48 protein-coding genes and 1 tRNA gene (2 of these 49 only partly in view) are annotated in these 57671 nt (G+C 62.0%); 16 read left to right on the forward strand and 33 right to left on the reverse strand.

From position 1 onward, the window contains the following. A protein-coding gene (locus KRX12_RS03920; protein ID WP_218365811.1) for an ABC transporter ATP-binding protein crosses the window boundary here: on the reverse strand, positions 1-1149 show its 5' portion. The gene continues 621 nt to the left of window position 1, outside the view; 1149 of the gene's 1770 nt are visible here — the first part of the coding sequence; its start codon is at positions 1147-1149; its stop codon lies off the left edge, out of view. An 88-nt stretch (positions 1150-1237) separates the two neighbouring features. Between KRX12_RS03920 and KRX12_RS03925 the strand changes: the two genes are divergently transcribed. Together KRX12_RS03925 and KRX12_RS03930 are read left to right on the forward strand one after the other, a co-directional pair. Further along, positions 1238-7042: an amino acid adenylation domain-containing protein gene (locus KRX12_RS03925; RefSeq protein ID WP_218365812.1), complete on the forward strand. Its 5805-nt coding sequence runs from the start codon at positions 1238-1240 to the stop codon at positions 7040-7042. 79 nt (positions 7043-7121) lie between these two features. After that, complete coding sequence (locus tag KRX12_RS03930) at positions 7122-8177, forward strand: NAD(P)/FAD-dependent oxidoreductase (protein WP_218365813.1); 1056 nt, start codon at positions 7122-7124, stop codon at positions 8175-8177. On the opposite strand, the gene KRX12_RS03935 is transcribed toward KRX12_RS03930, so the two are convergent. After that, the gene (locus tag KRX12_RS03935; protein ID WP_218365814.1) at positions 8174-9607 is read right to left on the reverse strand and encodes a YeeE/YedE thiosulfate transporter family protein; all 1434 of its coding nucleotides are present in this window, start codon (positions 9605-9607) and stop codon (positions 8174-8176) included. The two genes, KRX12_RS03930 and KRX12_RS03935, sit on opposite strands and share 4 nt — an antisense overlap. Positions 9608-9940: 333 nt before the next feature. On the opposite strand from KRX12_RS03935, the gene KRX12_RS03940 reads away from it, so the two are divergent. From KRX12_RS03940 to KRX12_RS03950, 3 genes are all read left to right on the forward strand, one after another. Beyond that, the gene (locus tag KRX12_RS03940; protein ID WP_218363517.1) at positions 9941-11338 is read left to right on the forward strand and encodes a class II fumarate hydratase; all 1398 of its coding nucleotides are present in this window, start codon (positions 9941-9943) and stop codon (positions 11336-11338) included. A gap of 206 nt (positions 11339-11544) precedes the next feature. After that, a complete protein-coding gene (locus tag KRX12_RS03945) occupies positions 11545-12147 on the forward strand; it encodes a TetR/AcrR family transcriptional regulator (protein WP_255550068.1) in 603 nt (200 codons plus the stop codon). 2 nt (positions 12148-12149) lie between these two features. Further along, positions 12150-13808 carry an MDR family MFS transporter gene (locus KRX12_RS03950; protein ID WP_218365816.1) on the forward strand — a complete coding sequence of 553 codons (1659 nt, stop codon included), beginning with the start codon at positions 12150-12152 and terminating at the stop codon, positions 13806-13808. 83 nt (positions 13809-13891) lie between these two features. Here the strand turns inward: KRX12_RS03950 and KRX12_RS03955 are convergent, their stop codons facing one another. After that, on the reverse strand, positions 13892-14482 hold the full coding sequence (locus KRX12_RS03955; RefSeq protein ID WP_218365817.1) for a GNAT family N-acetyltransferase: 591 nt from the start codon (positions 14480-14482) through the stop codon (positions 13892-13894). A gap of 69 nt (positions 14483-14551) precedes the next feature. Beyond that, positions 14552-15247, reverse strand: a complete 696-nt coding sequence (locus KRX12_RS03960; protein ID WP_218363521.1) for a LysR family transcriptional regulator — start codon at positions 15245-15247, stop codon at positions 14552-14554. Here KRX12_RS03960 and KRX12_RS03965 point away from each other — a divergent pair. Then, entirely contained in the window at positions 15246-15638 is a 393-nt protein-coding gene (locus tag KRX12_RS03965) for a DUF5997 family protein (protein ID WP_218365818.1), read from the forward strand. The genes KRX12_RS03960 and KRX12_RS03965 overlap by 2 nt on opposite strands. Before the next feature lie 63 nt (positions 15639-15701). Here KRX12_RS03965 and glyA read toward each other — a convergent pair whose 3' ends face one another. Then, positions 15702-17000, reverse strand: coding sequence for a serine hydroxymethyltransferase (gene glyA, locus KRX12_RS03970; RefSeq protein ID WP_218363523.1), 1299 nt, complete (start codon positions 16998-17000; stop codon positions 15702-15704). A 200-nt stretch (positions 17001-17200) separates the two neighbouring features. Between glyA and coaA the strand changes: the two genes are divergently transcribed. Next, on the forward strand, positions 17201-18127 hold the full coding sequence (gene coaA / locus KRX12_RS03975) for a type I pantothenate kinase (protein ID WP_218365819.1): 927 nt from the start codon (positions 17201-17203) through the stop codon (positions 18125-18127). Between the two features lie 53 nt (positions 18128-18180). Here coaA and KRX12_RS03980 read toward each other — a convergent pair whose 3' ends face one another. From KRX12_RS03980 to mca, 4 genes are all read right to left on the reverse strand, one after another. Beyond that, positions 18181-18687: a flavodoxin domain-containing protein gene (locus KRX12_RS03980; protein ID WP_218363525.1), complete on the reverse strand. Its 507-nt coding sequence runs from the start codon at positions 18685-18687 to the stop codon at positions 18181-18183. Positions 18688-18689: 2 nt separating this feature from the next. Then, positions 18690-19481, reverse strand: a complete 792-nt coding sequence (locus tag KRX12_RS03985) for an isoprenyl transferase (RefSeq protein WP_218363526.1) — start codon at positions 19479-19481, stop codon at positions 18690-18692. A gap of 155 nt (positions 19482-19636) precedes the next feature. Next, positions 19637-19909, reverse strand: a complete 273-nt coding sequence (locus KRX12_RS03990) for a hypothetical protein (RefSeq protein ID WP_151528450.1) — start codon at positions 19907-19909, stop codon at positions 19637-19639. Between the two features lie 5 nt (positions 19910-19914). Next, positions 19915-20775, reverse strand: coding sequence for a mycothiol conjugate amidase Mca (mca, locus tag KRX12_RS03995; RefSeq protein ID WP_218363677.1), 861 nt, complete (start codon positions 20773-20775; stop codon positions 19915-19917). A 236-nt stretch (positions 20776-21011) separates the two neighbouring features. Here mca and KRX12_RS04000 point away from each other — a divergent pair, with 236 nt between their 5' ends. From KRX12_RS04000 to KRX12_RS04010, 3 genes are all read left to right on the forward strand, one after another. Further along, the gene (locus KRX12_RS04000; protein ID WP_218363527.1) at positions 21012-21461 is read left to right on the forward strand and encodes a DUF4307 domain-containing protein; all 450 of its coding nucleotides are present in this window, start codon (positions 21012-21014) and stop codon (positions 21459-21461) included. A gap of 90 nt (positions 21462-21551) precedes the next feature. Then, on the forward strand, positions 21552-22076 hold the full coding sequence (gene greA / locus KRX12_RS04005; protein ID WP_151528448.1) for a transcription elongation factor GreA: 525 nt from the start codon (positions 21552-21554) through the stop codon (positions 22074-22076). Between the two features lie 16 nt (positions 22077-22092). Then, the gene (locus KRX12_RS04010) at positions 22093-22560 is read left to right on the forward strand and encodes a hypothetical protein (protein WP_218365820.1); all 468 of its coding nucleotides are present in this window, start codon (positions 22093-22095) and stop codon (positions 22558-22560) included. Positions 22561-22656: 96 nt separating this feature from the next. On the opposite strand, the gene KRX12_RS04015 is transcribed toward KRX12_RS04010, so the two are convergent. Both KRX12_RS04015 and KRX12_RS04020 read right to left on the reverse strand, forming a co-directional pair. Beyond that, positions 22657-24126, reverse strand: coding sequence for an HNH endonuclease signature motif containing protein (locus KRX12_RS04015; RefSeq protein ID WP_218365821.1), 1470 nt, complete (start codon positions 24124-24126; stop codon positions 22657-22659). A gap of 289 nt (positions 24127-24415) precedes the next feature. After that, complete coding sequence (locus tag KRX12_RS04020; protein WP_151530121.1) at positions 24416-25285, reverse strand: Bax inhibitor-1/YccA family protein; 870 nt, start codon at positions 25283-25285, stop codon at positions 24416-24418. 208 nt (positions 25286-25493) lie between these two features. Between KRX12_RS04020 and KRX12_RS04025 the strand changes: the two genes are divergently transcribed. Continuing rightward, positions 25494-25567: transfer RNA gene (locus KRX12_RS04025), tRNA-Leu, on the forward strand. A gap of 63 nt (positions 25568-25630) precedes the next feature. Here the strand turns inward: KRX12_RS04025 and KRX12_RS04030 are convergent. From KRX12_RS04030 to KRX12_RS04055, 6 genes are all read right to left on the reverse strand, one after another. Next, entirely contained in the window at positions 25631-26596 is a 966-nt protein-coding gene (locus tag KRX12_RS04030; RefSeq protein ID WP_218363530.1) for a Ppx/GppA phosphatase family protein, read from the reverse strand. Between the two features lies 1 nt (position 26597). Next, positions 26598-27152, reverse strand: a complete 555-nt coding sequence (locus KRX12_RS04035) for a DUF501 domain-containing protein (protein ID WP_218363531.1) — start codon at positions 27150-27152, stop codon at positions 26598-26600. A gap of 33 nt (positions 27153-27185) precedes the next feature. Beyond that, on the reverse strand, positions 27186-27797 hold the full coding sequence (locus KRX12_RS04040) for a septum formation initiator family protein (RefSeq protein WP_218363532.1): 612 nt from the start codon (positions 27795-27797) through the stop codon (positions 27186-27188). 116 nt (positions 27798-27913) lie between these two features. Continuing rightward, a complete protein-coding gene (eno, locus tag KRX12_RS04045) occupies positions 27914-29191 on the reverse strand; it encodes a phosphopyruvate hydratase (protein ID WP_218365822.1) in 1278 nt (425 codons plus the stop codon). A 252-nt stretch (positions 29192-29443) separates the two neighbouring features. After that, complete coding sequence (locus KRX12_RS04050) at positions 29444-30232, reverse strand: lytic transglycosylase domain-containing protein (protein ID WP_192796213.1); 789 nt, start codon at positions 30230-30232, stop codon at positions 29444-29446. A 6-nt stretch (positions 30233-30238) separates the two neighbouring features. Continuing rightward, the gene (locus tag KRX12_RS04055) at positions 30239-30814 is read right to left on the reverse strand and encodes a MazG nucleotide pyrophosphohydrolase domain-containing protein (protein WP_218365823.1); all 576 of its coding nucleotides are present in this window, start codon (positions 30812-30814) and stop codon (positions 30239-30241) included. 72 nt (positions 30815-30886) lie between these two features. Here KRX12_RS04055 and KRX12_RS04060 point away from each other — a divergent pair, with 72 nt between their 5' ends. Next, a complete protein-coding gene (locus KRX12_RS04060) occupies positions 30887-32395 on the forward strand; it encodes an amino acid permease (protein ID WP_218365824.1) in 1509 nt (502 codons plus the stop codon). A gap of 95 nt (positions 32396-32490) precedes the next feature. On the opposite strand, the gene mfd is transcribed toward KRX12_RS04060, so the two are convergent. Together mfd and KRX12_RS04070 are read right to left on the reverse strand one after the other, a co-directional pair. Then, positions 32491-36258 (reverse strand): transcription-repair coupling factor, encoded by a 3768-nt coding sequence (gene mfd / locus KRX12_RS04065; protein WP_218365919.1) that lies wholly within the window; start codon positions 36256-36258, stop codon positions 32491-32493. 230 nt (positions 36259-36488) lie between these two features. Further along, the gene (locus tag KRX12_RS04070) at positions 36489-37250 is read right to left on the reverse strand and encodes a TetR family transcriptional regulator (RefSeq protein WP_370625134.1); all 762 of its coding nucleotides are present in this window, start codon (positions 37248-37250) and stop codon (positions 36489-36491) included. Positions 37251-37829: 579 nt separating this feature from the next. Here KRX12_RS04070 and KRX12_RS04075 point away from each other — a divergent pair. Further along, positions 37830-38687, forward strand: coding sequence for a GDSL-type esterase/lipase family protein (locus KRX12_RS04075; protein ID WP_218365825.1), 858 nt, complete (start codon positions 37830-37832; stop codon positions 38685-38687). Positions 38688-38806: 119 nt separating this feature from the next. On the opposite strand, the gene KRX12_RS04080 is transcribed toward KRX12_RS04075, so the two are convergent. The 4 genes from KRX12_RS04080 to KRX12_RS04095 form a co-directional block, all read right to left on the reverse strand. Then, entirely contained in the window at positions 38807-39766 is a 960-nt protein-coding gene (locus KRX12_RS04080; RefSeq protein ID WP_218365826.1) for a nucleoside hydrolase, read from the reverse strand. A gap of 54 nt (positions 39767-39820) precedes the next feature. Beyond that, positions 39821-40618: a MetQ/NlpA family ABC transporter substrate-binding protein gene (locus KRX12_RS04085; protein WP_218365827.1), complete on the reverse strand. Its 798-nt coding sequence runs from the start codon at positions 40616-40618 to the stop codon at positions 39821-39823. 4 nt (positions 40619-40622) lie between these two features. Further along, positions 40623-41672: an isopenicillin N synthase family oxygenase gene (locus KRX12_RS04090; RefSeq protein WP_218365828.1), complete on the reverse strand. Its 1050-nt coding sequence runs from the start codon at positions 41670-41672 to the stop codon at positions 40623-40625. 159 nt (positions 41673-41831) lie between these two features. Further along, positions 41832-45269 (reverse strand): exonuclease domain-containing protein, encoded by a 3438-nt coding sequence (locus KRX12_RS04095; RefSeq protein ID WP_218365829.1) that lies wholly within the window; start codon positions 45267-45269, stop codon positions 41832-41834. Between the two features lie 449 nt (positions 45270-45718). On the opposite strand from KRX12_RS04095, the gene glmU reads away from it, so the two are divergent. Further along, positions 45719-47191 (forward strand): bifunctional UDP-N-acetylglucosamine diphosphorylase/glucosamine-1-phosphate N-acetyltransferase GlmU, encoded by a 1473-nt coding sequence (gene glmU, locus KRX12_RS04100; RefSeq protein ID WP_218363541.1) that lies wholly within the window; start codon positions 45719-45721, stop codon positions 47189-47191. 24 nt (positions 47192-47215) lie between these two features. Further along, on the forward strand, positions 47216-48193 hold the full coding sequence (locus tag KRX12_RS04105; protein WP_218363542.1) for a ribose-phosphate diphosphokinase: 978 nt from the start codon (positions 47216-47218) through the stop codon (positions 48191-48193). Between the two features lie 147 nt (positions 48194-48340). Here the strand turns inward: KRX12_RS04105 and KRX12_RS04110 are convergent, their stop codons facing one another. The 9 genes from KRX12_RS04110 to KRX12_RS04150 form a co-directional block, all read right to left on the reverse strand. After that, positions 48341-49195, reverse strand: coding sequence for an alpha/beta fold hydrolase (locus KRX12_RS04110; protein WP_151548884.1), 855 nt, complete (start codon positions 49193-49195; stop codon positions 48341-48343). Between the two features lie 76 nt (positions 49196-49271). Continuing rightward, on the reverse strand, positions 49272-49688 hold the full coding sequence (locus KRX12_RS04115) for a PaaI family thioesterase (RefSeq protein ID WP_218363543.1): 417 nt from the start codon (positions 49686-49688) through the stop codon (positions 49272-49274). Further along, positions 49685-50008: a hypothetical protein gene (locus tag KRX12_RS04120; protein WP_255550069.1), complete on the reverse strand. Its 324-nt coding sequence runs from the start codon at positions 50006-50008 to the stop codon at positions 49685-49687. Before KRX12_RS04120 ends, KRX12_RS04115 begins: the two co-directional genes overlap by 4 nt. Continuing rightward, positions 50001-51644 (reverse strand): AMP-binding protein, encoded by a 1644-nt coding sequence (locus KRX12_RS04125; RefSeq protein ID WP_218363544.1) that lies wholly within the window; start codon positions 51642-51644, stop codon positions 50001-50003. The genes KRX12_RS04120 and KRX12_RS04125 overlap by 8 nt, the downstream gene beginning before the upstream one ends. Continuing rightward, positions 51641-52471: an SDR family NAD(P)-dependent oxidoreductase gene (locus tag KRX12_RS04130; RefSeq protein WP_151548888.1), complete on the reverse strand. Its 831-nt coding sequence runs from the start codon at positions 52469-52471 to the stop codon at positions 51641-51643. Before KRX12_RS04130 ends, KRX12_RS04125 begins: the two co-directional genes overlap by 4 nt. 30 nt (positions 52472-52501) lie before the next feature. After that, a complete protein-coding gene (locus KRX12_RS04135; RefSeq protein ID WP_218363545.1) occupies positions 52502-53059 on the reverse strand; it encodes a 3-phenylpropionate/cinnamic acid dioxygenase subunit beta in 558 nt (185 codons plus the stop codon). Positions 53060-53090: 31 nt separating this feature from the next. Next, a complete protein-coding gene (locus KRX12_RS04140; protein WP_218365830.1) occupies positions 53091-54308 on the reverse strand; it encodes an FAD-dependent oxidoreductase in 1218 nt (405 codons plus the stop codon). A 53-nt stretch (positions 54309-54361) separates the two neighbouring features. Then, positions 54362-54706 (reverse strand): non-heme iron oxygenase ferredoxin subunit, encoded by a 345-nt coding sequence (locus KRX12_RS04145; protein WP_151548891.1) that lies wholly within the window; start codon positions 54704-54706, stop codon positions 54362-54364. A gap of 51 nt (positions 54707-54757) precedes the next feature. Then, entirely contained in the window at positions 54758-56083 is a 1326-nt protein-coding gene (locus tag KRX12_RS04150) for an aromatic ring-hydroxylating dioxygenase subunit alpha (protein ID WP_151548892.1), read from the reverse strand. 499 nt (positions 56084-56582) lie between these two features. Between KRX12_RS04150 and KRX12_RS04155 the strand changes: the two genes are divergently transcribed. Next, complete coding sequence (locus KRX12_RS04155; protein WP_218363547.1) at positions 56583-57380, forward strand: IclR family transcriptional regulator; 798 nt, start codon at positions 56583-56585, stop codon at positions 57378-57380. 140 nt (positions 57381-57520) lie between these two features. Here KRX12_RS04155 and dmpG read toward each other — a convergent pair whose 3' ends face one another. Beyond that, positions 57521-57671 carry the final stretch of a 4-hydroxy-2-oxovalerate aldolase gene (dmpG, locus tag KRX12_RS04160; protein WP_218365831.1) on the reverse strand. Its footprint extends 854 nt past the window's final position, so only the last 151 of its 1005 coding nucleotides appear in the window; its start codon lies off the right edge, out of view; the stop codon is at positions 57521-57523.

The following is a 57671-nucleotide window of genomic DNA, read 5'->3' on the forward strand; positions in this document are numbered from 1 at the left end:
GCCTCCTGACGGGCCAACGAGGGCCACGCTTTCCCCGCGATGGATGACCCCACTTACTCCGTTGAGGACGCGATGTCCCTGCCGCGAACAACTCACCTCGCGCAGTTCGATGGACTCCCAGTCTTCCGGCCACTGGCTAGCTACGCCGTGAGTCTCATCGCGGGGGCTGTCCGTTGCGCGTTGTCCCAGCGCCGCGTCTAAGCGTTGCGCTGCGGCTAGCCCGGCGCTGATGTGTTGTGCGGCATAGGCCAGCGGCAAGATGGGAGCTCCCACCATCGGCGCGAGCAAGGCGGCATAAACGATCGTTTCAGTGCCGACGTCGAAGAGCAGCCCAGCTCCAATGGCGATCACAAAAGCAGGCACGGGGCTCAGGAGGATCTCCGCTGCCGTCATTTTGCGTCCCACATCCATCGCCCATGCGTGGACGAAACGGCTATAGCGCGTCGCGGCCTTTCGGAATTGATCGGCAGACGCCGTCTCATCGTCAACGGTGAAAAAGACTTTCGAGACAGCGACACCTTCCACGGCAGCGACACTTGCACTGTCGAGGGCGGACACATGTGCGAAATACTCGTCCATCTTCGCCATCGCAGTGCGCCCGTGATGGAGCTGAATACCGGCCCCGATCAGAGCTGGAACACAGGCAAGAAGTCCCGCCTGTGGGGAAAGAACCGCCAGGGCGATCAGGGCGAATACTGGTGTGAGAATCGAGGCGACGGCGTCGATAAGAGCATGCGCAACGACGTTGTGTAGGGCCCCAACATCATCTGTGAGCATTCGTTTCACTGCCGCTGAGTCTTTTTCAGCGAACTCGTCCATGGGCTGGCGTTGCAGATAATCGGCGATATCCCCGCGCAGCTCGCGCTGGAGAAAAGTATCGGCCAGGTGGCTCACCGTAGTCGCCGCGCCCAAAAAGATCGCTTGGCCAAGGAATCCGAGAATGGCGCCTATCAACAGCGGCCACGGAAGGGCGCCAGTTCCGAGGTCAATGACCAGCCATCCAGCCACTGCTGCGGTGCAGAGCATTCCCGCCACAGCACTGAACGAGGACAACGCCTGCAAGACCGAAGCGAACAGCAAACGGCGACGGATTGGGGCCACGATGCGCATAAAAACTCCATAGTCCAAGCGCTCTTCGGAGCTGCTCATCGTGAATCTTTTCCCTCCATCATGCTTCTGCAGAAGCACCGTCGACCAAGCCTAGGCAACCTTCAATCTTTGAGGTAAAAATCTAACTATGAATTCTCCAATTGGCAACGTTGCCCATTACGGGTTGCGGTCTCTGCTCACTGTCCTCGACAGTGCGCACCTCACTGAGGACGTTGGCACACTGCCCAATCCTGAACTTGTGACATTGCGCGATTGCGGAGTCACATCGTTTCAGGCCCTTAAAATCCAACAAACCTTGCGCGAGGACTTAGGAATACAGGTCCCACTCAGCGAACTTCTGGGCACACTCACCTTGGGCGAACTTGCACGCCGCTACCACCCCCAAATGGGAGCAGGCTCCAGCGCTCAGGGGCAGGCCGAAGATTCCTCGCCCCCTTCTCGCTCTGCGGACGCTGCCGAAGAGATGCCACTTACTGCCCTTCAGACTGCGTATTGGGTTGGGCGCTCCCCCGAGTTTGAACTTGGTGGTGTGGGATCCCATTGGTTCAACGAGTACATCCTCGATATCGACGCCATCACCCGCAGTCCCGCAGCCCGATATCTCTTAGATGATGCGCCGGATACCACCCCAGCTGAACTCGCAATTGAGGTCTTGGACGTTGCCTTTCGTCGAGTGCTCGCCGCAGAAATCACTCTGCGTAGTGCGGTCACAGCCGAGGGGCGCCTGCGGGAGGCAGTGATCGACTGCCGCGATTGTCGGATTGAACGCGTCGACCTCCGTGCGAGCGATCAGCACACTGCGCAGGAGCGCATGACGATGCTGCGTCGCAGCCATTCGCACCTTGTCTTCGACCCGATGCGCTGGCCGATGTTCGCGATCACAGCGGTCCTCTTGCCTGACCACAGCGTGCATCTTTTACTCAGCACGGATGCAGTTCTTCTCGACTATGCGTCTTTTACCGCCCTACTCACACGCTGGAAGGAAGCAGTGTATATGCCGTTTTCCGAAATGAGCGCTCACGATACATTTCGCCAGCCCTCTCCCCTGCCGGAATCGCACGATGCCCAGGCATGGTGGAAGAAACAAAAACTTAATCCCCCACCCACCTTGGCTGTCGCTCCACAGGACGCCGCAAACACCACTACTCGATACCAGCGCCGCATTGATGGGAAGACATGGGCGCGGATAGTGGAGCAGTGCGAACGTCACCACGTCTCTCCCACGGGATTGCTCTTGACGGTATATGCAGTGCTCTTAGATAGATTCCGGGTAAACGATGAGGATTTCTCCATTAACCTCACCGTCTATGACCGCCCTCCGGGACAATCGGATGTTATTGGCGACTTCAGCAGCAATGCCATCTGTGATGTTCCTAGGTTGAACTACACGGTTCCTGCAGAGCGCACGATTACAAACATCACCGATCGGCTGTGGGAGTGCGTTGATCACCGCGCCTACCCTGCCAGCGCCGAGCGCAAGCGTCGGAAGCTGCACGAACAGGCTTCGCCTTTTAGCGCAACCGATCCCATCGTGTTCACCTCTACTCTCGGCGTAGGAACAACTGATGCCGAAGAGTGGCTTGGGAACAAGCAGCTCGGATTGTCTCAAACTCCGCAGGTTTTGGTCGACCATCTCGTATTCACCGCAGGTGATGACCTCGTACTCGTATGGGATGTGCGCGACGGAGAATGGCCAGAGGACATGTGGACGAGCTTCGCAGATTCTTCTCTCCGAGCACTTTCCCAATTCGCCACGAGCGATGCGTGGGAGCGGCCGAGTCTAGGGTGGATGCCCTTCCACATCGAGATGGATGCCCCGGCAGATGCCGGTATCCCCGAGGACGACGGTCTGCTTCATACTCCTTGGATGCGAGCCGCCAAGCGCTATCCAGAGCGTCCCGCAGTCATCACCCCTAGCGCTACCGTGACGCATAGAGAGCTAGAAGAGCGCGTCTCCGCACTGCGCACGACCCTTGACACACAGGTCACTGCTGGTGATCGTGTCATCATTGCTATGCCAAAGTCAGCCGCTCAAGTAGTCTCGGCGCTGGCGGTATGCGCCAGCGGGGCGGCCTATGTGCCCGTAGACCCCGCGTGGCCAGCAGCTCGAATCGAGGCTGTCGTGAAGCGGGCGACACCATCGACGATCCTCACTCTGTCCGATGAATCCGAAGCTCTCCGCGCCCTGGCAGAGACCTATTCGCTGAGCCAGATCACGCTCCGCCACGACGGGACGCTGGACACCAGCTGTGCTCCTGCTCCAAAGGAAGAACACTCCTTAGCACCAGCATCGAGCCACACCTGCCCCGACGATCTGGCCTACATCATCTTTACCTCGGGTTCCACCGGAGAGCCCAAAGGTGTCGCAATCGAGCACCGTCAAGCCCGGGTAACTATTGATGACGTTAACGACCGGTTCGCTATCACCGCAGAGGACAGCGTCTTGGGGGTGTCGTCTCTCAGCTTCGATCTTTCTGTGTACGACGTGTTTGGGATGCTCGGTGTCGGCGGATGCGTGATCCTTCCAGATCCCCACCAGGCCATTGACCCCACCTACTTGGCCACGCTCATAGAGAAGCACGGGATCACAGTGTGGAATTCCGCTCCCGCCACATTCGAGCTCGTCATCGATGCACTAGAGACCGCTCCTCAGCCACCGTCGATTCGCAGCCTGCGGCATGTACTTCTCTCTGGTGACTGGCTTCCCATCACGCTGCCCACGCGCATGTGGTCCCTCAGTCCCTACACCTATATTCATAGCCTTGGTGGCGCGACCGAAGCGGCTATCTGGTCTATTACCTATCCCATTACAGCGGTGCACGAGTCGTGGACGAGTATTCCCTATGGCCGTGCGCTCCGTGGCCAAGAGTTCTTGGTGCTTGATGAAGACGGCCTGCCCTGCCGGGTGGACCAACCCGGAGAGCTACACATTGGTGGGCACGGAGTGGCCCGCGGCTACCTAGCGGATGAAGAAAAAACGAATGACCGCTTCATCATTCATCCCGTGCTGCAACGACGTTTCTACCGCACAGGTGATATCGGTAAATGGCGGAGTGATTCCACCATCGAATTCTTAGGTCGAAATGATCGCCAAGTGAAAATTAATGGTTACCGTATCGAACTTGGCGACGTCGAAGCGGCACTGCAACGCATGCCCAATGTTCGCGGTGCTGTCGTCACCGCAGTTCGCGGACCAGACAATCGGCAAAGGCTGATCGCCTATGTTGCGCAACATGACAACTCAGCCGCCTCTGACTATTACCAGCAGCTCAAAGACTCGCTGCCCAACTACATGGTGCCGCATCGCATCGTCACACTAGAGGCCCTGCCGTTGACCGACAATGGAAAGGTTGATTTCTCCGCGCTACCCGATCCCTTCAGCACCTCCCGAAAGAAAAATACGGCGCCAACTCAGCACTCCTCCACGGGAGAGGTGGCCACGGAGAGCGAAAAGGAATCGCCGGCCCCCGCAGAGAGCAACCTCAGCACGGCGACCGCGGTGGATAGCGCAGCCCACCACGCCCCACGACCTATCAGTACGGCGGAAGAGACAGAAGAACAGAGCGAAAGCCCAGCTTTCGCCGATGCAGTGCATGCATTCATTTCCGCCCGTACTGACCAAGAGCACTGGAAGAACCTGCCCTTACTCGCTCTGGGTTTTGACAGCGTCAGCCTCGTCCAGCTGGCGCTGCTCATTGAGGAACACACCGGAACGCGCCCCTCGCTCACGACGTTGACCAAGGCTGAAACGACAGGAGCGCTCCTAGAATCTCTCAGGAGTACTTCCTCTGAGACTGATGCGACGGTTCCAGAGGATGCACCACGCCCTCGCCATTCGGCCGACACCCCCGTACAACAACCATCAACGATGGATTCACGCCCAGAGCGCCGCGGCCTTTATTCGCCTTCCTCGAACAGCGAGCACGTGGAGGAAGGGACGCAACGCGGCCAAACGGGTGAACCACTGTCGGTACGTATGCACCGTATTGCCGATGCTCTAGCACGCATCGAAGAGTGTGCCTCTGCTGTCGATCAACTAGAGCAACTCCTTGGTCTCAAGAGCGCGGAGAATCCGCAGACATCTCATCGGACTGCGTGTACCCCAGCGCCGCAGAGCACGATGGCGGAGTTGGTCAATGTAGACGACGCCGCGCTCGACGCTAACGGTGGAACAACTCCTCCCAGTACGGCGCGTGTAGACGATCATGACGCTGACCACTGTGATGTGCCGTTTAACGAGATGCAACTTGCTTATTTCATCGGCCGTCACACACCGTTTTATGGTGCCAAAACAGCAGCTCACTACTACACAGAGCTTCACTGTTCGGAGCTAGACCCGCAACGGCTCCAGGCGGCGTGCACCCGCACGGTAGACGTCTTCGACTGCCTTAAGCTGTACGCAACGTCCAACGCAACGGCCCGCCGCGACCCTGATGCGGGAATCGATGTCGCTACCCTTGATCTCAGCGATCTCTCCGAAAGCGAACAACAGCACCGACTCTCGGAGATTCGCGAGGAGCGTGCGACTCGGGTTCTTGACTCTGGGCACGCGCCTTTGATCGAGGTTCTTGCCATCCACACCGGTCACAGACAGTGGCGAGTGATTGTCGATGTGGATCTCTTGTTCTTCGATGCGCCCACTGCCCTACGCATCACCCGTGTCATCGAGCAGGAGTATCTGCAGCCTGGGTGCACACGGGAATGGGATCGTGTCCCCCTCCCAGCCGCTGCTGCCCCCATTCGGCAGGCGGAACCGGGAGCACCCATTGCGCCCTCACCGGCCCTGCCACTCACCGCTGTTGGTGCCGCCTCCGAACCAACGGATCCACACCACCCGGCAGGAAACCACCACTGTTGGCACAGGCTACGCCATGTTGTACCGGCGCATCTGGCCTCCGCATTGGAGGAGGACGCGATGCACCACTCTGCTTCTTTGACCCAGTACATCATCTGGTGTGTCGCCCAGACCCTTTCCCCCGAGGAGGACTGCAGTCTCATTGTGACGACAAACCCTGCAGCTATCACGGATCCTGATGGCCCAGCAGGAGAGCTCACCCATACCGCAGTGCTGACGGTGCCGTGTAGCCAAGGCGAAGCGGCAGCGAAGGCGGCATTGCATACGCAGTATTGGGAGAGCATGGATGCGAGAATCAACGCGCCACACGGCATGGCCCATGGCAATGACCAATTGCGCGCTGCCCGAAACGCCGGTGCGGCTATGCCTGTCGTTTCGGTATCGAGTGCGTTGGGCAGCGCCCCTGGTGACGCCTCGCAGCTACTCACCGCTCTCGGCGAGACCGTCTATGCCATCTCTCAAACCCCTGGGATGTTGCTCGATGTCCAAGCCTTCCGTACAGAAGAGCAGGGAGATCTCGTCATTAACTGGGATTTTGATTCCACCGTGGTCGACGCAGCTGCTTTGAGTCGTCTCTTCGATTCGTTCCTCTCGCTGCTGAATCACTCGCATATCACGCCAGAGTCCACGCACAGCGATACTAGTGCGCAGCGGCATCCCGACTCTGCGGCAATACGGGAGCTTGTGCACTCCACACTCAGCGACACCGCGAGCCTCGAGGATCTTGACCCACAGCGTCCCTTCTTCGAGCAATCCATCACTTCGCTGGACTTAGTTGCCGCGCAGCAACGATTGCACGCACAGGGCATGAATGTCACGGTCGTGGATCTCCTTAGCAATCCCACAGTCGATGCGCTCGTAGCGAAGATCGTCGATTCTTCTTCGGCATCCGAACCCAGCACCACACCTGATGCTCGGCGCCTCGTTGCCGACACACTGAGCAATCACACGGTCACTGTCGACAGCCCCACTCGAGCAGCCCGCGGAACTGAGCAGGCTCCCCGGCGCGAAAGCCTCTCGCGCCGCGCCCGCGGACACCGGCGTGCCGCTATCCTTGCGAACTATCGCGAGGAATAAACCCCATCCATACATATGCGAGGACGAGACTCGCATGCCCCACGATGAACACTGCACTCACGCTATGGAGGTACACCCGATGACAGACACCACCCAGCTGCCCACTATTGACGCCGAGGTGATCGTGGTGGGAGGAGGGCCTGCGGGCATGACCGCAGCGCTGCTGCTTGGCCGACAACAACGACTCACCATCCACATCGATTCCGGCGATTACCGCAACGCCCCCTCCCCTGCCATTAATATGCTCGCCGCGAACAACGGGATCGCGCCCACCGACTACACGGCACAGGCGCGCGCCGCGGTCGCGGCCCTCGACACTGTGATTGCCCTGCAAGGCCACGTGCGTTCCGCCCGCACCCTTCGCGCGCTCGATGATTCCGGCGAACAAGTCGATGCCGTGGAAGTCACCCTCAGCAATGGCCGCGCGATCACCGCCCAGCGCCTCATCCTTGGCACCGGTCAGCATGATCACCCCAATCTGCTGCCCGGCGCTGCCGAGCTGTGGGGCACCGAGGTATTGCATTGCCCCTATTGCCACGGCTACGAGGCCAAGGATTCCGCCATCGCAGTGGTGCATATTCAGCAGCCGGATGCCCCCATGGCTGGGCTTCTCGCCTCCTACCAAGCGCTCTATCTGCGTCAACGTCTCAGCGACCGCGTCACCCTCATCACCGAGGAGCTTCCGCCCGCGGAGCATCGCACTGCTCTCGGGGCGCTGGGAGTGCGGGTGCTTCATGCCCGGGCACAGCGCCTTCAGGCCGGCGAAAGCTGCGGGTGTGTGCTGCACACGGAAGCTCTCGACTCTTCCGCAGACGAGCCTGCGCAGGAGGAGCACCAGCTCGATCACGTCTTCTTCCACGCCCCCACCAGCGCCAGCCTGGATCTCAGCGCCGATCTCAAGCTGGAAACCCAGGGGCCCTATATCCTCGTCGATTCCCAGCAGCGCACCAGCAATCCCCTTGTCTTCGCTGCGGGTGATACCGCGCTTGTGCGCACGATGCCCCAGCCGCTGACCTTCGTCGCCCAAGCGCAGGCCCAGGGCCAGACCGCCGGGTTGTGGGCGGATCAGGATCTCTTCTTCGCCCACCCGCACACCCCAGCCCTGCCCACTATGTCGGATCCCGAGTCCGACTAAGCCTTCGGCGCGCCTACCTGCAGGGTGATCTCCCACTCTGCGGCGCGGCGTTGCACGAAGTCGAGCACGCTATGGCCGTTCTCCGCAGCCCACGCAGGAATGGCATCTGTCGCTTGGGTGCAGTCGAAGGTGATCGTGATGTGGTCGCCGGTATGCAGCTCAGCAACCGCGTTTTTTAGTTTGAGCAGCGGGAAGGGGCACACATCGCCGCGGCTATCGAGGGCGTAGCGCCCCTCGCCGATCGATTCGACAGTGCGGGTGGAGGTTGCGGCACGAAGCCCCACATCGACCGCCGTGAAACGGGGTGCGGGACGGGTAGCGAGGGCTAGCTGCCCGTGCCCGGCGTCGACAAGCGGAGTGGAGAGACGCTCGGAGGTGGCGGGGAGGGAATCTCCGCTGGTGGCTGGTGCCTGCTGGGTGGGGGACGTGAGATAGAACTTCGCTGCCAGCCATACCCCGAGGGTGGTGAACAGGAGCGCGACCCAGCCTTGGTAGCTGAACAGGCTGGTTTGCACCATGCCATTGCCCACGGTGCAGCCCCCGGCCCAGCTGGCGCCCACACCCATGAGCACCCCGCCTGCCAGGGAAGCCACGGCGGTGCGGCCATCCGGCACGCGCACACGGAACTCGCCACTGAGAGAGGCAGCGATCAGCGAGCCGAGAAGAATGCCGAGCACGAGCAGCGCTCCCCAGTCGAGGAAGGCGCTATCGCCAGTGACGAGATAATTCATCACGTTCTTGGACGGGCCGGTGATTCCCAGACCATCATTGCGCCCGGCGGCAGCCGATAGCGGCCACGCCACCACTCCAATCAGACCGACCAGCACGGCCGCGCGATAGAGCGGAATGGGTGCAGACAGCACGCGCGTCAATCGCGGTGTATCAGTGCGCACGGCTCGCTTCGGCTGCTGCGTAGTGGTCGAGCTGTAGTGCCAGACAAGGACGGCCGTGAGAACGCTGAGCCCCAGCGCCAGCACCCACGTCGCAATGTTGAAGTCTTCGGCGATGGAGACATGCTCCGTCTGCAGGCTACGCCCCCAATCGTTTAGTCCACGCAGGGCGCCCGTTTTCATCGCTGCCGCGGACAAGGCATAGGCGATGAGTGCAATCCACGATCCCACCAGCCCTTCGCCAGCGCGGTACCAGGTACCGGAGGCGCAGCCGCCGGCGAGAACGATGCCGATGCCGAATAGCAGGCTGCCCACGATCACCGCCACCGGCGCGAAGGGATCAAATTCGGGCTGGATGAGCCCCATACTGGTGAGAAGCTGCACTCCGAGGGCTTGCACGCTGATAACAACCAGCAGTGCGACGAAAGGACGGAATGTGCGCCGGAGGTAGATATCTCGCAGGAAGCCGGTCACGCAGAAGCGTCCGCGCTGCAGAACTGCGCCAAGAAGTGTGCCGAGCGCAAGGCCAGTGATGATCATGGTCGAACCTTTGTGTCTATAACTCATGTGCGTTAAGCGCACAGCGGATGAGGTACTGCTCTTCCCCCGTGTATGCCGTAGCGGCACCACGGGGGATAGACCACACGATAGTAGACATATCTGTCTATAAATAGTAAACCGATCTGTATGTTAGTGAAGAAGCTCACATAAGCTCGGGGGATTCTTGGCGGCCACAGACCTACCCGCGGCAGAAAAATCAGTCATACTTAAAAGCAGTGCCTGCACTACCCCCTGCCCCGCGTCTGCGTGTGGCTGAGGTGCTGGGCAATTCGCACGACTGACACATTGTCACCAACTTTTAAGGTGGTTTTTATGACTGAGTACCGCATCGAACACGACACCATGGGCGAAGTGAAGGTCCCCGCCGACGCTCTCTGGCGCGCCCAGACCCAGCGCGCAGTGCAGAACTTCCCGATCTCCGGCCGCGGTCTCGAGTCCGCTCAGATCCGCGCCATGGGCCTGCTTAAGGCAGCCTGCGCCCAGGTGAACAAGGACTCCGGCGATCTCCCGGCCGAGCAGGCCGATGCCATTATTGCCGCCGCGAAGGAAATCGCCGCGGGCAAGCATGACGCCGAGTTCCCGATCGATGTCTTCCAGACCGGTTCCGGCACGTCGTCGAACATGAACACCAACGAGGTCATCGCCTCGATCGCCAAGAACAATGGCGTGGAGGTGCACCCCAATGACCACGTGAACATGGGCCAGTCCTCCAATGACACCTTCCCCACCGCCACCCACGTGGCCTCCACCGAGGCGGCCGTGAAGGATCTCATCCCCGGCCTGAAGGTGCTGCAGGAGTCCCTGGAGAAGAAGGCTAAGGACTGGGAAGAGGTCGTCAAGTCCGGCCGCACCCACCTGATGGATGCCGTTCCGGTCACCTTGGGCCAGGAGTTCTCCGGCTATGCCCGCCAGATCGCGGCCGGCATTGAGCGCGTCGAGGCCACCCTGCCCCGCCTGGGCGAGCTGCCGATTGGCGGCACCGCCGTGGGCACCGGCCTGAACACCCCGGCCGACTTCGGCGAGAAGGTCACCGCCGAGCTGGTGAAGCTCACCGGTGTCGAGGAGCTGCGCGAGTGCGTCAATCACTTCGAGGCTCAGGCTAACCGCGATGGCCTAGTGGAATTCTCCGGCGCCATGCGCACCATCGCCGTGTCGCTGAACAAGATCGCCAACGACATCCGCTGGATGGGCTCCGGCCCGCTCACCGGCCTCGGCGAGATCCACCTGCCGGATCTGCAGCCGGGCTCGTCCATCATGCCGGGCAAGGTCAATCCGGTGCTGTGCGAGACCGCCACCCAGGTCGCCGCCCAGGTGATCGGTAACGACGCCGCTGTGGCATTCGGTGGCGCCCAGGGCGCCTTCGAGCTCAACGTGTTCATCCCGATGATGGCGCGCAACGTGCTCGAGTCCGCCCGCCTGCTGGCCAATACCTCCCGCGTCTTCGCCGAGAAGCTGGTGGATGGCATCGAGCCGAACGAGGAGCGCATGCAGACCCTCGCCGAGTCCTCCCCCTCCATCGTTACTCCGCTGAACTCGGCTATCGGCTACGAGGCTGCGGCCAAGGTGGCCAAGACCGCGCTGAAGGAAGGCAAGACCATCCGTCAGACCGTGATCGATCTGGGCTATGTCGATGGCGAGAAGCTCACCGAAGAGGAGCTGGATCGTCGCCTGAACGTGCTCGATATGTGCAACACGGATCGCGACTCCTAAACCCTCACTTCTTTCCCTAGCTTTCAGGCGCGCCTTCGGGCGCGCTTGTCTGCGTTAGCCCCCCTGCCGGAGGCGATGAACACTGCCGGTGTGGTGGAGGGCCTAGAGGTGGGCGTCGATAAGCATCCCAGCCACGCTGCGCGCCGAGAAAAATGCGCGAGGTGCAAGTTTGCACTCAGTGCAATTTGAGGCGTTAAATGGCTGCTATGACACACGAAAACCTCAGAGACAAAAAGCGCCGCGAAACCCAGGCGGCCATTTATTGCAGCGCGGCACAGCTGGTGGCCGCGCGTGGCTTTGATGCTGTCACGGTGGACGAGATTTGCGCCCAAGTCGGCATCTCGAAGCGCACCTTCTTTAATTACTGCGACTCCAAAGAGCAGGCGGTGATCGGCCCCGGACCGCGGCCGCTCTCAGCGGAGGAACGGGCCGCCTTTTTGGCCACGCCCCATAGCAATCTGCTCGCCGATCTCCTCGAGCTGCACCTCAGCACCGTCATCGACGGCATGGGCGCGGACGAGGACGCCTTAAGGCGGCACCGCAAGCAGATTATGCACCGCAATCACGATTTAGCCGCCCAGCGCAATGCCCAGATGATGACCGCCCTCGGCGCGCTGACCGAGCTTGTCCGCGAGGCGCTAGGCTGTGAAGAAGAACAGGCGGAGGCCACCACCGCCCTGCTATCCACCTGCCTGTATCTGGGGCATCACCGCTGGCTGCAGCGCCCGCACGCGAACTACACCGCGCTGCGCGAGGAATGCGCCCGCGCCTTAGAGCAACTCTCCGAAGCCGTGAAGGAGTACGCCTAGCTATGAGCAGAACGAAGAAACAGCCTCGCCCCTCCGCGCTGTCTGCTGAAGAACAAAAACGCGTCTGGTGGGTATTATCCGCGCTCATGGTCGCGATGCTGCTGGCCAGCTTGGATCAGATGATCTTCGCTACCGCCCTGCCCACCATCGTCGGCGAACTCGGCGGGGTGGACCACATGATGTGGGTGATCACCGCCTATCTGCTCGCAGAAACCGTGATGCTGCCCATCTACGGCAAGCTGGGCGATCTCATCGGCCGCAAGCAGCTCTTTATCGCCGCGCTCGTGATCTTCTTACTCGGCTCCGTCATGGGCGGGCTCGCCTCCGGCATGGCGATGCTCATCGGCGGCCGCGCGGTGCAAGGCATTGGCGCCGGCGGTTTGATGGTTCTCTCCCAAGCGATCATCGCCGATGTGGTGCCGCCCCGCGAACGCGGCCGCTATATGGGCGTTATGGGCGGCGTCTTTGGCCTCTCCGCGGTGCTCGGCCCGCTGCTCGGCGGCTGGTTCACCGAAGGCCCCGGCTGGCGCTGGGCATTGTGGATGAACCTGCCGCTGGGCGCCATCGCGATCGTGGTGGCCGCCGTCGTCCTCCGGCTGCCGGCACGCTCGACGACGCTGCGCTGGGACTATCTCGGCACGCTGTTCATGGTCAGCGCCGCCACCACGCTCATCCTCTTCACCACCTGGGGCGGCTCGCGCTATGCGTGGTCCGATCCGATCATCCTCGGGCTGATCATCGCCTTCCTGATCTCCTCCCTCGCGCTGATCGCCGTGGAACGCCGCGCCGCCAATCCGCTGGTGCCGCTGGAGTTCTTCGCCAACCGCAACTTCGCGCTCACCACCACCGTGGGCCTCGTACTGGGCATCACCATGTTCGGTGTGCTCGGCTACCTGCCCACCTACATGCAGATGGTGCACGGCTTCAACGCCACCGAGGCCGGCTTCATGATGATCCCCATGCTGGTATCCATGCTGAGCACCAGCCTCTGGACCGGCATACGCATCACCCGCACCGGCCGCTACCGCATCTACCCCATCCTCGGCATGGTGATCGTGCTCGCCACCCTGGTGCTCTTCCACTCCATGCATCCCAGCACCCCGGTATGGCAGATCGCCGCCTACCTCTTCCTGCTCGGCTTCGGCCTCGGGCTGTCCGTGCAGGTACTGGTGCTCATCGTGCAAAACACGCTGCCCGCCACCGTGGTGGGCACAGCGACCGCGGTGAATAACTTTTTCCGCCAGATCGGCTCCGCGCTGGGATCTGCCCTGGTCGGCGGGCTCTTCGTGGGTAATCTCTCCTCCCTACTCGACACCCGCATCCCCGCGGCCATACAGCAGCTGCCGCCCGAACAGCAGGCGGCCATCGCCCAGCGCCAGGGCCTCGACACCAATGCGATCACTCCCGGGATGGTGAGCGAAATGCCCGGGCCGGTGCGCGAGGCCTTCGTCTCCAGCTACAACGACGCCCTCACCCCGGTGTTTATGTACGTGATGCCGATGGCGGCGCTGTCCTTGCTGCTGCTGCTCTTTATCAAGCACGAGAAACTGCGGGAGACCCTCGACGCTGACAGCGATGCTGGGGCTGTACCCACCGTCGCGCACTCCGCGCCGATCCCCCAGCAAGAACCTAGCGCTGAACCTGAGCCCGGCGCGCGCTAGCTGCGATAAACCTCGGCCATAAAAACAGCCCACCGGATGCGCTATGCGTGTCCCGGTGGGCTGTATGCGTTGTGGCCGTCGTATTAAGCCTCGGCGTCGTCGTGGTCGAGGCGGTCGAGGGTTTCGTGGGTGTGATTGTCCGGATCATAATCGTCCGGCTTATCCAGCAGCCGCTCGTAGAGATCCACGTTGCGCCACTGCCCCTTCAGCTCCCCATAGGTCATGCGCCCCATGTGGTGCATGGTGCCCACGCGCTCGAAGCCGCGGGACTCGTGCAGCCGCTTAGAGCCTTCGTTCTCGGGGAAAATCCAGGCGTGCAGCGACCAATAGTGCAGGCTGTTGCACACGTCGATGAGCTTATCCATCAGCGCGCCGGCGATACCGCGCCCCACGGCGTCCGTGCCCACGTAGATCGAGTTTTCCACCACGCCGTAGTACACCGAGCGCGAGGATGCCGGCGCCCCGGACACCCAGCCGAGCACCTTCTCGTCATCGTCTTCTTCCACCGCAACGAAGCAGGTTTTGAGCAGCTTCTTCTGCGCGAATTCCTCCCACGTAGGACCGCTGGTCTCGAAGGAGGCGTGACCGCTGTCTAGCCCCTGCTCATATATCGCGCGGGCCTGCGGATAGTCGGCCTTCGTCATCGGCCGGATACGGAAATCTCGCTGTGCCATGCGCATTATCTTCTCTCATTGCGGAATTGCGCCGCAAAATATGTCTGTGAGCTTGCGCTTTTCTCGCGCTTATCGACGCTTTCTCGCACGCCGCGCTCCCTTTCTTTTCACAGCAGCCCCTGGCCGCTGTCCACGCCGCTGCTGCTTGGCACGGGTTTTCTCTCGGGCCGAACGCTTCTTCTGTTCTCCTGCAGCAGGATCCTGGCGGGTACTGCGCGGGGTGCGGCCGCGGGTGATGCCGATGAACTCTTGGATTTCCTCGCAGTCATCCTCCTTTTTCCATATGACAGCGATCCTAGTCGGATCACCGCCACGGAAGTCGCGGTGCGCACAGGATTTGACGTTGAAGGAGCGCAAGAGCGGCCGCGGGGCGCGGGCCACGCCCACATTCGCACCGACCACATCGAGGGCCTGTTTTACCGCGGCGACATCCACTACGCCCTGCTCATCTGGGGCGGTGATGGTGATGATCTCCTCGGCGATGTCCTCGGCGTCGAGCTCATCGAGCAGGGTGAGCTCGGAATCCACCGGCACGGCGATGCCGGGCTGCTCCTCGTAGAGGATGACCACGTGGTAGGGGTCGAGACTGGCGGGCGGGGTGGCGTCGACAAGCCGCGCCAGCGCCACGGTGGCCTCGCCGGAAGCGACGTCGGCGAGCGCATCATAGGATTCGAAGGAGCGGAAGCTGATATCGGTGCGCTCCCGCATGCGGGCAAACCATTTTCCGGGGGCGGTGCCCTTCACATACGAGATCACGAGTTCCATGACGATAAATGCTACCGTGAACCCTGTGAACGAAGAATCTGCACGCACCCCGATCCAGCCCTCCGGCACCGCAATGAAGCCGGAGACTGCCGCCAAGAAGCTGGGAATCTACTTTCCCGCCTGCCCAGAGGAGTTCCGCACGACCGCGATCACGCACGCGGAGCTGAAGGCCCTGCGCACCAGCCCGCCGGAGTGGCTCAACGAGCTGCGCGAGAAGGGCCCGCACCCGCGCCCAGTGCTCGCGGAGAAGCTCGGCGTCACCATCGCCGCGCTGAAGCGCCATGACATGGACAAGCCGCTGACCACCGCCGAGATCGAGGAACTGCTCTCGACCATGCCCGCGTGGCTGGCCGAGGAGCGCGAGAAATTCCAGGAGAATACGAACTCCTAGCCCCCAAGCACACAACAACCACCATCTCGCTTCGAGATGGTGGTTGCGGCGTTTTCGCGGCCTTTAGGCGAGCTTCCAGTCCTCGAGGCCGTCATAGAGCGGATAGTTCGCGGCCAGGGCATCAACGCGCTGGCGCAGCGCCTGCACATCGGCGTTCTTGCCGGCGGCCAGGGCGCTGCCGATGATATCGGCGACCTCGGTGAAGGCCGCGGCATCGAAGCCGCGGGTGGCCAATGCCGGGGTGCCGATACGCAGACCCGAGGTGACCATCGGCGGGCGCGGATCGAAAGGCACAGCATTGCGGTTGACGGTAATGCCCACCTCATGCAGCAGATCCTCGGCCTCCTGGCCATTGAGCTCGGAATTGCGCAGATCCACCAGCACCAGGTGCACATCGGTGCCGCCAGTGAGCACGTCCACGCCGGCGGCGGCGCAGTCCTCGCCCATCAGGCGCTCGGCCAGGATCTTCGCGCCCTCAATGGTGCGGGCCTGGCGATCCTTGAACTCCTCGGTCTGGGCCACCTTGAAGGTCACGGCCTTCGCGGCGATGGCGTGCATCAGCGGCCCGCCCTGCTGGCCCGGGAAGACAGCGCTGTTGATCTTCTTCGCATAGTCCTGCTTGGCCAGGATCACACCCGAACGCGGCCCACCTAAGGTCTTGTGCACCGTGGAGGAGACCACATCGGCGTGCGGCACCGGGCTGGGGTGCAGCCCCGCGGCCACCAGGCCGGCGAAGTGCGCCATATCCACCCACAGCTTCGCGCCCACCTCATCGGCGATCTCGCGGAAGGCCTGGAAGTCCTGGTGGCGCGGATAGGCGGACCAGCCACCGATGATCACATCGGGGCGCTCGGCCAGGGCCTGCTCGCGGACCTTATCCATATCCACGCGGAACGTCTCCGGATCCACCTCATAGGCGGCGACCTCGTAGAGCTTGCCGGAGAAGTTCAACTTCATCCCGTGGGTGAGGTGACCACCGTGGGCCAGAGACAGGCCCATGATCTTATCCCCCGGATTAGCCAAAGCCATGAGCACCGCGGCATTCGCCTGCGCACCCGAGTGCGGCTGCACATTGGCGAACTCGGCACCGAACAGCGCCTTGACGCGCTCCCGCGCTAGGTCCTCGATAATGTCCACGTGCTCGCAGCCGCCATAGTAACGGCGCCCCGGGTAGCCCTCGGCGTACTTATTCGTCAGCACCGAACCCTGGGCCTGCAGCACCGCGCGCGGCACGAAATTCTCCGAGGCGATCATCTCCAAGGTGTCGCGCTGGCGGCCCAGCTCGCCGCCAATCGCGGCAGCTACATCGGGATCGAGCTCGGCAAGTGACTGGTAGCGGATGTCCGGGGTATTTTCGCTCATGAAGGTCCTTCCCTATCACGGTGATCGTGCGGCAGCGGGGTGGCGTCGACAAGCCAGTAGTGCCGCGAGCGTACTTCTAACCGTAGCTAACTCTCGGGGCGAGACTAAAGCCACATACATCTAGTACCCTACTCCGATCACACGCCTAGACAGCGGGGTTGATGTTTTCGCCGCGCCAGCAAGAGGGCACAATAGAGACTATGGTCCGCGCCAACGATTCCAGCCCCTATCTCGACTTCGACCGCAACTCATGGCGCACGCTGCGTAAATCCATGCCGCAGGTGTTGACGGAAAAAGAAGTCATTCAGCTGCGCGGTATCGGCGAATCCATTGACCTGGACGAAGTCGCCGAGGTGTATCTGCCGCTCTCGCGCCTCATCCACCTGCAAGTCGCCGCCCGACAGCGCCTACACCAAGCCACCGCCGAGTTCCTCGACGACCCCTTCACCCGGGTGCCCTATATCATCGGCGTCGCCGGCTCCGTCGCCGTCGGCAAATCCACCACGGCCCGCCTGCTGCAAGTGCTCCTCTCCCGCTGGGACAGCCACCCCCGCGTCGACCTCGTCACCACCGATGGCTTCCTCTACCCCAGCGCCGAACTGCACCGCCGCGGCCTGATGAGCCGCAAAGGATTCCCCGAATCCTATGACCGGCGCGCACTGCTGCGCTTTGTCACCAATGTCAAAGCCGGCAAAGCCCTCGTCCAGGCGCCCGTCTACTCCCACACCCTCTACGACCGCATCCCCGGGGAAACCATCGACGTCGAACGCCCCGACATCGTCATCCTCGAAGGACTCAACGTCCTCCAAACCTCCCCGACACTCATGGTCAGCGACCTCTTCGACTTCTCCGTCTACGTCGACGCCGCCACCGAGCACATCGAAAGCTGGTACATCGAGCGCTTCCTCAAGCTACGGCACTCCGCCTTCCAGCAACCCAACGCCCACTTCTCCCACTACGCCACCCTCGACGACGACTCCGCCCGCGAGGTCGCCCGCGAAATCTGGCAATCCGTGAACCTGCCCAACCTCGTGGAAAACATCCTGCCCACCCGGGTGCGGGCGTCGCTGGTGCTGCGGAAAAATATCGACCACTCCGTGCAGCGAGTGCGGATGCGCAAACTATGACAGCGATCGCGGTATGAACATGGTTCAGTAGCGGCTGCGGCTCTCGCCGGGTGCTAGTGGGCGCGCAGCCACGCCTCGATCGGGGCAAGCTCGGCGAAATCGATCCGGGAGATATCCTCGCCGTAGCCATCGACAATCGCCTGCTCGGCAACACTCAACGACGGCTTCGCCCGCAGTAGCTTCGTCATCGTCCACATCGTCGCCCGATGCACCCGCGACAGCTCCGAATAGGCCAAACGCCCCGGCAAATAAAAACGCGCAATCTCCGAGCAATTGACGACGCCGCGCAGCTGGTCCTTCTCCCGCGCCTGCGGCAGCGGAGTCATCCCCACAGCCACAAACGCCGTCGGAATCCCCTGCTGAGACAGCGAACGGGCACAATCAACGCCCCGGAACTGGCCGCCATAATTCGGCGATAAGACCACCACAGGGCCGGAGGGCTCGAGGGGCTGGGAGATGGCGTCGTCAAGCGCCATGCAGGGGGCAGCAACGCGAGCGGCAAGCTCGCGGGCATAGCGCTCAGTGGAGCCATAGGTGGACGAAAAAACGATCGCAGCCATACTCACTTCCCAAAACGACGCGAACGCGAAGAATACTCACGCAACGCCCGCAAGAAATCGATACGGCGAAAAGCCGGCCAATAGGTATCGGTGAACCAAATCTCCGAATACGCCGCCTGCCACAACAAAAAGCCCGACAGCCGCTGCTCGCCAGAGGTACGAATCACCAAATCCGGATCCGGCTGCCCCTTGGTGTAGAGATGCGTAGAAATAGCATCCACCGTCACCGCCTCCGCCAAATGCTCACTCGGGGTGCCAGCAGCAAGCTCATCGCGAATCAACGCCTGGACAGCGTCCACAATCTCCTGGCGGCCGCCATAGCCCACCGCCACATTGACCACCACGCCCGTGTGCTCACTCGTGTGCGACTCGGCCTCCCCCAGCGCCGCAGACAGCGAATCCGGCAACAAATCCGTGTGCCCCACCAAACGCACCCGGCAATTAATATCCGGATCCGACAACTCGCGCGCCACATCCGCCAAAATCTCAAAGAGCTGCTCCAGCTCCGAAGAGGAACGCGCCAGATTCTCCGTGCTCAGCAAATACACCGTCACCAAGGTGATACCGAGCTCATCCGCCCAGCGCACCATCTCAGCAATCTTTTGGGCCCCCACCCGGTGGCCATGGCTGACATCAGAAAAACCCGCCTCGCGCGCCCACCGGCGATTACCATCCGCCATCACCGCGATATGCTTCGGCAAACGGGCGCCGCGCAGCTCCTTCGTGATACGCCGAACGTCCCGCTCGAGACGCTTCTCATAGAGCGGGTACAAAACCTTCGGCACAATCCTCACAAACCACTAGCTTATCTCCACTAGACAGCGATCGCGATTTTCCGCGCCCGCTGTCTTCAACAAAAAGCCGCTGCCGTGGGAACACGACAGCGGCGGCGCCCCCGCGGGCCCGGCGATGGTGGGCCGAGAGGTGGGCGTCGATAAGCGAAAAGAAGCTAAAACCAGGTGCGCTTGGCCTGGTCGTAGAGGCCAGCCTCCTTGAGGGCCTTATCGATCGCCTCCGTATCGAACACATCGAGGCCATTGTCCTCAGCGAAACGCTGACGACGGTTCAACCGAGCGATACGGCGCGACAGGCGCCAGCCAATGAACAACACCGCCACCAACGACACAACCAGCACAAACAAGCCGATCGGCGAAGCCTTACCGAATTCGGGGCCGAGCGGGCCCTCCAGCTGGTCAGCCTGGGCGAGAATCTCGTACAGCACGTCAGTTAATCCTTATCGATCCCAGCGAACAAATCATCCTCTGGTAGTTCAGTCTTCACCCTCGTACGGGCCAATTCAAATTCCTCCGTGGGCCACAACTCGCGCTGCAACTCCACCGGGGTCGCAAAGAACGTACCCGCCGGATCAATCTGCGTCGCATGCGCGCGCAACGCATCATCACGGCGCTCAAAATACTCCGCAGCATGCACCTGCGTCGTTACTCGGGCCAGCGTATCGCCCTTATCCGAACGCAAACGCTCCAAAAAACCACCATACGGCGACGGGCGTCCCTCCGCGACCAGACGATCATGGAACATCTGCAAACGCTGGCGGATAAAGCCGTGGGTGTAATACAGCTTCAGCGGCGTCCAGGGCTGACCCACCTCCGGATAAAAGTTCTCATCACTAGACAGCGCCCACGCTTTCATCGACACCTCGTGCACCTTCAGGTGATCCGGGTGGGGGTAGCCGCCATTCTCGTCATAAGTAATGATCACGTGCGGCTTGAAATCACGCACCACGCGCACCACCTCGCGGGTGACCTCATCGCTGTCTGCGAGAGCAAAGCAGCCCTCCGGCAATGGCGGCAAAGGATCGCCCTCCGGCAAACCAGAATCCTCATAACCCAACCAGATATTAGAGGTGCCGAGCGCGCGCATCGCCGCCGCCATCTCCTCGCGACGCACCTCCGCAATATTCTCCAGCACGCCAGAGCGGTCCATATTCGGGTTCAAAATACTACCGCGCTCGCCGCCAGTGCAGGTCAACACCAGCACATCCGCGCCCTCATCCACATAACGAGCCATCGTGGCCGCGCCCTTACTCGACTCATCATCCGGGTGGGCATGGATAGCCAGAAGGCGCAAACCCTCCTTGGGGCGAGGCCGCTGAGCAGCGCCAGCACGATCCGTGCCCGGCTCAGATACAGCATCCGAAGGAATAGTCACGTGACAGTCACTCCCATAAACGTTGAGAAAATAAAATTCATTCGCCTGCGCGAAGGCACAAGCATCCCACCATCGTAATAGCTGAAGCCAACAAGCTAGAATGACAGCGATCAACATTTTGATATCGAAGGCCTCGACACCCCAGAAAGCACGCCATGCCCAGCCCCACGTCGCAGTCGCGTAACCAGAGCACAGAGCCCACCGCCACCTATGACAGCAATCGCGGAACGATCTCCGGAAAGATCATCGCTGTCGGCGCTGTCATCTTCGCCATCGTGACTGTCATCGTGATCGTGCAATACTCCCAGAAACTGCAGGCGGGAAGCGTCGACGGGCAAGTCACCAAGTTTGAACGGGTCGAGGACAACATGATTGCAGCGACGGTGGATATCACGCGAGATGACGTCGATAAGCCTGCATACTGCATAGTGACAGCGATGAACTACGACGCGGTGGAAGTTGGGCGGCGCGAAATCTACATCCCCAGCGGCGGCGAGCACACCACCCGGCACAACACCACAATCACCACCCGCGACATTCCCGTGGTCGCCGACTTCTACGGATGCTCCAACACCATCCCTGACTACCTCAAAGGCGAGGACTAGGGCGTCTGATACTATGGCGACCTAGAATTTCTCGCTGACAGCGATGCACCCAACCCACCACCCTACGACGGGAAGGTATAAAGGCTAACTATGTCTGACGCCCGAAAGCAGTACATCACCCCGGAGACCAAGGCCAAGCTCGAAGCCGAGCTCAACGAGCTCATCGCGCACCGCCCCGTCGTCGCCGCCGAAATCAACGAGCGCCGCGAAGAAGGCGACCTCAAGGAAAACGCAGGCTACGACGCCGCCCGCGAGATGCAGGACCAAGAAGAAGCCCGCATCAAGCAAATCTCCGAAATCCTCGCCAACGCCACCACCGAGCGCTCCGCCGTCGAAGAAGGCGTCGCCAACGTCGGCTCCGTCGTGCACGTCTACTACAACGGCGACGAAAACGACAAAGAAACCTTCCTCATCGGCACCCGCGCCGCCGCCAGCGAAAACCCGGACCTCGAAACCTACTCCGAGCAGTCCCCCCTCGGCGCCGCAGTCCTCGGCGCCACCGAAGGCGAAACCCGGGAATACACCGCGCCCTCCGGCGTGAGCATCAGCGTTACCGTGATCTCCGCGGAGCCCTACAACTCCGAGAAGTACGCCACCCTGCGCAACCAACGCTGACAGCGATCCACTTTTCATGCGTTCAACGATCCTCGCGATCGCAGTGACCTGCACTGCGGTCGCGCTTTCGGCTTGCACGCCTAGTCTCGAGCAGGACTCACCACATAAAATCGCCACTCCAGACAGCGATGCGATTCCGGTGAACCTGCCGCGCTATATGGACTGCGTCTCCGCCCCGGAAATACGGCCCGAGCGGATTTCTCTCAACTGCGCTACAGACAGCGACTACGTAGACGACATCACGTGGGACGAATGGCTCATCGATGGCGCCACCGGAACCGCGAGACTGCATACCGCATCGCTGTCTAGTAAGAAGAAGCGCGCTGAGTCCGCCTCTAAGCAACGCGAGCGCACCCGGGACTCCGCTGATCGCTCAAAAAAGGAAGAAAAGCGCGTCGCTGTCACTCTCGGCGATCCCGTGCACACGCCTTTTGGGCTCGCTTTTACGTCGCTGTCTATCGATGGCAAGGAGCAATCGCCCTAAGGGCGTATCCGCCACGACTTCTAGCCTGGTCACCTCTTCTGGTGGCCAGGCTTAAGTCGTATGCCGGCGGGGACTAGCGCTGTGTGGAGCTCGACGCTAGGGGTCGTCTCTTGTCGGTGGGGCGCTATCGGGCCAATGTTGGCGGCGGATTTTTGCCGCGGCTGATTGTTGGGAGAAGGTGCTTCGGTTGAAGCGTTTCTCTGGGTAGGGATCTTCTGGGGTGGCGGCTTTGGTGTGATAGACGATGCCGCTGTCGGGATCTCGTTCAGCGTGATATTTGTGCGGATGAATGCCGCTGTCATCTGTGTCCGAGTGGTGTTGCGGGCACATGAGTGTGAGGTTGTCTAAGTCGGTGGGGCCGCCCCGTGAGAACGGGTCGATGTGGTGGACGTGGCAGGCCGTGACCGGCTGGTTGCATCCGGGGTGGGAGCACACCAGCTCGGTGGCGAAAAGGGCGATGCGTTGGGCGACATCGGCGAAGCGTTTTTCGGTGCGCAGGGCTTTGATTTGCCCGGAGGTGGCGTCGTGAAGCGCGACGTGCCCAGTGGTGTCGATGCCGAGGAAGCTCAAGTCTAGGGCCGAGAGTTGGATACCGCAGGTGGTATGGAAGAGGGCGTCGGCGCCGGCGCGCGGTGGGAGTTCGAGGTCCTTGGCAGACAGCGATACGAGAACGTGGGCCAGCGGGTGTTTCGGTTCCTGGGGTGACGCGGGGCGGCCGAGGATGGCGAAGAGGGCGTCGGCGAGGCGTTGGCGCTTGGTGCGGTGGCAGGTGGTGTCGGTGCGGAGGGGGCGCGCGGTGGATTGTGCGACATCGAGTTGGGTTTTGAGCATGGCCAGGGCATAAGGCGGGATGTAGCCGCCGATGCGGGCCCCGCCATCGCTGTCTTGGGGACCGATGAAGAAACCGCGGTTGCGGTGGGCGCGCAGGGTGTCGCGGGGGAGCTCGTCGTTGCGTTCGTTGACGAGGCTCATCACGAAGGCCTTGAGATCCTCGACGCTGCAGTGCGCGGCGCGCTCGACTGCGCGGAGGCGGATCGCTTCCCGCGGGATCGCGGCCTTGGAGCGCAAGCATTTCAGGCCGCGCTCGATGGTGAGGCGCTGCTCGGCGGTGAGGCCCTGGCGGTTGGCGAGGTCCCGGGCGCGGGCGCGGATGCGTTCTGCTTCTTCCCGCCGCCTAGTGACAGCGATGCGGTTTTCATCTGTACTTGCGGGCTCGTCGATAACGCTGTCATACCAGCCGCGGCCCTGGGCTCGTAAGTCCTTTGCTTTGGCTTTGGACCAGCCATAGGACTCAGTGAGGTACAGGGTGGATTTGTTCGAGCCGCAGAGCTCGGTGGTGCTGCAGGTATCGGCGGCGCGGGCGAGTTGGAGCTCGAAACGGGCGAGGGCCGTGAGCACGGACTTGAGGCGATCACGGTGTTGGTGAATCGCGGCGAGATCGATGTCGCCGGATTCAAGGCTCGCAGAGTGGTGTTCGAGCCATTGCGCAGCGCTGTCTAGTGCGTGCTGATCCCCCGAGTACATTGATTTTCCCCCGAATAAAACGTACTTCTGTTCATCCAGCACCCACTCTAACCCCTCCCCTGCCGGTCGCGCTCGCTGAAAGTGCACGTCTTGGCGTGCATTGTTGGCGTGCGATCCTTGCTCTGATGGGTTATGGGGGGCTTTTTGGGGCCGCGAAAACTACCGCCGCCGGGCCGCGCTCACACCCAGCCACCCACACTCAGCCCCACAAACCCACACCCCAGCCCCACAACCCCAGCCCCACAACCCCAAAACAACCACCCACGCCCCTCCACTAAGGCACGAAAAAACCCACACATGACGTCGCCGCCACGTGTGGGTTGTGTCTGCCCTAGTTCCGGAAGTAGGACAGCAGGCGCAGGATCTCGGTGTAGAGCCACACGAGGGTGACGGCGAGTCCGAGTGCGACGCCCCAGGCCATCTTGGCGGGTGCGCCTTGGCGCACGAGCTGGTCGGCCATGTTGAAGTCGTTGAGGAAGGAGAAGGCGGCGAGCCCGATGCACACGAGGGAGAAGATGATGGCGAGCGGGCCACCGTCGGTGAGCGGGTTGTTGCCGGTGAACATGTAGAGCAGCATGTTGCCGATGGCCAGCACGACGACGCCGATGAGGGCGCCGGTCATGATGCGCTGGAACTTCGGGGTGACCTTCACGGCGCCGGTCTTGTACACGTAGAGCATGCCGATGAACACGCCGACGGTGCCGATGACGGCTTGGCCGATCATCACGGCGGCGTTGGTGTCGGCGACCACCATGTTGGTGAACATGAAGGAGATGCCGCCGACGAAGAGGCCTTCGAAGGCTGCGTAGGTCAGGGTGATGGGGGCGGAGCCGTACTTCTTGCCGAAGGCGGAGATCAGCACGGTGATAAGGCCGCCGATGGCGCCGATGCCGGCGAGCATCATGGCGAGGCCCGGATTAGCAACACCGATCGCATAGGTGATGATGGCGCCAACGATGATCACGCCGAGGGTGATGCCGGTTTTAGCGATCACGTCGTCGACGGTCATGGGCCGCTCAGCGCCTTGGGCGCTGGCTTGGTTGAAGCTGGGGTCTTGGTAGTAGCCCTGCATGGCGGCTTGCTGTGCCGCCTGCTGGCCGCGATAGCCCTGCCCATAGGGGTCGTTCTGATAACCGGGGGCTTGGCCGCCTCGCTGTCCCGATTGGGTGAGAGAGCTAAATACTGGATTGCTGCTACGCACTAGTTTGCCCGTGTCCTTTCATGGCTTTCATAGCTTCGTTTATCTGCGATTGTTGTGTCACGTTATCGCGCTTACGTCCTATTCAACGTTTCCGCCCCCGTGTTAGTTCCCTCGGGTCCTACTTTCCTTCTCCGACCCGCGGGCAGGGCGAATTCGCTCGCCGCACGCGCGATGTTTTACACTGGTTCGAGCGCGCGCAGCGCGTGATCCCCCTATAGCCCAATTGGCAGAGGCGGTGGACTTAAAATCCATTCAGTGTCGGTTCGAGTCCGACTGGGGGGACGTTTTTCTGCCTTCGCTCTTTTGCGCTTATCGACGCCATCTCGCCGCCGCTGCAACGCTTCTTTATTCGATCTCCCCGCGCTGCCGCGCGAGCTCATTGATGATCCCGTCGAGGATGTCTTTTTCGGAAATCATGATCTCGTGGACCTCTGTTTCCTCTTCGATCATGGTGGTGATGCCGTCGACGACCATCGCCCCGCCGGAGATGACATCGGCGCGGCCTTCGTGGATCACGGGGTGGGCGGCGCGCTGGGTGGAGGTTTGTGCCAGTAGGTCGCCGCAGAGCACGCGGAGGGCGTCGAAACGCAGCGTGCTGCCGTGGATCGCGGTGGCTTCATAGGCTTCGAGTCCTTGGGCGAGCGCGGAGAGCGTGGTGAAGGTGCCGGCGCAGCCGACGAAGGTGGCGGCCTCGCTAATGGGCACGATGGCGCGTACTTCGCTGAGGCGTTCGCGCACGTAGTCGGCGGCGATGTCGATTTCGGTGCTGGTGGGCGGGTCGGAGCGCATGATGCGCTCGGTCAGGCGCACGCAGCCCATCTGGCTGGAGTGGGAGCCGAGGATCTCTCCGTCGCTGGTGCCCACCACGAATTCTGTGGATCCGCCACCAAGGTCGATCACGCAGTAGGGCCCTGGGAGTTCTGTGAGGTCGCTGACTGCGCCGCTGAAGGAGAGTTGGGCTTCTTCTTCGCCGCTGATTACTTCGGCACCGCGGTTGGGTGCCACCTGGTTGAGCAGCTTGCTGGTCATGGTGAAGAACTCGTTGCGGTTGCCGGCGTCGCGGGTGGCGGAGGTGGCCACCATGCGTACGGCTTCGACGCGCTCGATCTTCATGATGTCCACATAGCGCTCGAGCACGGTGCGGGTGCGTTCGAGCGCCTCGGGGTCGAATTCCCCGGTGGCGTCGACGCCCTGGCCGAGGCGCACGATTTCCATGCCGCGGTAGATGTCGCGGACGTTGCCATCGCGGACTTCGGAGATGAGCAGGCGCAGGGAGTTGGTTCCGCAATCGACGGCGGCGAGGCGGGTCATGTTATTTCACCTCGGCGTTGGAGAAGTCGAATTGCTCGAGGTCGATGCCGAGCTCGGCGCAGGTGGGCCAGTCGGCGGGGATGGCGGTGCCGCGCAGCTTGCCGTGATCGGCGGCGATCGCCACGGCCTCGGTGCCGAGGCGCACCCGGTCGGGTCCTTCTGACAGCGCATAGGCGATGAGCACGTGGACGCACTTGACGCGATCGGGCATGCCGCCGCCGGAGAAGTCGGTGCCGAGATCCTCGATGGCGTTGCGCTTGGCGAGATAAAACTCGTGGGCGCGGCGATAGTCCTCCGCAAGGTCGGCGTCGCTGTCGAGCCGCGCGGTCATCCATTTCATCACGTGCGCCACCTCGAGCCGCGAGGCCTCCGCGGTCAGCCGCGGATCGGTGAGGTAGTACAGGGTGGGAAAGGGTGTGCCGTCTTCGAGGCGCGGCGCGGTTTCGATGGCCCCGGGGGCACCATCGGGGCAGCGGTAGGAGACGGCGCGCACGCCGCGGGGGCGGCGGCCAAGCTGGGTCTGGATCTCGTCTAGATCTGCATCGCGTACGCTCATGCGCTCTAGTGTCTCACGATCCAGGGCGCGGAGTTAATTCTGTGGCGGCGCTGCGGGCTCGGCGTCGGCGGGCTGGGGTTGTTGCTGTGGTTCGAGGGGTTCGAGCGGCAAATTGGAGATATCGGGTTCGTCCCCACGATCGCTGTCTACGTCGTGATTGAGCTCCACGAGTGTGGCGCGGGGGTCGGTGACGCTGTGCCATAGGTCGGTGTACCAGGTGTGGTTCTCGGCCTGCTCCTCTGCGCTTGTCGACGTCACCCCGTCGCTGGGTGTGATGGAGGGATCGAGAATACGGAAGGGTGTTTCCCCTTCTGGGATGGCGCCAAGGCGGCGGCGAATCTGCTCGTCTTGGTAGGCCGGAGAGTTGTTTTTCTCCAATTCGTCGAGCAGGCGCTCCTTTTCGGCTTGTTTGGCCGCGATGGAGGAGTTGAGGTTGGAGATATCGGAGCGCTGGTCAAAGTAGGTGCGTAGCGGCAGCACGATGAGCCAGAGCGCGAGCAGCAGGGCGACGACGAGAACGACAATCCCCACAGGGCTCATGCCCCGGGTCATCGAGGTGCGGGGCAGGCTGGCGCTGCGCGTGGGGGTGGCGAAGTGCGCCTTGTTTTTCACCGGTACCGATCGCGGGGTGTCTCCTGTGGCCATAATGTGCCTAAGTTTAGCCCCACACAGCACAGCGCGCCCCACGCGACACCCAGTGTGGGTGCCGGCCGTGGGGCGCGGTGGTGATCAGCGCGGGTAAGCGCGCGCTCTTTAGGCGTTTAGGCCTGGAAGCGCGGGAAGGCGTTGGCGCCGGCGTAGACAGCGGCGTCGCCGAGGATCTGCTCGATGCGCAGCAGCTGGTTGTACTTGGCAACGCGCTCGGAGCGGGCCGGGGCGCCGGTCTTGATCTGACCGCAGTTGAGGCCCACGGCCAGATCGGCGATGGTGACGTCCTCGGTCTCACCGGAGCGGTGGGACATCATGCAGCGGTAGCCATTGCGGTGGGCCAGCTCGACAGCGTCGAAGGTCTCGGTGAGGGTACCGATCTGGTTCACCTTCACCAGCAGCGCGTTGGCGGCCTTCTTGTCGATGCCCTCCTGCAGGCGCTGCGGGTTGGTGACGAAGAAGTCGTCGCCGACGATCTGGACCTTCTCGCCGATGGTGGCGGTGAGGTTGGTGTAGCCCTCCCAGTCGTCTTCCTGCAGCGGGTCCTCGATGGAGACGATCGGGTACTGCCCAATGAGCTCCTCGTAGACCTTGGCCATCTCCTCAGCGGTGTGCTCGCCGCCCTCGAAGTGGTACTTGCCATCCTTGAAGAACTCGGAGGAGGCAACGTCCAGTGCCAGGGCGACGTCCTTGCCCGGGGTGAAGCCGGCCTTCTCGATGGCCTCGACGATGAGGTCGAGGGCAGCCTTGGTGGACTCGACGGAGGGAGCGAAGCCGCCCTCATCGCCCAGGCCGGTGGACAGGCCCTTGTCCTTAATAACCTTCTTCAGGGTGTGGTAGACCTCGGCGCCGACGCGCAGAGCCTCGGAGAAGGTCTCGGCACCGATCGGGGCGATCATGAACTCCTGGACGTCCACGCCGGAGTCGGCGTGCGCGCCACCGTTGAGGATGTTCATCATCGGCACGGGCAGAACGTGGGCGTTCGGGCCGCCGACGTAGCGGAACAGCTCCAGCAGGGAGGAGTCAGCGGCAGCCTTAGCCACAGCCATGGACACGCCCAAGATGGCGTTGGCGCCCAGGCGGGACTTGTTGTCGGTGCCGTCGAGCTCGATGAGGGTCTGGTCGATCAGGCGCTGGTCATCGGCCTCGAGACCAGCGAGAGCGTCAGCGATTTCCTCGTTGACGTTCTCCACTGCCTTCTGCACACCCTTGCCCAGGTAGCGGTCGCCGCCATCGCGCAGCTCGTGTGCCTCGTGCACACCGGTGGATGCACCCGAGGGCACATCGGCGCGACCGTGCGAGCCATCATCCAAGATGACCTCGCACTCAATGGTGGGGTTACCGCGGGAATCAAGGATCTCGCGTGCAAATACGTGCATAATCTCAGCCACTATGGCCTCCTAAGCCGTTAGACAGATTGCTGGGGTGTGGAAATGCGTGTGCGATCTTTCCACCAACATGCCCGATTCTAGCGCATTTTTGCGACATACGGACTCAAAACCACATGTTTGATGTCCGATAGCCAACATTTCTGCAGGATAGGCTGCGAGATGGTTGCGAAAGTCACGCTTCACCGCTCAATTGTGGCACGAAATGCGCGCCCCTGCCGTCGCAGGCGGCAATGTGGGAACAAACTCACACCGTTACAGCGCCGGCTGCCCCAGCGCATAGGAGGCGGCGGCATCGCGCACCCGCACCAGATAGTCATTGGACATGTTGTAGGAGCGGATGGCATCGACCCAGCCCTCTGGAGTAGCCAGATCGCGGCCATTCGAACAGAGCAGGGTGGCCGAACCGAGCGCGGCGTCGTCGATCTGATGCGGATCCGCTACCCCATCGCCATTGGCGTCGCGCCCATAGCGGCCCCAGGACTCGGGAATGAATTGCATCGGGCCCACGGCGCGATCCCACTGGGTATCGCCGTCGAGCTCGCCATTATCGGTATCGGGAATCTCGGCAAACCCGGGCGAACCATCGAGCGGCACGCCAATGATCGGCGGGGAGACCACCCCATCATCGCCGATACTGGAGCCGCCGAAAACCTTGCCGGAATAGGTGCCGTGGCGGGTCTCTACAAAGCCGATGCCGGCGAGGGTATTCCATTTCAGGTGGCACTCCGGCCAGGAGGCGGCAGCGATGAGCTCGGCATTCGCATAGGCGCGCAGCGCCGGGGCGGGAATGGACATCTCCGCGGCCAGCGGATCGGCCCAGTAGCCGAGCTTGTCGGAGGTGCGCCCGGCGTCATCGACATTGATGGCCGGCACCTCCGCCCCGGCGGCCGGCGGGACGTTATCGGGCACGGGCCGCAACTGGCGGATGGGGCTGGCACCCTCCAAGAGCGAGAGCGCCCACCCCACCACGGCGATCACCATAATGATCGCCAAAACCGTGCTGCAGCCGCAGCCGAGCGCGCGTCGTCCTCCAGTAGCCATGGACGTTTAATATACAGAATCGCCCCGCTCGCGGCGCTGCTCTGTCTGCTTGCCCTTCTCCCACAAGTTCTTCTGTTCCTCCACGGCCACGATCTCGGTGGTGCCATCGAAAAGATACGGCGCGCGCACCTGCAGTTTCTCCACAAAGGCCTGGGCTACCTCCACCATGGAAAAATCCCCGCGACGCCGCGCCAGCTCGGCATGGAATAGGACTTGGAGATAGACATCGGCGAGTTCTTTCTTTAACTCCTCCGCGCTGGCCTCGCCGCGCTCCCAGGCGACGACGGCGGCGATGAACTCCTCGCTTTCCTCCCGCAGATACGGCACCAATGAGCTATGGCTTTGGCTGCGCTCCCACTCTCCAATATCGAGCGCCCGCTCCATCACGGCCATGGCGTGTGTGCTGGAGCTGGCACAGATCCGCACCGGCGCCTCCGCGGCGGGCTCCGCGCCGAGGGCACAGAGCTGGGAGCGAACGCTGCTGGGCAGGTCTGCGTCGATAAGCACCGGCCCAGTCAGGTCTGCGATGTGCTCCAGCGGTACAGCAAAACCATTATTGGCATCGAGAACAATAGTGCGCATGGCCTCACCGTACCGCGTTACCCCCAGACGGAAGGCCGATGCTGTCAGTTTTCCCGCAGCGTGTTTTAGGGTATGTGGGTGAGCACTACATCTCAGCCCGTGGTTGCGGGCACGAACTCTCATCGGCCGACCGTGCGCGTGTGGACGCTCGTGTCGCTTATTATCGGCTCCACGATCGGAACCGGCATCTTTGCCCTGCCGCAAAATGCGGGTTCTGTCGCAGGTCCCGGCGCGATGCTCATCGGCTGGGCCATTGCGGGCGTGGGCATGCTCTCGATTGCCTTCGTGTTCCACATTCTGGCGGTGCGCAAACCCCATCTCGATTCGGGCGTGTACTCCTATGTGCGCGCCGGCCTCGGCGATTTCGTGGGCTTCGCCTCGGCGTGGGGCTATTGGCTTGGCTCCGTGATCGCCCAGGTTGGCTATGCCACGTTGTTCTTCTCCACGATCGGCCATTATGTGACGCTCTTTAATGATGAGCACCGCTGGATTCAGGCGGTGGCCGTCTCGCTGATGACCTGGGTGATCTATTTCGCGCTCACCCGCGGTATTCGCCAGGCCGCGGTGCTGAATATGGTGACGACGGTGGCGAAATTGCTGCCGATTGCCGCCTTCATTCTGCTGGTGGCGTTTCTCGGCTTTAGCTGGGATACCTTCACCCTGGATGTGTGGGCGCGCGAGGGCTCGGTGGGCTCGACGATGGATCAGGTCAAGGGCATCATGCTCTTTACCGTGTGGGCCTTCATCGGTGTTGAGGGCGCCAGCGTCTATTCCAAGCAGGCCCGCACCCGCTCCGATGTGGGCAAAGCCACCGTCTTTGGCTTCTTCACCGTGCTCGCGCTGCTGGTGACCGTGGCCACCCTCTCCTATGGTGTGCTCACCCAAGAGGAATTGGCGGCGCTGCCGGATAACTCCATGGCCAGCGTGCTGGAGGCCGTGGTGGGCCCGTGGGGCGGAGCGCTCATCTCGCTGGGCCTGTGCCTATCGGTGCTGGGCGCCTATGTGTCCTGGCAGATGCTCTGCGCCGAGCCGATCGCGCTCATGGCCACGGACGGGCTGCTGCCGAAGAAATTGGGCGCTGTCAACGATCAGGGCGCCACGGTGTGGGCGCAGCTGGTGTCCACCGTGGTGATTCAGATCTCGGTGATCATTTTCTTTGTCAATGAGACCACCTATGTCTCCATGGTGCAGCTGGCCACCATGATGTACATGCTGCCCTATGTGTTCTCGGCTATCTATTTGCTGCTGCTGACCACCCGCGGCCGCGGTGTGGCCCACCCGCAGGCCGGGATTCGCTTCGACGATTCCGGCCCGGAGATCTCCGCGCGGACCAATGGGAAGCATCGCCTCGTGGCGCTGATCGCCACCGTGTATTCGCTGTGGCTGTTCTATGCCGCCGATGTCACCTATGTGCTCTTTGGCGCGTTGCTCGTCATTCCTGGGCTGGTGCCCTATGTGTGGACCCGCAAAGCCAGCGGCGATCGGGTGTTCAACCCGGTGGAATGGGTGATTGTGGCGCTCGTTCTCATCGGTGGCGGATTCGCCATCTACGGGCTGTCCACTGGCAGCCTCTCGCTCTAGCGGCTGCCCCGCCGCGCTTATCGACGCCTCCCCGCAGGAATTTTCTCTCCCGCCGGGAGGCGTTAGTCTTCGTGCCGGTACGGCGGCGCTGTGGCTTAGCGCAAGCGGTATTTCCGCCGCCGGGCCTCGCGCTTATCTTCCATATCCATCTGCTCATTAATCTCGGCGGCGGTGCGCTTGCCGCGCCGACCCGCCCGACGCCGCCGCGTCCCGGCAGCAGGGCCGCTGCTGCTCGTGGCACGGCCGCCGTCTGCGGTGGAGCTGCTCACCACCGGGGCGACGGTCTCCATGGCGGATTCCACGCCGGTGCTCACATTCACCCGATCCAGCTGGAACATGGTGGACAAAAAGTCCGCCACCCATTGCACGAGTTCGACATCGCGCAGCTGCGGATCGGTGATGGTGCGCCCCGCCTTGGGCAGCGGCACCATCACGGCCTTGGCGGCGGCGCGATAGGTGGAGCCACCATAGAGGCGCTTGAGCCGCACCTGCTGGGAGTCTTTGAGCTCCACGGGGTGGATCTTGATGCGATTGCCCTGGACCACGATATCGGCCACCTGCGCGCGGGCAGCCACCCGGCGCAGCCGCGCCATGGTGAGCAGGCGCTGGACCTCCACCGGCGGCTGGCCGAAGCGATCGCTCATATCGTCCACGGCGCGGCTCAGCTCCGCCTCGGTGTGTGCGGCGGCAAGAGTGCGATACATGTCCAGGCGCAGCCGCTCGGAGTTGATATAGCTATCGGGGATGTGGGCATCCACCGGCAGGTCGATGCGGATTTCGGTGGATTCCTTCTCGGTGGCATCCAGCGGCTGGCCGGAGGCGAGAGCGCGGAAGGTCTCCACGGCCTCGCCCACCAGCCGCATATATAGATCGAAGCCCACCCCGGCGATATGCCCGGATTGTTCGGCGCCGAGGACATTGCCCGCGCCGCGCATCTCCAGATCCTTCATCGCCACGGCCATGCCCGCGCCCAGATCATTGTTGTGGGCGATAGTGGAGAGCCGGTCATAGGCGATCTCGGAGAGCAGCACTCCCTTGGGATAGAGGAAGTAGGCATAGCCGCGCTCCCGGGAGCGGCCCACGCGACCGCGCAGCTGGTGCAGCTGGGACAGGCCCATATGGTGGGCGTTTTCCACGATGAGGGTATTGGCATTGGCGATATCCAGGCCGGTTTCCACGATCGTGGTGCACACCAGCACGTCATAGTCGCGATTCCAGAAGCCCTGCACGGTTTGTTCCAGCAGCTGCTCGCTCATCTGGCCATGGGCCACCACGATGCGGGCTTCGGGCACAAGATCACGCAGCTCGCTGGCTCGCTTATCAATGTCTTTGACCTTGTTGTGCACGAAGAACACCTGCCCATCGCGCAGGATTTCGCGCCGAATCGCCGCCGCGATCTGCTTGTCCTCGGCCGCGCCCACATAGGTCAAAACTGGGTGGCGATCCTCCGGCGGGGTGAGGATGGTAGACATCTCCCTGATGCCGGCCATGGACATCTCCAAGGTGCGCGGAATCGGGGTGGCAGACATGGTGAGCACGTCCACGTGGGTGCGCAGGCCCTTGATGTGTTCCTTGTGTTCCACACCGAAGCGCTGTTCCTCATCCACGATCACCAGCCCGAGGTTCTTCCAGGTCACACCGGTCTGCAGCAGGCGGTGGGTGCCGATGACCACATCCACCTCGCCGCTGGCCAAACCGCTGATGATCTCCTTCGCCTCCGCGGTGGAGGTAAAGCGCGAGAGCCCACGGATGGTCACGGGAAAGCCCGCCATGCGTTCTTCGAAGGTGGATAGATGCTGCTGCGCCAGCAGCGTGGTGGGCACCAGCAACGCCACCTGCTTGCCATCTTGCACGGCCTTGAAGGCGGCGCGCACCGCCACCTCGGTTTTGCCATAGCCCACATCGCCGACGACCACACGGTCCATCGGCACCGGCTTTTCCATGTCCTCCTTCACCGCCTGGATCGCCAGCATCTGGTCCTCGGTTTCGACGAAGGGGAAGTTATCCTCCATCTCCTTTTGCCAAGGCGAATCCGGGGCGAAGGCATAGCCGGGCGCGGCCTGGCGCTTGGCATAGAGCTCGATGAGCTCGCCGGCGATCTCGCGCACCGCGGCGCGCGCCTTGCGCTTGGTGTTCTTCCAATCCGAGCCGCCCATCTTCGACAGCGTCGGGGTCTCCCCGCCCACATACTTGCTCAGCAGGTCGATGGAGTCCATGGGCACATAGAGCTTATCGGCCGGCGCGCCCCGCTTGGAGGAGGCGTATTCCAGCACCACATACTCGCGCCGCGAGGTGCCATCGCCGGTGGTGATGGTGCGCTCGGTCATCTCCACAAAGCGGCCGATGCCATGGGTGTCATGCACCACATAGTCGCCCTTTTTCAGCGCCAGCGGATCCACCCGATTGCGCTTTTTCGCTGGACGACGCTTCGCTCCCGCAATATCGCCCACGCGGTTACCGGTGAGATCGGTCTCGGTGATGACCACCAGATTCGGGCCGTCAAAGACCACACCGTTATGGGCGAAGGCCTGATAGAGCGTCACCTCGCCAGCGCTCGGCTGCCAGCCGGGGGTGGCCACGGTGGTGGCGATTCCCTGCTCCTTAAACCGCTCCCGCATGCGCTTAATCGCCCCCTTGGCCGGGGCAATATAGGCGACCTTGCCGCCGGCGAGGGTATGCGCCAGCAGCTCTTTCATCATGGACTCAATCTCTTTGAGATCACCCCGCGGCTGCGGCGGCAGCGACAACTCCAAGGGTAGGGTGAGATCCTCGCTGGCCTCGAGAATCCCCGGTTCCGCCGCGGTCCAGTGCGGCTGGGCCTGGGCGAGCATGGCGTCGTGAAGCGCCTCGATGCCCACATAGGAGCCGGCCGAAAGGTCCAGATCGGCGCTGGCCACCGGTGCCGTGCCGCCCATCGCGGCCACCTCCCAGCCGGCGGCCAAAAACTCTTCATCCGTGGCGATGAGATCGCTGATGCGGGCCATGATCTTCTGCGGTGCCAGCTCCAGCACATGCCAGCCACTGCCCAAGATCTGCGGCAGCGGCACCAGCTCATGCGGGCTGAGCACCGGCAGCAGCGCCTCCATGCCATCGGCGTAGGTGTGGGTAGAGATCTTATCCAGCAGCTCGCCGAGGGCCGGGTGATGCGCATAGGTGCGCGCCAGCTCGCGGGCGCGGCCAGCCACTGCATCGTCGATAAGCAGCGTGCGTGCGGGATAAATCGAGAGCTGCTCGAGCACGCGGTCGGCGATGGCGCGCTGATCCGCCACCGCAAACTCGCGCATCTCACTGACCTCATCGCCCCAGAACTCGATGCGCACCGCCTGATCGGCCGTGGTGGGAAAGACATCGATAATCCCGCCGCGGGTAGCGAACTCGCCGCGGCGAGAGACCATATCCACATGGGAGTAGCCGAAAAACACCAGCTGACTGCGCAGCTGCTCAAAATCGCATTCCGTATCGACCTGCAGGCGAATCGACTGCTGCTCGGTATTCAGCACCGGCTGGCAATAGCTGCGCGCCGGGGTGACCACCACGCGATAATCCTGCAGGGTGTCTAGAGTCTGGGCGCGGCGGCCCACGATGTCCATACCGGGGCTCAAGCGCTCATGCGGCAGCGTCTCCCAGGAGGGCAAAAAGGCCACCTTCTCCCCCAGCATGGCCTTCAGCTCGGCGGTGAGATCCTCGGCCTCGCGGCCATTGGCAGTGACCACCAACAGCCGTGCTTTTTGCGCCAAGGCCGCAATCGTCCACGGCCGGGCCTGATCAACGAGCGAGAGATGCAGGCGCGGATCGCCCACATGAGTGAGCAACCCAGCGAACTTCTTATCCTCTGCGGCCGTGCGGGCCAGGCCACTGAGCATGGGGGTGGATGATGCGGACGCCTCGTGAGTCACGGCTGGGCGATGCCTTCCTAAAAACGGTGGATGAATACTACACAGCGCGGTCGCCGACGAGCCCCGCCGTAAGCACGGCAGGCCAGTCCCCTGCGCTGCCGTGCACCTTACCGCGCTGATACTACTCGTGGGCGAGGTGTGGGCAGCAGCAGAGCCGGCGCGATAGCGCGCCGGTAGCAGGGGTATCAGGTATCGGGCTAGTCCGCAGCCGGGGTGGAGTCTGCTGCAGAGTCCCCGCCTGCCGGCTTCGGGGCGCTCTCGCCCTGGGCGGTGCGGCGGCTATGGGCGCGCTGCAGGGCCTCGGGGGTTTCGGTGGGCTGATAGTACTTGGCGTTTTCGCCGACCGTCTTCAGCTCCGGATCGCGCAGGCTGGGATCAGCCACCATGCCGGCCAGGCCATTCCAGCAGAGATTAACGATATGCGCGGCCACCACTTCCTTGCTGGGCTCGCGCACATCCAGCCACCACTGCGCCGTGGAGGAGGCCATACCCACCAGCGCTTGGCCATAGAGCACCGCCACATCGGGGTTGAGCCCCGACTTTTCGAAAGCGCCGGCCAGAATATAGGAGACTTTGCCCACGGTGTCATTGAGCAGCGTGGAATAGGTGTTGTGCTGCTCGGGGTCCACATCGCGGGTAAGGATGGTGAACTCATCGGTGTGGTCTTCCACAAAAGACAGGAAGGCCATCACCGCGGACTCCACCCGACGGCGGTAGCCGGAACAGTTCAGGGCATTTTCAATCACCGAGCGCATCAGCTGCGTATCGCGGTCCACAACCTCGGCATAGAGCCCCTCTTTGCCACCGAAGTGCTCGTACACTACCGGCTTGGACACCCCTGCGCGGGAGGCAATCTCCTCCACGCTGGTGCCCTTGAGCCCGCGCTCTGCAAATACTGTGCGTCCTACTTCTACTAGTTGCTCGCGGCGCTGCTTGCCGGTCATCCTCCGCTTCACCATGCCGTAAAGCCTATACGCTTATCCCTCTCTCAGCCGCATCTTTAGTCTTTCTGTCCCCCAGCAGCGATTGGCACGCCCCCAACGCTATGTTGTAGGATTTCTAGCGCACGGCCGTTGGGCATGTGCGTTTCCCCATGGTGTAATTGGCAACACTACGGTTTTTGGTACCGTCATTCTAGGTTCGAGTCCTGGTGGGGAAGCTTTTTTATTTCCCCACCTGAACTGCACATAGTCCGCCAGTCGGAACACAATGTGTACCCCCGATCGAGAGGGGTCACCCTCTTTCTTCGCAGAGCTGCCGCACTGCTGCCTTTCGCCGGTGACACGCTCGATGCCTGCCCGGTATTCCCGCGCGGTTCGCGCTCCCACGGACACCACCCGCCCATCCCCCCATTCGGGCATAACGCTCGCTCAGTATCGGGAGATATTTTTGCGACCCTACACACTCGCTCGCTAACCTCTGTGACAAGAGTAAAGTCTCATTTAGGTAACACCTGCTAAGCTTCCCAGCGATATACATCAGTGATGCCGCCGACGGGCGGTGCCGATGTTTTCCGTGACCCGATTGGAAAGAACTTCATGAAGTCTGCATCTCAGACCCGCACTAAGGTGCTGTCTCTTGTGACCGCCGCCGCCGCTGCTATGGGCATCTCCGCCGCCTTGCCGGCGCCGTCCCACGCGGCACCTGGCAATGTCGTCGTGGTCGGCGATTCCATGCCCGCCAATCCGAGCATCGAGGACTTCGTTGCCTCCAAGCTCCCTGAGCAGGCTCGCGTCATCACCCCGAACGCCCACCTCAACCAGGTGGGATGCGGCAGCGATGGTCTTTTCTCCGGCACCTATGCCCGCGTCTCGGGCAAGCCCGTGGATGATTTCACCTGCCCCGGCGCCAGCTTCATGAGCGGCGGCATGCGCGTGGACTTCGCCATTGACACCGCGGCACAGCGCGGCAAGCTCAACAACGGCACCTCCGAGGTGGTCATCTTCGCCGGCGGCAATGACACCTACTCGCGCATGAGCAGCCAGTCCCTGCCCGATATTGAGCGCGATCTCTATGGCGCGATCCGCCACTCCATCGCCAAGGCCAAGCACTATGCCCCGAACGCCCGCGTGAAGGTCGTCGGCATGCCGCATGTGGCCAATGCGGAAGGCGGCGTGTGCCTGATCAACGTGATCCCCAATGTGCCGCTGGGCATTCCTGCTCGCGCCGTCAATGACGTCGAGCGCCACCTGCAGTGGGCACAGGTGAACGCCTCTCGTGATGGTGGCGCCACCTTCGTAGACACCAAGCCGATCTCCGATGGCCACGAAATGTGCTCCAATGATCGCTGGATCACCGGCATCGTGGACACCACCGCCCGCAGCCCGCACAAGCTCATGTTCCACATGACCGATGCCGGCCTGCACGCGGTCGCTAGCCACACCGCCCGCTCCTAATACCCGCACCGACCCCACGCGGGCCACGGGTTCTATACACGAACGCCCAGCCTCTCCCCTGTTCTATCGGGGCGAGGCTGGGCGTTGGCGTATCTTGCAGGCTGCGAATCCCGCGCGCCTTAAAGCTCAGGCTTATCCTCTACGGCCGCGATGGCCTCGGTAACCAGCTGCCAGAAACGGCCGTGGTCTAGGGTGGTGGCGACCTGGGTGGGGCACTCGGGGCCGGCGGGGGCGCGGAAATCCACCACGGTCATGCCGGTGGTGAGACTGCCCTGCAGCTCGACGTCGATGGGGGCGCGGCGGGTGGCCACACACTCGGGGTCGATGAGATAGGCGATCGTGCAGGGATCGTGCACCGGCGGATCATCGAAGCCCTGGTTTTCCCGATAGGCCTCGCGGAAGAAACCGCAGAGATCCACCACCAACTGAGAGCACTCGGTGCCCAGCTGCGCGATCTGCTGCTCGACCTCGCGGGTCGCAAGCGCCTGGTGCGTGAGATCCAGGCCCACCATGGTCACCGGCCAGCCGGCATTGAACACGATATGCGCGGCTTCCGGGTCCACGTAGACATTGAACTCGGCCCAGGCAGTTCGGTTGCCGGTGTGATAGCCGCCGCCCATGAGCACCACCTCGCGCACCTTGTGCACAATGCGCGGCTCTTTGCGTACCGCGAGAGCGATATTGGTCAGCGGCCCGGTGGGCACGAGAGTGATCTCGCCGTCCTCACTGGCCATGATGGTGTCGATGATGAAGTCCACGCCGTGCTTCTCACCGAGCGGCACCCGCGGCGTGGGCAAGGTGGCCCCGTCGAGGCCGGTCTCGCCGTGCACATCGGCGGCGACGCTCAGCGGCCGCACCAGCGGGCGGTCGCAGCCGGCATAGACCACGGTGTCCAGCCGAGCCGCAGTGGCCACTGCGCGGGCGTTGTGGGTGACCTTCTCTAGGGTCTGGTTGCCGCCGATGGTGGTAATGCCCACCAGGTCGATGGCGGGGTTGCCGCCGGCGAGGATGATGGCCACGGCGTCATCGTGGCCGGGATCGCAATCGAGAATGATTTTCCGTGGGGTATCTGCGCTCATAGTCTCCAGTGTAAGAGTCCCCGCCGCCCCGCGCGTGCGGCTCGAGTCACAGTATTAGTGCGCGGGCAGCACTGCGCTTTGGTACTCGGCGCGGATAAAATCGGCGACTTCTTGGGACTCAAGCGCCTGGGCGAGGGCCTGTACCGCCGGCGAGTCTGCCTTATCCTCCGGCGCCACCAGAATATTCACATAGGGGTTATTCTCCGGCTTCTCTGCGGCAAGACCATCTTCTGCGTAGTCCAGCCCAGCTTCGAGTGCGAAATTGCCATTAATCACCGCTGCGGCCACATCCTCGTCCTCCAGCGTCTGCGGCAGCAGGCGAGCGTCGACGGGCGTGATGGTCAGCTCGCGCGGATTGGCGGTGATATCCGCCACGGCCGTCTCGGCGCCGCGATCCTCCACCTCGATCAGCCCGGTATCGGCAAGCAGCGCCAGGGCGCGGGCGCGATTCACCGGGTCGTTGGGGATGGTCACCGTGGCGCCGTCGGGCAGCGCCTCGAGGGAATCAATGCTGGTAGAAAATAGCGTCAGCGGTTCTAGGTGCACGTTGGCGACGCTGCGCAGGCTGTGATCGTTATTCTCCTCGCTCCATTCTTCTAAGTAGGGCTGGTGCTGGAAGAAGTTGGCGTCGGCATCGCCGTGGGTGGTCACGTGATTGGGATCGATTCCTCCTTGGATCACCTTCACATCCAGCTCCACTCCCTCCGCGAGGCCCTCGTCCGCGATATATTCCAGAATCCGGGCATGCGGCTCGGGCGAGGCGACAACGGTGAGCGTGTTCTCATCCGGCTGGGCGCTACAGGCGCTAAGGCCCAGGACGCACACTGCGGCGGCGGCAATCTTCTTAATCATGGTTTTAGGCTGCTTTCTTGTGCTTATCGACGATATCCGCGAAGTTATCCGCGATGTGTTGGTGATATTTCTGGGTGACATCAGGGTGGGCGCGCAGTCGAGACTTCAGGGCATTTAAACCATTGGTGCTGTAGATCTGCTCGCCATCGAGATCCACGCCCACCTCCGTGGGCGAGCCACTTAGCTCCGGAGGGAGGCTGATGCGGGGCACCTCGGCATCGAGCGCGGGGCTATAGAAGAAGGGAATGGAGAAGCGTTCCGTGCCCGGCGCGGAGGGCAGCACCCGGTGCGGGGTGGCCTTAAGATAGCCGCCGGTGGCCACGCTGAGCAGCTCGCCGATATTGACGATGAGATAATCCTCGATGGCGGGAACATTCACCCAGCGGCCGTCGATAAGCACCTGCAGGCCGCGGGAGCCCTCCTCCACCGTGAGCAGGGTGATAAAACCGGCGTCGTGGTGCGCGCCGACGCCCTGGCGGGTGGCCGAGAGATCGTGGGCGGGATAGTGCACGATCTTCAGCAGCGAGTGCGGGGCGCGGAAGGCCTCGGCGAAGAAGTCCTCCTCCTCGCCGAAGGCCACCGCCCAGGCCCGCAGCAGACCAGCGCCGATGTGTTCGAGCTGCGCAAACCACGCCAGAGCGCGTTCTTTGAGCTCGGGCTGATCCGCAGGCCACTGATTGGGCCCTTGCAGGATCTTCCACGGCTCCTCTGGCACCTTCTCGAGCTCGGCGGGCAGCTCGGGGCCAATATCCAGCTGCTCGCGCCAATCGCGCAAACCCTGGGTGCGTTCGGTGCCGGTGGCGGTATAGCCGCGATAGTGCGGGGAATGCACCTGGGAAATGCGCCGCTTCTGTGCTGCGGGCTGGGCGAAAAAGGACTGAGCCTCGGCCAAGAGCCCATCGCGGGCGCGGGGGTCGATGCCGTGGCGGGCAAGGTAGAAAAAGCCCACCTCGTGCGCCGCCTCAAGCAAGGAATGAAGCTCGTCTTCATATCCGGGATGCTCGGGGCTGCGCAGCCGAGAGAAGTCAATGACGGGAATATTGAGTGTGTGCATGCCGCCATCATAGACATCTCTGTCTACTTATTTTGCACGCTACCCCCGCCAAATGGCTATTTCATAAGGTTTGTACCCTCCCTAGCTGGCGCTTTACTCTAGACCGCTCGGTACGCGGGGGAGGCTCGGTGCGGCGCGGCCGACGCCTCCCCGCACCAGCTAGAAGGTGCGGACCAGCTCGGCCAGCTCATCATCGCCGCGATCCCGCAGCCGGCGCACGGTTTTCCGGCGAGCGCACTCCGCCGGCAGCCCCATCGCGAGATTGAGCGCGGCGATGACCACCTCGGGGCATACCCAGTCCGCGAGCTGTCCCTCGGCATCGAGGAACTCCTCGTCGAGGCCGATGCGGTTGATGAGCAGCACCAGGCCCTCGGCGTCGTCCCGCTCGGCGGGGGCGCGGGTGATGTCGAAGCTCTCGCCGAAACGCAACCACATGCGCTCGCCCTCTTCCAGCCCGAGATCCTGAATAAAGCGGGAGATCGTGCCCAGCGAGCTGGTGGTTTTGCCCCAGGTCAGACGCTGCTCCCCCAGCCGGCTGGGAATCATCCGCGACTCACCGAAGGCCACATCGTAGATGGCGAGCACGCCAAGGCCGATGCCGGTGCCGGAGCCGCGCACATGATCGTGGCTCACCCGCAGCAGCAGATTCCACTCGCCGTCGCGGAGATACAGCCCCTTGGTCTCCTCGGGCAGGGCGTGATTGACCAGTGCCTCCTCATCTGTGCGGTAGCGCACCTGACCGTCCTCGACCACGAAGTCGCCGGTAGAGGCAAAGGCCCGCACCGAGTTTTCCGCCACCCCATATCCGGTGGCCTCGGCGATAAGCTCCTGCAGCGGCAGCGATGTGCGCCGCTCGGGATCGGCCGCATTCGCCTGCGCCAGCCGTGTCCCAATGAAATCCGAGATCGTGGTCCACTCTTCTTTACCCCACTCACGCAGCGCCCACGTGCGCGCCCCGCAGCGCTGCACATGCTCGGCACTGGCCAGTGCCCCATCGATAGAGCGGATAGTGCGATCAGACAGCACCGCGTGCAGCTGCTCCGTGCTCATGGGCTCGCCCTCAATGGCCAGCACGGCACTGGCTCGAGCAATCACCGATCCGGTGTCGCTGAGCACATGCTCTTTATAGATCACATAGGGGGTGTGCTGTTCTATCCACTCCCGCGTCAAGGCAGTATCCGCGCCCACGGCGCTCGCGAGTTCCTGCAGTGTGAGCACGCCATAGTTATCGGCTGCGGCGGCAATGGCCTTCTCCACTGCGGTGGCAAAGCCGGCCCGCACGAGCCAGCGGCTCGCCTCCTCCGCCCCGGCCTCGGGGCCGTCAATGAATTCCAGCCCCCATGATCCGGGCGCGCCCACCATGGGCAGGATTGTTAATAGGTCCGTCTCCACTCCCCCAGGAGTCGACCGCAGCGCGGGCAGCGCCCGATAGATCTCTGCTACCGGCCGCGCGATGCGCACGTGCTCGCGCACGGCGGCTTGGACCAGCTCGCACACCGGCCCGATAGCGCCGAGCCCAGCGCAGAGCATGCCCTCGAGTTGCCGGACGCGCTCGCGGCTCACCTCGAAGCGATCCCCGAGGGTTTGCAGGGACGCCGACCCAGCTAGGCGCTCATCGAGAATCGGGGCAAAGCGTGCATCAGCGGCCACCACCTCCGCAATCTCCGCGCAGGCGGCCCGTGCCACGGTCTCCGCCCGCCCCTCCAAGCTCGCCGCTGCAGCTGTGACGCTGTCGGGAATATTCTCCTTCTCCCCCAGCACAGCCGTGGCCGCACCGGTCACCGCCAGCCAATCCAGCAGCGCGGACGCATCGCTATGGGCGGAGTCGTCATAGAGCAGCTGCTCCACTGGGTGATCGGCGTCCACGGGTGCCTCGTTCTCCGCTGCTGCGTCCTCAGAGCCGCCCGTCTCGTACTCATCGAGGGCGAGCAGCACCACCTCGTTCAGCAACTTCTGCAGCCGCACCCGCCCAATTCCGGGCAGATCCGCCAGTTCCTCGACGGTGAGCTCGGTGATACCCGTCTCGGAGCGAATGCCTAGCCGGCGTTGCACCTTGGTCCACAGCGCACTCTCCGGCACCAACCCGGGCCGAAGATAGGGCGATAGCTGCCCCAGGGCTGTGGTGCTCCCCTGCCCCAGCCAGGCCTCCACCACAGCCATCGTGTCGGGCGCGGCGGTGTCATTCTCCATTTCCAGCCACGGGAACACTGCCGCGATAAGCTCGGCGTGGCCGTGGGCCTCGGTGTCCTTTTCTGTGGCGTTGATCGACGCCGTCATGGCCGCCAACGCCCGGGCGAAGCTCACCTCATCAATGATCTCCACGCCGAGGGCGCGCGCCTTTTTCGCCTTGCCGGACATGGTGTGCACATCGGCGGCCACCACGAGCCGCGAGGATGTAATCACCCCACCCACACTCAATCCGGCCTCGCGGGCGCGGGCCTCCCAGGTTTCGCGCGGGGTGACCATCGCCCCGGTGAAGGTGACACGATCTCCCGGCGCGAGCGCACAGACCTGCGCCGCAGCCTGCCCGTCCTGCCCATCCTGCCCGTCCTGCCCCTCCTGTTCTCCTGGCTGGGCGAGCAGCTGCTGACAGCGCGCATGGTCGATGCACAGCTGTTCGGCGATATGGCCGAGCCAGAGGCGCTCACGCTCGGTGACCACCCCATCGGCCCACGCCTCAATCACCAGCTGCTTCAGATAATGCTCATGCAGTTCACTGATGTCCTCGGCCTCGAGCCCATAGCTCTGCGCCACCCGCCCCAACTCCTCGAGCTCCTCCTTGCTCAGCCGGCCGTCCACCATCGCCTGCGCCAGCGCCGCGCAGTAGCGATCGGATTGCGCATCGCCTGTGGAGGGCATGGCGGTGGTGAGCCGTCGCAGCCACGCGGACTCCGCAGCGAAGGCGGCGTCCTCACTCGCCGCCGCCCACTCGCTGATCGGACCGGAGGGTTCGCTGCCGAATAGCCCATCCGCCCGAGCGATACAGGGGGCATGAGACTCCGGCAGGGCTGCCTGCTGCGCAGCAGTGAATATCAGCGGTGACGCAGCGGCGCCCAGCTCGGGGTGCCTACGCAGCAGCTCGACAAAGAGCTCGGTGGTGGCGGCGGCATCGGCGAGCGCGGTGTGGGCGGCGAGGTTATTCACCCCGATCACCTCGAGGCAGGCTGAGAGCTTCCCCGGTGCGCCGGGCAGGAGCCGGCGCGAGAGTACACAGGTATCGAGCGTCCAGGCAGAACTCGGAAGCTGCACCCCCACTCGCGCGAATTCATCGCTGAGAAAGCGGCGCTCAAAGCTGGCGCTATGGGCCACCACAATGCGCCCCTGCAGCACCTCGGCGAGGCGGCGGGCCAGCTGCTCAAAGCTGGGGGCATTGACGAGATCCTTCGGCTCAATGTGATGAATATGGGAGTTATCGAAGCCGCGATTCGGCTGCACCAAGCTACGCCAATAGCGTTCGGGCCGCGCTTGGGTATCGAGCACAACGATGCCGATCTCGAGGATCCTGTCGTTTCTGCGCACACCTGTGGTCTCAAGGTCGAGGACGGCGAACCCTCGGAATGTCTGGTCGGTCTCTGTGCTCCTGCTCGGTGTGCTCATGCGTCTCTCCCTGCGCGCTGCTGCGATCGGTGTGTGTACCTCACTTAGTGTAACGACGCCTCGGACACCTCCACGGCGCTTTTCGCACACGCTTCCCCGCCATCGCGGCGTCGATAAGGCGCCTCTGAGCTGCATAAAAAGCATGCGTGATCCTCGCCCTGATCGGCTGGATCAGCGCTGTGCGCACCCTACGTGGCGGGGATCAGGACTTCTCTAAGTGTGTGATTCTTAGCTCAGTGCTCGTGGTCTCCGCGCTGCTCGGTGACGGGATTGCTCTTCTCCCGCAGCATCGCCGCTGTCTCCAGCCCCAGCAGCCTCTTCTCGCTTGTCGACGCCGTCACGCAGGCACCTCACCCCAGTGCCTCGAAGTCACCCGTTTCTGGGCGCAGCTAATGGTACTTTTAGAGCCGTACACGAAACGCTATCGAGACAAAGTTGCCTAATCTTTTATGTCAGATACTTCCCATACTTCCGCCGCCACCGCAGTGATCATGCTCGCTGCGGGCGCTGGCACCCGCATGAAGTCCGCCACTCCGAAAATGCTGCACCCTGTTGCCGGCCGTTCCATGCTGGCGCATGGCTTGCACGCCGCGGCGGGCATCAACCCCACCCATCTCATTGCTGTTGTCGGCCACGGCCGCGAACAGGTGGTCCCCGCCATTGCGGCCGAGGCCCCGGCCCTGCCGCACTCCCCGACCGTGCACACCGCGGTGCAGGAGGAGCAAAACGGCACCGGCCATGCTGTTGGCGTCGGCCTGGAGGCCCTGCCGGCGGACTTCACCGGCACCGTGGTGGTGACCACCTCCGACATTCCGGCGCTGAACGCCGAGACCCTGCAGCAGCTCGTGCGCACGCACACCAGCGCCCCGCAGGCTGCGGTCACCGTGCTGACCACCGCGGTGGATAATCCCCACGGCTATGGCCGCATCATCCGCGATGAGGATGGGCGTGTCACCGAGATCGTGGAGGAAAAAGACGCCACCGACGCCCAGCGCGCCGTCACCGAGATCAACTCGGCCGTCTACGCCTTCGATGCCGCGCTGCTGCGCCAGGCACTCACCCAACTGGACACCAATAATGCCCAGGGCGAGCTCTATCTCACCGATGTGATCAAGATCGCCCGCACCTCCGGCAAGCTGGTGCGCGCCCACAAGCTCGCCGACCCCTACTACGTGTCGGGGGTCAATGATCGCGTGCAGCTGGCCGCGATGAGCAAAGAATTCAACCGTCGCCTCTGCGAGGCCGCCATGCGCGGCGGCGCCACCATCGACGATCCCGCCACCACCTTCATCGACTGCACCGTGCAGATCGGCCAGGATGTGACCATTCACCCCGGCACCCAGCTCAAGGGCAGCACCACCATCGCTGATGGCGCCGAGATCGGCCCCGACACCACGCTGAGCAACGTGGAGGTGGGCGAAGGCGCCCAGGTGGTGCGCACCCACGGCTTTGACTCCCGCATCGGCGCCGGCGCCTCCGTTGGCCCATTCACCTATCTGCGCCCCGGCACCGATCTTGGCGAGAACGGCAAGCTCGGCGGCTTCGTCGAGTCCAAAAACGCCCAGATTGGCCGCGGCTCCAAGGTTCCGCACCTCACCTACATCGGCGATGCCGAGGTGGGCGAGGACTCCAATATCGGCTGCTCCTCGGTGTTCGTCAACTACGACGGCGTGGACAAGCACCGCTCCGTCGTTGGCAGCCATGTGCGCCTCGGTTCCGACACCATGATTGTCGCTCCGGTGACCATTGGTGACGGCGTGTACTCCGGGGCAGGTACAGTAATTAAAGATGATGTACCTGCAGGTTCGCTCGTAGTCTCGGGCGGCAAACAGCGCAACATCGAAGGGTGGGTTGAGCGCAAGCGACCAAACACCCCAGCTGCCGACGCTGCAGCTGCCGCCCGCAAACCCAAGCAAGCATAAGGAAAGGTAAGGCATCGAATAACGATGACTGGCCAGTGGACAGATAACCAAAAGAACCTCATGGTGTTTTCCGGCCGGGGCAACCCGGCCCTCGGTGAGGAAGTGGCACGTGAGCTGGGTACCGATTTGACCCCCACCACCGCCCGCGACTTCGCCAATGGCGAGATCTTTGTGCGGTTCGAGGAATCCGTACGCGGCTGTGACGCCTTCGTGATCCAGTCCCACACGCAGCCGCTGAACAAGCTGCTGATGGAGCAACTGATCATGATCGATGCGCTCAAGCGCGGCTCCGCCAAGCGCATCACCGCGATCCTGCCCTTCTACCCCTATGCCCGCCAGGACAAGAAGCACCGCGGCCGCGAGCCCATCTCCGCCCGCCTCGTGGCTGATCTGCTCAAGACCGCCGGCGCGGACCGCATCGTGTCTGTGGACCTGCACACCGACCAGATCCAGGGCTTCTTCGACGGCCCCGTCGATCACATGCACGCCATGCCGATCCTCACCGACTACATCAAGAGCAACTACGAGCTCAACAACATCTGCGTGGTTTCTCCGGACGCTGGTCGTGTGAAGATGGCCGAAAAGTGGGCCAATATCCTCGGCGACTCCCCCATGGCCTTCGTGCACAAGACCCGCTCCGTGGACGAAGCCAATAAGGTCACCGCGAACCGCGTGGTCGGCGACGTCGAAGGCCGCACCTGCGTGCTCCTCGACGACATGATCGACACCGGCGGCACGATCTCCGGTGCCGTGAACGTGCTCAAGGAAGCCGGCGCCGGCGATGTCATCATCGGCTGCACCCACGGCGTGTTCTCTGACCCCGCCCGCGAGCGCCTCTCCAAGTGCGGTGCCAAGGAAGTCATCACCACCGACACCCTGCCGCAGAACCCCGAGGGCTGGGACAACCTCACCGTGTTGCCCATCGCCCCGCTGCTGGCCAAGACGATCCACGAGATCTTCGAAAACGGCTCGGTGACCACCCTCTTCGAGGGCGAGGCCTAAACCCGCTCCGGCGTCTAGGACGGCCGTCTCCTCACTTTCGAGGCGACGGCCGCTTCTGCGCTTATCGACGCCGTGTGCTGCTAGTCCAGACAGAAAAACTCGCCCCGCGCCGAAGCGTGGAGCGAGAAGTGAGAAGAGTGATCCGTCCTAGAGACGTTCAGCAAGCCACTGCTTAATTACTCGGTTGAACTCATCAGCACGTTCCACCTGCGACCAGTGACCACACTGGGAGAAGATATGCACATCTGCATGTGGCACAACATTCAGCAGGTCCCAGGTGCGCGATACGGGAATCACCTTGTCCTGGGTGCCGTGGATCAGCAACACCGGAATGTCGAGTTCAGCGAGTTTGTCGAAGTCTAGCGGCAGCTCATTACGGTCACGATCACGGGCAGCAACAACCTCCTTGAGACGGTCGCTGGCTGTGTCATTGAGCGCGGAGTTGTAGCGCAATTCCACAAGTTCCTCGGTGATCAGGCTCTTATCCACCACGAACAGTTCGAGGGTGTCACGGATGCCTTCCCGGGTCAGGGTGGGGTTCGAATGCCCCTTGAGCGCACCGGTGAGCTTGGCTCCTCCGGTACCCATGGAGATGATTCCAGCGAGGCGCTCCGGATGATCGATAGCGAATTGGAAGGCGAGCCAGCCGCCCAAGGAGTTACCCACAATCCAGGTCTTTTCAATGCCCAGTGCATCGAGAACGCGGATCGCATGCTCTACCCATTGACGAATGCCGTACTCGGTGCCCTCTGCCACCACGGTTTGGCCATAGCCAATCGAGTCGATCGCGATACAGCGGCCAAACTCAGCGATCTGCGGGAGGTTAAGCCACCAGTTCGCGGCAGCGGTGACGCCCGTTCCGGAGCCATGCAGGAACAGAATCGGGGTGCCCTCACCGAGCTCGTGGTAGTGGGTGATTTCACCTGGTGCGGTTTCAAGCCACTTATCTTCCAGGCCGAAGAAGGGGTCTGTCTTAAAGTCAGGGATCTGTGTCTCAGTCATAGCGGTTACTGTATCCTCCATCACATTCTTTGGGTGGGTGTATGTTCCACTGGGCGGGACAATCCTGTGTGGAGGATTAGTCCCGTGGCCGCGGCACCGAGTAGGTGGTTAGGAACTTTCCGAGCAGAGTGCCGTCAGCACTGGAATGAACCTCGGTATCGGTGACGATGATCGTCTTCCCGGCGCGCACGATCCGCGCGGTGGCAATCGCATCGCCCTTCCTGGTGTTCGCCACGACGTTCACCGTCGATGACACTGCAAGAGGGAACACGCCTTCCGCTACGTTGTGCATCGCCAACCATGTGGCAGTGATATCCGCGAGACCAAAGAGCGCGGGAGCGGCGAACATTCCGGCCGGCTGCGAGACTTCCTTAGTCAAGGGCATCCCCACCTTGACGCACTCAGCCGAGCCTTCTATCGGATAGAGCCCGAGGGTGATGGCGATGTCATCCACACGGGAGTAAAAGTCGTTCCACTTGTCTTCAAATGTCATGTCAGCTCCAATGAGTCAATATCTGTAGCTTGTTGCTTGACCCGCTCGGGTTCGGCGACCATGAGATTGAGCTCCTCACCCTCACGAGTCTCGACGTCCACGACGAAATGCATCCCCGCCGCTTCGCATGCTTTCACCCCATCGAGATCGTCGATAGCCACCCCCACAATCACGCGGCGGCAGCGGGGATGAGTTCGAAAGGCTTCCGCAATGCTGGCGCGCATACGTTCCGCGGTGCCCAGCGACATCTCGACATCGTCTGCGCCATAGGGATACGTGTGCTTCAAAGACGAGCGAACAATGGGCGTGATCTTAAGCATCGGCATCCTCTCGTGTCGCAGCTGCGTCTCGAGCATGTTCCACCGCAAACACTTCTCGCACGTGTTCCCGGATAGCGATTTTGTTTACCTTGCCGGCTGAGTTGCGGTCGATGGCGTCGACAAGCACCAGCTTCTTCGGCAGCTTGTAGCGAGCAAGGTGATGCTCGCAGTGCTCCCGCAGCTGCTCAATCGTCAGGGTCGCACCCTCATCCAGCTGAACAACCGCCACCACAATTTCGCCCCAATCGGGGTCAGGGTGGCCAACAACCGCATTGGCCAGCACGCCCTCGGCTCCAGCGATCACACGCTCAACCTCTGCCGGATACACATTCTCGCCACCGGAGATAATGAGGTCCTTGAGACGATCCACCACGTAGTAGAAGCCGTCTTCGTCACGAATACCGATGTCCCCAGAATGGAACCATCCCGCGGTATAGGCGGTATTCGTGACTTCGGGATTATTCCAATATCCTGTGGCCACATTGGGTCCGCGCACCCACATTTCACCCGAAACGCCGGGCTCTTTCACCTCTTCCCCGGTGTCAGAGTTCATGAGCTTCACCTCGGTATAGGGCATCGGAATGCCACAGGAACCGATTTTAGAGACAGTCATTTCTGGCGGAAGGTAGGTGGCAAAAGGTGAGGTTTCTGTGAGACCCCACGCCTGCTGAATGTTGATCCCTTTTTCCATATAGCGATGGATCAACACAGGCGGAACCGGCGCTCCGGCACAAATCGTGGCCCGCATCGAGTGCAGATCCGAGGAACCGAAGTTCGGGTGCTTGTACATGGCCTCTAGTTGGGCGGGCACAAGAAACGATGTGGACACAGAGTACTTCTCTATATCCTCCAGCACTCGGCCCGGATTGAATTGGCGGTGAATCAACACGGTATTGCCACGCACAAGAGACCGGATGGAAAAGGAGTTCAGTGCACCCACATGGAAAAGGGGTGCCGTGGCCAACGTGACATCACCCGGGCGCACATCCACCATGGAGTCCACGTTGATCTGGTTCCACCAGAGATTGCCGAAGGTGAGCTGCGCCCCCTTGGGCAATCCGGTTGTGCCGGAGGTGAAGAGCAACAGCGCAAGATCCTTCATCCCCATGGGCCGAATTTTTGGCGCGGGATTGGTCTCATCCGGGGTGATAAAAGCTGACGTGGAGTGCCAATACACAGGAATCGTCTTATCCGGTGGGCTGAGCTCATCATCGTCGACGGCCACAATATGCTGCCGCTCGATTCCATAGACCGTCATGGCCTTTCCCACATATTCGCCTTCGACAACGACTGTGTGCGGAGTCCCCTGCATCAACAGCTTTGATATCTCCGGCGCTGAGAGCCGGAAATTGAAGGGCATGAACGTCGCGCCCAGCCACCATGTGGCGAGCATGGTGTAGAAAAAGCTCGCGGAGTTCACACCGACATAAGCCACGCGATCGCCCTGGCGCACACCTGCCTCATCGAGGTGCAGAACCCAACGCTGCAGAGTCTCGTGTAGCTCCGCGTAGGTGATATTTCTGTTTTCATAGACCAACGCTACGGCGTCGGGCCTGTACTGGGCATGCCGTGCGATCTGTGACACGGGGTTGATGTCCAGGGTGTCCGGATTGTGGACTACGCCGGTAATCATCATAAGGAATCGCCTCCTGCGGCTGTCTGGAAGCCGCGCGCGGCGATGCCTCCGTCGATCTGAACTACCGAACCAGTTATGTTGGCCCCGTCCTCGCGATCTGCGAGCATGATGTAGGGCCCAGTGAAACTGCTTGGGTCTGTCGAAATGTCGTGCAATGGGATGTAGGGATTGCCGCCTTCTGGTCGGCGATCAATGGTGTCCTTGAAGCTGCGGCTGTCCAAGCCCGCGGCCGCCGGGCCACGAAGGTCAGTACGCATCCCACCGACCGCCACTCCATTGACGCGGACCTTTGGTGCCAGTTCGTGTGCGAACTGAAGCATGAGCCCTCTATCGGCGAATTTGGCTGCGGTGTACACCGGACCGCCGCCGGCGGCGTAGAAGGAGGCATTGGACAGGGTCATAATGATGGAGCCGCGCGATTTCACAAGTTCTCGCCACGTGGCCTCAACGGTGAGGACATAGCCCTTGACATTGATGCCGAACACTTCGTCACACACCGCGGCTAGTTCCGCTCCGTTGAGCTTCGTGAGCGAGCGGTTGTAGTCCCAAATGCCGGCGTTGGGAATCACGGTGTCGATCCCGCCGAAGGCACGGCATGTCTCCTCCACCGCGGCATGGAGTGCTTCCGGCTGCCGCACATCGGCGCTGCAGGCCAACGCCCGGGATGTTCCTAATTCATCAGCTACTGCCTGTGCCCGCTCCAGCGACACATCCACCAAGGACACATTCGCGCCCTGTTCGTGGAATCGACGCGCGAGCGCTGCTCCCAATCCGGAACCCGCACCGGTGATAAAGACTGTCTGATCGTGAAACCTCTGTTGCGCCATAATGAATCCTCTCCTGTCCGTGGCTGCCAGCTAGAAGAACGTCGAAATGTTCTTCGAGGTCAAGACGTTGATGTCCAGGAGAATGCGCCGATCGAAAATCTTGTATCCCTCGTCAGTGGAACGAATGAGATCCGTCCGGGTACCAGCGAAGACATCCTTTTCTTCTTCCAACCGAGTACGCCATACGAGAAAGTTACTGCGGGCTTCAATAACGTCCTCGCCGTCGACCTCTGCGTGTCGGAACACGAGATTGGTGATCAGATGCCTCGTGCGTGAAGGCGGGTCTTCGGCCCACGCCATGCCTGAGTCAAAGCGCCGGATTCTCCATGCCAGCGATTCTTTGGTTTCGTCATAGAAGGCTGCCTCTCCATACGCGGCGATGGACAGCGCCTGCTGCCGCCGCAGGCGGTTAGATCGGGTTGGCGCCCAATACAGCAAGTCATCATCGAAGCGCTCCAACCAATCGGTGTAGCGGCCATCGTCCAGGAGATCCGCCTCGCGATAATAAAAGTTCTGCAGCTCATAGGCGCGCTGGATGTCCACCAGCTCCCCCACGACCGCATCGTCCCTGCGTAAATAGTCAGTCATTACATGTCTCCTCTTACAATCCCCCGGCTACTTATCGAGCCAATTTCTTGAGATTCTCGCCGGGGTCGGCGAGCTTGTCCGGATCGGGGCTTAAGCCTCGATCAATCATTCGTCGTGCTGCACGCACCGCCATCGAGTCATCAACGGCAGCGGCGCCAACGACACGACCGTCGTTAGCGATTCGGAAGGCCACCGCGGGATGCCCCTTGCTGTCCTTGCGAACGACCGTGCTTCCAGGAAGGCTCATGTCCCCTACTCCCTCGACATGCACGCCATAGCGATCCGACCAGAACCAGCCCGCACCATGCTGCGGAAGATCCGCCCCTGCAATCGCGGCGGCGGCAGTCTGTGCAGTGTGTACCGCGTTCTCCCAATGCTCATGGCGCCGTTCGAGCGCTCCATCCTCGCGCCGTGTACGAGCACAATCACCGATAGCCCAGATCCCCGGCACGCTGGACTGTTGTGCTTCGTCCACCAGAATGCCGTTGTCGAAATCAAGCTCTGCTGAGCGGGCAAGCGCTTCCTCTGCGGTGATTCCCACTGCGACAACGACGACATCCGCGGCCAGGGAGTCGTGCCCCTTGATCTTCACGGTGAACGCGTGATCACCATCGTCGTGGTAGTTGATCTCTTCAGTAAGCCCATTGATATAAGTGACGCCATGATCGTCATGCATGTTGTGCAGGCGAGTAGCGATCTCCTCGCCCACTGCTGGCACCAGAGCAACGGGCGCTGGGTCAATAAGCGTCACCTGCGCTCCCAGATCGACAGCAGATCCAGCGAGCTCCGCACCGATCAACCCCGCGCCGACGATCGCGAGATCAACCCCCGGGCTAAGCCTGCTCTTGAGAGTCTCCGCATCCTCGGTGGTGCGCAGAGAGAGAATCTCGGGGTGGTTGAAACCGGGTAGGGGCAGCACCCGGGGCACGCCACCGGTGGCGATAACGAGATTGTCGTATCCGAGTTTCTGCGAGTCCTTCAGCGTGACGGTCTTATTGACGCCGTCCACGGCAATAGCTTCTCCTTGGACTACCTCAACTCGGTTTTCCTCGAACCACTCAGCCGGGGCGAGCAATAGATCGTCATGCTGTTTCGTGCCCTGCATGATCTCCTTAGACAGAGGTGGGCGATCATAAGGCAGGCCATGCGGGTCCACGATGGTGATGAGCCCATCCCACCCCAGCTTGCGCAGCGACTGAGCGAGGCTGAATCCGCCGATTCCGCCGCCGATAATGAGTGTGTGTGCCACGAGTTCTCAGCTCCTTGAGTATGAAGACGATTCTTTATGCCGATGAGCGGTATCTACTCAGCGGTAGCGGGAGTACCGGGATAGATCCAGATCTCTTCTCCGCGCAGCTCGAGCTTGTGGCTTGCCACATCTTCGGTAGCAGGCATGCATTGCACCGCACCCGTTTTCAGACAGAACTTCGCAGTGTGAATTGGGCACTCCACTTCGCAGCCTTCAATCCAACCGTCGGCGAGCGAGGCGTCTTCGTGGGAACAGGTGTCATTGAGCGCGTAGAACTCATCATCCTCAGTGCGGAACACTGCGATGGGCTCCGAGAAACCGGTGACATCGGTATCGACGACGATGGCCTCTTCAGGCTCGATATCGTCCATGACGGCGACTTTTACTGCTTCAGACATGGGTGAACCTTTTCTAGTGACATAGATAGTGGTGGGTGAACCGGCGCGGTCTTAGTTTTCGTGCCAGGCCGGGGTGTTCATGAGTTCCTTCCAGCGGCGGTAGAACCCTCGACCGGCAGCATCGGAATAGAGCTCCGAGGTGGTACCGGGGAAGCCCTCGTTATGCTTCTCGGTACCGATTCCCATCTGGTAGTTCAGAGCAGTTCCCTGAATCATGAAGCCATGGGCGTTCGCCTGTACTTCCGACCAGTTCTCTCCGTCGTCCTGCTCGAAAATTCCCGATGGCCCGAAGGTGCGAAGGTTATACAACCGCTGGGCTTTTTTGACGTCCTCCGGCATCGATTTATCCAGTACCGTCCACGCCCAGACCTCCATCTTGTTTGGCCCCTTGGGGTGCCACACTCTGATCGAGCCGTTGACGGGAAGATAGGAGAAGTTAGGAAATACGTTGCCGTGCCCATTGGTCATCGGACCCGTGACTTGTTCCGGCGACAGACGATCGCGCAGGAACTCGTAGTCGTAGTACTCGTGCACGGGTTGGGCATCAAAGCGGTTCTTCGGATGCACCGGGAAGCCGGCACCATGGCCTGCCTCGCTGGTGAACTGCTTGCCAGTTCGCTCTGCGATCGCTTTCTTCGGCCCCTTGCCCGATGGCGACATCACCATCAACGCCGAGGCGTGGGACATATTGACGTGGTACCAGTCCGTGGCGAATTGCTCCGCCGCGAGCTTCCAGTTGCCCTCGAGGACCCACTTGGTCACTCCCCCAACAACGCAGGTGCCTTCTGGGTCACGATCGAGAAAAGCATCGAGATACCAGGTGAGATCACCCAGCGCTTCTTCGAGCGGCTCTGCATTTTCGTCCCAGTTAGCGAAGATGAGTCCCTTGTAGGACTCCACGCGAGGCGCGGTAACTAGTCCCCAGTCGGCTGCGCTGAAGGAAGAGTCATAGTTGTCCTTACCAGGAAGGTTGATGAGCTCGCCGTCGAGATCGTACGTCCAGCCGTGATAGGTGCAGGTGAAGTTTTTCGTGCGCCCATGGTCAGCACGGCACACGCGCGCACCGCGGTGGCGACAATTATTCAGCAGGACCCGGATCTCCCTCTTTTTGTTCATCGAGGCGATCACCGGATCTTCTCCCATGTAGGTCTGGAAGAAGTCGCCCGGTTTTTCGAACTGGTCCTCGTGCGCGATAAACAGCCAGGAGCGTGCGAAAATCCGACGCATTTCCTGCCGGTAAATTTCCTGGTCGCTGAAAATTCGGCGATCAATCAGCCCTGCATCCGGGTCGACCATTCCACCAATGTCCGTATTGGCATCAAGGCCTTCGGGGCGCTGCAGCCCTGCAAGAGGCCTCGGGTTATTCGGAGTTGCCATGTTCTCCGTCCCTACTTTCCTTGTCCTGTCGTGTCACACTGTGGAAACCATGCTCGGCGGTGCCATCCCAGGGGATAGATCGAACCCGAAAGACCACAACTGCTACGGCGCGGTTTTCCACTGTGCTGAATCAACCCACCGGCGCCATCACGGTCCGTTCCCCTCTGCACAGAGGGTGGCCAACAACCATAAGGGCGGTGCTATGTGAGCTGATTCATATGTTGCGTGCTTAATTATGTGACTGGTGTCAAACTTTTCTAAAGAGTCCGTTCCACCCTCCGGAACGTCGCGCAAAGAGTACAGTCTCAACTAGATGTTCACCCCACCCCACACCCCGAGCCCAACCACCCACCCATAGGGGTATTTACAGGTATTTAAAGTAGAAAAGATGACACTCTAACCGTGGCACCCGTTCACCATGCCACCCCGCACCCACCCAGTGCTTAAAGATCGCAGTACGTCTCCTACGTACATCAGTTACTTATGAGGTCAGCCCGCAATGACAAGAGAACAGCCAACGAAAGACACCCGCGGAGCAGTAGACAAAGCGATGAGTCTGTTGAGATGCTTCACCACCCACGATGCGATGGGCATCGGACTCAGTGAGCTCGCCCGACGTGCCGAGCTCTCGAAAACAACGACACACCGCCTCCTTGGAACGCTGGTAGACAACGACGCACTTGAACGCTCCGGCGATGTCTACCGGCTTGGCCCGCTATTTTTCGAACTCATCACAGAGCGAAGCAGTAAGCATTCAGAGCTCGTTAGCGAGCAGCTCACGCCTTATCTCGCCGCACTCTTTGAACACACCCGGCACACCGTGCACCTGGCCTATCTCGACAGCACCGAGGTCGTGTACGTCAACAAGCTGTTTTCTGCGCGTGGAGTTGATGCCCCATCCCGTATTGGTGGCCGGGCGCCAGCACACTGCACAGGCGTCGGCAAAGCGATGCTCGCTTTTGATGAAGGTGCCACCGAAACTGTCTTGGCCTCGGGGCTGCGCGGCTGGACCCCGTTCACGATCACGGATCCTGCGCAATTTAAACGCGAGCTCGCCACAATTCATGACACCGGAATCGCCTACGACCGCCAAGAGATCACACTCGGCCTGAACTGTGTAGCAGCGCCTATATTCGGCATACACAATGTGCCACAGGCGGCAATGAGCGTGTCTGGCCCCTCGGATTCTTTTGATCCGACAAGGGTTCTTCCTCCGCTCAGGAAGATCTGTCTAGCAGCAAGCCGCGTTGTACAACAGTGGCAAAGAAAAAACCGCCCCGAGATTTTCGACGACTAACCCGGCATGCAGGCGCTTTCCTGTATCGCGATACGCGCCTGCTGCTATCGCCGGGATGCACTGGTGCACACACCACGTGTGGCCTCCCACCTGATTTCTTCTCGGGTGGAAGGCCACTGTAGGGCATTCGCGCTCTGCTTCTAGCCGGCTCGCTTGAGGTCGACAGCAACATCGATAATCATGTCTTCTTGACCGCCGACGTATCCTCGGCGCCCCACTTCAGCGAGGATGTCCTGCGTAGGCACTCCATAGCGTTCCGACGCGCGCTCAGCGTGGAGCAAGAAGGAGTTG

Source organism: Corynebacterium sp. TAE3-ERU2, from assembly GCF_019209955.1.
In the GTDB taxonomy this organism is placed as follows: Bacteria; Actinomycetota; Actinomycetes; order Mycobacteriales; family Mycobacteriaceae; genus Corynebacterium; species Corynebacterium megadyptis.

Coding starts and splice junctions, on each gene's coding strand:
- KRX12_RS03925 (WP_218365812.1), top strand. CDS start 1,238: ATGAATTCTCCAATTGGCAACGTTGCCCATTACGGGTTGCGGTCTCTG.
- KRX12_RS03930 (WP_218365813.1), top strand. CDS start 7,122: ATGACAGACACCACCCAGCTGCCCACTATTGACGCCGAGGTGATCGTG.
- KRX12_RS03935 (WP_218365814.1), bottom strand. CDS start 9,607: ATGATCATCACTGGCCTTGCGCTCGGCACACTTCTTGGCGCAGTTCTG.
- KRX12_RS03940 (WP_218363517.1), top strand. CDS start 9,941: ATGACTGAGTACCGCATCGAACACGACACCATGGGCGAAGTGAAGGTC.
- KRX12_RS03945 (WP_255550068.1), top strand. CDS start 11,545: ATGACACACGAAAACCTCAGAGACAAAAAGCGCCGCGAAACCCAGGCG.
- KRX12_RS03950 (WP_218365816.1), top strand. CDS start 12,150: ATGAGCAGAACGAAGAAACAGCCTCGCCCCTCCGCGCTGTCTGCTGAA.
- KRX12_RS03955 (WP_218365817.1), bottom strand. CDS start 14,482: ATGGCACAGCGAGATTTCCGTATCCGGCCGATGACGAAGGCCGACTAT.
- KRX12_RS03965 (WP_218365818.1), top strand. CDS start 15,246: ATGACGATAAATGCTACCGTGAACCCTGTGAACGAAGAATCTGCACGC.
- KRX12_RS03960 (WP_218363521.1), bottom strand. CDS start 15,247: ATGGAACTCGTGATCTCGTATGTGAAGGGCACCGCCCCCGGAAAATGG.
- glyA (WP_218363523.1), bottom strand. CDS start 17,000: ATGAGCGAAAATACCCCGGACATCCGCTACCAGTCACTTGCCGAGCTC.
- coaA (WP_218365819.1), top strand. CDS start 17,201: ATGGTCCGCGCCAACGATTCCAGCCCCTATCTCGACTTCGACCGCAAC.
- KRX12_RS03980 (WP_218363525.1), bottom strand. CDS start 18,687: ATGGCTGCGATCGTTTTTTCGTCCACCTATGGCTCCACTGAGCGCTAT.
- KRX12_RS04000 (WP_218363527.1), top strand. CDS start 21,012: ATGCCCAGCCCCACGTCGCAGTCGCGTAACCAGAGCACAGAGCCCACC.
- greA (WP_151528448.1), top strand. CDS start 21,552: ATGTCTGACGCCCGAAAGCAGTACATCACCCCGGAGACCAAGGCCAAG.
- KRX12_RS04010 (WP_218365820.1), top strand. CDS start 22,093: ATGCGTTCAACGATCCTCGCGATCGCAGTGACCTGCACTGCGGTCGCG.
- KRX12_RS04030 (WP_218363530.1), bottom strand. CDS start 26,596: ATGACCCGCCTCGCCGCCGTCGATTGCGGAACCAACTCCCTGCGCCTG.
- KRX12_RS04035 (WP_218363531.1), bottom strand. CDS start 27,152: ATGAGCGTACGCGATGCAGATCTAGACGAGATCCAGACCCAGCTTGGC.
- KRX12_RS04040 (WP_218363532.1), bottom strand. CDS start 27,797: ATGGCCACAGGAGACACCCCGCGATCGGTACCGGTGAAAAACAAGGCG.
- KRX12_RS04050 (WP_192796213.1), bottom strand. CDS start 30,232: ATGGCTACTGGAGGACGACGCGCGCTCGGCTGCGGCTGCAGCACGGTT.
- KRX12_RS04055 (WP_218365823.1), bottom strand. CDS start 30,814: ATGCGCACTATTGTTCTCGATGCCAATAATGGTTTTGCTGTACCGCTG.
- KRX12_RS04060 (WP_218365824.1), top strand. CDS start 30,887: ATGTGGGTGAGCACTACATCTCAGCCCGTGGTTGCGGGCACGAACTCT.
- mfd (WP_218365919.1), bottom strand. CDS start 36,258: ATGCTCAGTGGCCTGGCCCGCACGGCCGCAGAGGATAAGAAGTTCGCT.
- KRX12_RS04070 (WP_370625134.1), bottom strand. CDS start 37,250: ATGGTGAAGCGGAGGATGACCGGCAAGCAGCGCCGCGAGCAACTAGTA.
- KRX12_RS04075 (WP_218365825.1), top strand. CDS start 37,830: ATGAAGTCTGCATCTCAGACCCGCACTAAGGTGCTGTCTCTTGTGACC.
- KRX12_RS04080 (WP_218365826.1), bottom strand. CDS start 39,766: ATGAGCGCAGATACCCCACGGAAAATCATTCTCGATTGCGATCCCGGC.
- KRX12_RS04085 (WP_218365827.1), bottom strand. CDS start 40,618: ATGATTAAGAAGATTGCCGCCGCCGCAGTGTGCGTCCTGGGCCTTAGC.
- KRX12_RS04090 (WP_218365828.1), bottom strand. CDS start 41,672: ATGCACACACTCAATATTCCCGTCATTGACTTCTCTCGGCTGCGCAGC.
- KRX12_RS04095 (WP_218365829.1), bottom strand. CDS start 45,269: ATGAGCACACCGAGCAGGAGCACAGAGACCGACCAGACATTCCGAGGG.
- glmU (WP_218363541.1), top strand. CDS start 45,719: ATGTCAGATACTTCCCATACTTCCGCCGCCACCGCAGTGATCATGCTC.
- KRX12_RS04105 (WP_218363542.1), top strand. CDS start 47,216: ATGACTGGCCAGTGGACAGATAACCAAAAGAACCTCATGGTGTTTTCC.
- KRX12_RS04110 (WP_151548884.1), bottom strand. CDS start 49,195: ATGACTGAGACACAGATCCCTGACTTTAAGACAGACCCCTTCTTCGGC.
- KRX12_RS04115 (WP_218363543.1), bottom strand. CDS start 49,688: ATGACATTTGAAGACAAGTGGAACGACTTTTACTCCCGTGTGGATGAC.
- KRX12_RS04120 (WP_255550069.1), bottom strand. CDS start 50,008: ATGCTTAAGATCACGCCCATTGTTCGCTCGTCTTTGAAGCACACGTAT.
- KRX12_RS04125 (WP_218363544.1), bottom strand. CDS start 51,644: ATGATGATTACCGGCGTAGTCCACAATCCGGACACCCTGGACATCAAC.
- KRX12_RS04130 (WP_151548888.1), bottom strand. CDS start 52,471: ATGGCGCAACAGAGGTTTCACGATCAGACAGTCTTTATCACCGGTGCG.
- KRX12_RS04135 (WP_218363545.1), bottom strand. CDS start 53,059: ATGACTGACTATTTACGCAGGGACGATGCGGTCGTGGGGGAGCTGGTG.
- KRX12_RS04145 (WP_151548891.1), bottom strand. CDS start 54,706: ATGTCTGAAGCAGTAAAAGTCGCCGTCATGGACGATATCGAGCCTGAA.
- KRX12_RS04150 (WP_151548892.1), bottom strand. CDS start 56,083: ATGGCAACTCCGAATAACCCGAGGCCTCTTGCAGGGCTGCAGCGCCCC.
- KRX12_RS04155 (WP_218363547.1), top strand. CDS start 56,583: ATGACAAGAGAACAGCCAACGAAAGACACCCGCGGAGCAGTAGACAAA.